The organism is Vibrio cionasavignyae, from assembly GCF_050337155.1.
GTDB classification, from domain to species: domain Bacteria; phylum Pseudomonadota; class Gammaproteobacteria; order Enterobacterales; family Vibrionaceae; genus Vibrio; species Vibrio nomapromontoriensis.
On the sequence record NZ_JAKJSR010000029.1, the window covers coordinates 1 to 57,671 of the forward strand.

Here is a 57,671-nt window from a genome sequence, read left to right on the forward strand (position 1 = left end):
GTTCTATGGTTCTATGGTTCTATGGTTCTATGGTTCTATGGTTCTATGGTTCTATGGTTCTATGGTTCTATGGTTCTATGGTTCTATGGTTCTATGGTTCTATGGTTAACAAAAAGGCATACACCACTACAAGTCAAACACTTAACAACTAAAAATCACAACTTATCGCGCATTCCCATAGGGCCATAGGGCCGCTCTATCTCTTCTACCATAGGACCGCTTTTAAACCCCCCTTACGATACAACATGCAAGAGGAGCTTATATTTACAATAACGACTAAGGCGTTGTTGTTGTTGTTGCTGTGCTGTCATCCGAAGATGCCGCGGCAACAACGGTAACTGCTGCAGCAGCACCGACAGCGATAGCACCTGTTGTTGCTGCACCTGCAGCACCACCGGCAGCACCACCAGCACCAGCCGCGCCAGCTTCTGCTTCCGCAAACGCTGGGCTAGCCATACCCGCTGCAATCGCCATTACTAATGCGATTTTTTTCATGATTATATTCCTTTACTAAATTATCGATAATTCAGTGCACTCAGTTGAGCACCCTGAGTTGTCATGTTAGTAGAAAGTATAAAGTGTTGTAAATGAGTATTTTTTTACAATTTGCTGACAAACGGCGAGAAAGAGCGGGGAAGAGCGGTCCTGGGTCCTAGGAAAAGCGGGACAATGGTTCTAGGGTTAAGAGCGGCCTTGGTTCCTAGGGGGGAAATGACGTTTGTGCCGAAAATAGAACCAAAGTCACTACATGACAAAGCAATACAATAAAAAAACATAAAGATAAGATCTAAAACACTTCCACAGGCCAAAAAACCAACTCCCCTCCATAGCACCACTCCTAACCCGCTCTACCCCAGGACCATAGGACCGCTCTTCCCCGCTCTTCCCCGCTCTTAACCCGCTCTTCTCTCCCCTTATTCCCCCTTCCCCTCAAATCTTATATACTTAAACTAATTATCCTATTCAATTGGAAGAGTTTTATGATCATCGTAACTGGCGGTGCTGGCATGATTGGCAGCAACATTATCAAAGCGCTAAACGCAGCGGGCTTAAACGACATCCTAGTAGTAGACAACCTTAAAAATGGGCGTAAGTTCAAAAACTTAGTTGACTTGGACATTACCGATTACATGGACCGTGATGACTTCCTGACTCAAGTCATGGCAGGTGATGACTTTGGTCCGATTGAAGCGGTCTTCCATGAAGGGGCTTGCTCTGCAACCACCGAGTGGGATGGCAAATATGTCATGCTCAACAACTACGAATACTCGAAAGAGCTGCTTCACTTCTGTTTAGAGCGTGAAATCCCATTCTTGTACGCCTCTTCTGCCGCCACTTACGGCGAAACAACCGTGTTTAAAGAAGAGCGTGAATACGAAGGTGCATTAAACGTTTACGGCTATTCAAAACAGCAGTTTGATAACTACGTTCGCCGCTTAACTGCAGATGCAGAAGCGCACGGTGAAAAACTGTCGCAAATTACCGGTTTCCGTTATTTCAATGTTTACGGCCCACGCGAACAGCACAAAGGCAGCATGGCGTCGGTTGCGTTCCACCTTAATAACCAAATGAATGCCGGTGAGAACCCTAAATTGTTTGCTGGTAGCGCTCAATTTAAACGTGACTTTATTTACGTAGGCGATGTGGCGAAAGTAAACCTATGGTTCTTAGAAAACGGCGTGTCTGGTATTTTTAACTGTGGTACCGGTAATGCGGAAACGTTTGAAGCTATCGCTGAAGCAGCTATTAAGCACCATGGTAAAGGTGAAATCGAGAATATTCCGTTCCCTGACCATTTGAAAGGTGCTTACCAAGAATACACCCAAGCGGATTTAACCAAACTGCGCGCCGCGGGTTGCGATGTTGAGTTTAAGACGGTTGCGGAAGGTGTGGCGGAGTATTTGTCGATTGTGAACGGTAAGTAGCTACTAACATTTATATCTAGCATTGTTGTCACTCCCTTGAAAAAGGGAGTCTCATACCGCGTGCTGTGGAATGACGTTGGCTTTACGTTTTTCCCTCCTTTATTAAGTGAAGCACCCACTCCTGTCATCCTCGTTTTCAAGAGGATGACAGGAGTGGGTGTGGATGACTGTGTTAGGTAGAGAAGGCATAATAGAACTGAATCACGAAGGCGAATAAGAGTAAATAACCATGCCTTACAGTAGCAGCCACCCTATTCTGCTTATTTAACTGTGAAGGTCCACAAAACGATTTAAAGGTTGGTGACAAATGAAATTAGCTATTCAATTTTTTGGGCATTTACGAAGTTTTCGTGAGACACATGAATTTGTTAAGAATAACATTTTAAGTGTTTATGACTGCGATGTGTTCATGCATACATGGTCAGAAGAAGAGCATTCTGACCCTACCTGGCATCACATGCAGCAACAAGAATCAAAGTTGACAGATAAAGCAGAAATTAGCCAATACTACTCATTAAAAGGGTTGGAAGTTGAGGACAATAGCATCATTCAAGAAGATGGTTTTTTCAATTTAAACAACAACATATCTCTACGTGGCTTAAAGGCAATGTTGTATTCTCAAAATAAAGTAAATAAAATCAGAACCAACTATCAAAACGAAACTGGTGTGGAGTACGATTATGTTATCACTTTAAGACCAGATATTATGCCCTTAACTAAGTTGGATCTATCTGTATACCAGGCTGAGTTTGAATTTACGTCAAAATGCTCGATTCATTTTTCCAATGGTGCACACTCACACTTTCAAGAAACCAAATCCATCTATACTCCACTAGCAAGTGATTTATTTTTCATAGCAAAACCAAAAACCATGGATATGCTATGCGATGCCATCAATGATTTTAAACGTTACTTCGTTGACTTTTCTACTGTCAACCCTGGAGGCATAGCCTCGCCAGAAGGCTCTTTTATTGAACGGCTGCATCATAAAGGGGTTCTTCCTCGCTTCTATGCACTGCCTTATATCGTAAAAAGAACCTCTGGCAATAATCATTTGATCGCGGGAATGCGACAAATGAAGTTTTATCCTCATAAAGTCACTATTCCGGACTTTGTCCAAGACAAAATGGCATATCAGGATACTTGGCTGCTTCGTTGTTTCGCAAAACTGTCCACAAAGCACATTCGCAAAGTCCAGAAAGAACTAATTCGTACTGCGAGAAAAATACAATACTTTGCAGACAGATTAGATCATAAGAAGCAGTAGCTATTCATACTACCTGTCCTTTCTTGCAAATAGGATGGTTGTTATACTTATCTCCACCAAAAAACGTTTTCTTATAAAGGCTCCCAGTGTATGAATATTTTAATGGCTCTGTCACAACTTGAAGTTACTGGAGCCGAGGTTTACGCCACTACCGTTGGTAATGAGCTAACCTCTCGCGGCCACATAATATTCTATGCTTCTGATACACTGACCAAGCCACATAACGGTACTTTCTTTAAGTTAGGTTTTAATAAGCGCAGTATCCCTCGTCGTTTCTGGCACGTTGGTTATCTGATCTATCTTATCAAGAAGCACAATATCCAATTGGTGCATGCCCATTCTCGCGCGTCGAGCTGGAGCTGTCATGTGGCGTGCAAGCTCACTGGTACGCCAATGGTGACCACGGTTCATGGCCGTCAACCTGTGCATGCGTCGCGTAAAAAATTTCATGCGATGGGTAATAAAGCGCTGCCGGTTTGTGAAGCGATTCGTGACCAATTAGCCAATGACCTCAATGTGCCTTTAGAGCAGATGGAAGTCAGCCGAAATGGCATTGAGACTGAGCGTTTTCAATGGTGCCCAGCCCCTGCGAATACTAAATCTACGCAAGCTAAACCAGTGATTACTATTGTCGGGCGCTTAACGGGACCAAAAGGTGAGCTTTGTTATCGCCTATTGGATGAATGCTTGGACTTGAAACGCTATCAGGTGCAAGTGGTATCTGGCTCAACATTTGAGCCTCGCTTTGAAAAATTTAAAGACCGCGTCACCTTCACTGGCTATACGCATGATGTACCGAAAATGCTCAGCGAAGCGGATTTAGTTATTGGCGCGGGCCGTGTGGCGATGGAATCTCTGCTGTGTGGTCGCCCTACTTTGGCGATTGGTGAAGCACAATGTGTTGGCATCGTTAATCCAAACAACGTTGCCAACGCGATGGCGAATAATTTTGGGGATATTGGTCCACAAGATCTGGATATCGATTTTGCGGCGATTCCAAGCATGATCGAGCAAGGGTTGTCGACGCCACATTGCGATGAAGCCACCAGCCAAATTATTCGCGATAATTACACGCTCACTAAGGTCGTCGACCAAGTTGAGCGGATATATCAAGATATCTATGTCGATACGCTGCGCCGTGAGATGCCAGTGATCATGTATCACCGCTTTATTAGCGATGACAGTGGCAAAGGTGTGCATGGCACTTACCTACACATTGATATGTTTGAAAAGCACCTTAAGCTGCTCAAACGCATGGGCTTTGACAGCCTGACTTTTGAAGACTTGCAAGATGGTCGCCTTATCCGTCGTTTAGACGCGGGAAAGCGCTACATCATGATTACGGTGGATGATGGCTACGCCGATAACCTTGAGCTAATGCTGCCAATGCTGGAAAAATACGGCTTTAAAGCGGTGGTTTATGTGGTCACAGGGGAAACCTTTAACCGATGGGATGTTGAAAACCCAAGCAACCCAGAAAAGTCTGTGCCACTGATGAATGCTCAACAAGTAAAGCAGCTTGCAGCCTCGCCACATATTGAAATTGGTGGTCATACCCTAACGCATCCTAAGTTAGATACGCTCAGCGATGACGCGCAGCGCGTCGAAATTCTAGAGAACAAACAAACGCTCGAAGCCTTGCTAGGCAAGCCGCTTACCTCATTTGCCTACCCGTTTGGTGAGCACAATCAAGCTTCGAAAGATATTGCGAAAGAAGTCGGCTATCAATACGCGGTCGCGACCAATTCTGGGTCATTGCGTTTTCATGAAGACCCGTATCAAATTCGCCGTATTGCGATCTTCCCAAGAACCAATGTGCTAGGGTTGTGGCGTAAGGTGCGTGGCAATTATTTATTTAGAAAGGTGAAATAGTAATGAGGGCTCTCATTTCTCGGTTGCAGTTACTGCGCGATCAAGTAAGACGAAAATTAGGCATTATCTTATTCGATAGATATAAGCCTTCACTACCTCTCGATACAGAGAAATTGCAGCATATAGTCTTTTTGCGTACTGACGCCAAACTTGGCGATGCTTTTGTCTCCTCTTTTGTTTTTCACGGCATAAAAGCTCACTACCCCAATGTAAAATTGACGGTTGTCACTGCACCAAATATGCGTGATTTATTCTTGAATCACCTTGGTGCAGATTCAGTCATAGATCTAAAAAAAAGACCGAGCTACAAAGACATCACCAAGGCATGTATTGAGATTGGAGAGTGTGATTTATTAGTTTCACTTAACCTTAACCTTAAAATGAAAGACCTGTTTTTTCTTAACCAATGTAAAGCAAAGCACATCGCAGGATTGGACGACTCTCTCAATGCCATCGACATCAAACTTGGGGCAGCAACACAAGGGCTTCACTTTGCTGAACGCTTTGGATCTTTGCTGGAAAAGATTGGAGTACCAGCTCACCCAGCGCACTATGTCATTCCACAAACCGAAGAATCTAAATTCTGCGCTCGGACTTTTATTGATACCCATTCCTTACAGAAGTTTTGTATTATCAATGCTTACGGTAGCGGCAGTCCAAGGAAGCTTAATACACAATCCGTGGAAAAACTGATCGCGCTCGTCAAACAGAACAGTCCTGAACTATCCGTTATATTGATTTCAGCACCTGACACATTTGAACAAACTGAACAAATGATTCAAGAGCACCAATTAGACGCAATTCACTATAATATCAGTAAAACGATATTTGATGTGGCAAGCCTCATTGCGGCAGCTGAGTTTGTGGTCACAGTTGATACTGCTATTGTGCATATGGCATCTGGGTTACGCATTCCACAACTCGCACTTTATAACCCAGATCCTGCAAATTTTAACCAGTGGCACCCTAACTCAGATTTGGCTGTTACCAGCATGGCGTCGCATTGTGCTGTGCCCGATATTAATGCCCTAGACTGGCTAGACGTAGAGCAAAAGTTGGTGCAGCTCATTCTTAAGAATAAAGATATCTAACTATGAAAATTCTCGTAATAGGTCCCTCTTGGGTCGGTGACATGGTTATGTCGCAAAGCCTTTATACCGAGCTAAAGCGCCGTAATCCAGCGGCAACAATCGATGTCTTAGCACCAGCATGGTGCAAGCCCATTTTGCAGCGTATGCCGGAAGTGACTAACGCCATTGAAATGCCGATTGGCCACGGCGCCTTTAACCTAATGGGTCGCTGGAAGATTGGCCGTAGCCTTAAAAAAGAGGGCTATACTCACGCCTACATTCTACCAAACTCGGCTAAATCTGCGCTTATTCCTCTGTTTGCAGGTATTCCCAAGCGTATTGGTTGGAAAGGTGAGATGCGTTATGGCCTATTAAATGACTTGCGCCCGAACAAACGTATTTTCCAATATTACGTAGAGCGTTTTGTCGCGCTTGCATCACAACGCGATAACATGCTTGATGAAGTCTCTCTCGCAACATGCCCTCGCCCACAGCTTTCTATTGATAAGACGATTCAGCAACAAGCTCTGGACAAATTTCAGCTCACCGTCCAGCCAACAGGTCAGCTTACAGCGGGGCGAACGGCCATCGGCATGTGCCCTGGTGCCGAGTTTGGTCCGGCAAAGCGCTGGCCAGATCAGTACTACGCCGAAGTAGCGCAGCATATTATCAATAATGGTCAGCAGGTCTGGCTATTTGGCTCAGCCAAAGATAGGGAGGTTACGGAAAAAATAAAAAATAGCCTAACCGTAGAAGCTCAGCAGCATTGCTTTAATCTTGCAGGTGATACCTCGTTAACCGAAGCGGTCGACTTACTGGCGGCGTGTGATACCGTCATTAGCAATGATTCTGGTTTAATGCATGTTTCGGCGGCTGTTGGTTGTAAGATTATCGCCATTTATGGCTCAAGCTCGCCTGACTATACGCCACCACTTAGTGACAATGTTCAAATTATTAACACGGATATTGAATGTCGCCCGTGCTTTAAGCGAGAGTGTCCGTTAGGGCACATGAACTGCTTAAAACTATTATCGCCAAATACTGTTATCGCGAGATTAAAGAACCAACCATGATTTCTGACGCCACTTATAACCGGATTACCGCTTTCACAGTGATCTTTACATTCTTAACGTTATTCATATCAAAAGCTGGTATGAATATTGCTTTTATCTTGATTCTTTTAACCACTATTATTGGTGCTCTCAACAAGCGACCTTTGCTTTCTGATGTCAAAAACCATCGAAAACTATCCTTCCTATGCTTTGGTATGTATATACTTGGCGTCATCGTCACTCTACTCTACCCACTTGGTATGCAAGATTTGGCATGGTTTGCAAGAAAAGGAGCCTTTTTACTTTTGCTTCCTTTTTTGATCCCTATGGCAGAACAGCATCATAATAAAGCCGTCAAAGCTTTACTTGCTGGTGCACTGATTGCTTTGACCTATAGCGCCTATCTTTATCTAACAGATCAAGCTCGCGCCGATGGCCGAGTACAAAGTTTTTGGGATATTGGTCGCTGGAGTGAAATGCTCGCGTACTTAATCGCAACGATCACTCCACTCATATATATCAAAGAAAGCACAAACTCTCTTCAACGAGTGGGACTCGGCGCCCTTTCTTTGATGGCATTCATCGCTCTACTGGCTACAGGGTCTAGAGGACCACTACTCTTTTTGATGGTTAGCTTATTACTGTTTTTAGCATTTAAGAACCGTCTCTTATTTTTGGGTAGCATCATCACTCTCATCGCAGCATTATTCTTGATGAAAGATTCCTCAACGTTTGCCCCTCTGTATGAACGTATCGCTAGTATTACTGCTAGCGATAATATTTCGAATAATTCTCGCCTTCTTCTTTGGCATCATGGTATTAGCTTTAGCTTATTCAACCTACAAGAACACCGAGAAATATTCCTCTTGGGCACCGGTGACGCTCAGCTAAGACCTCTCTTCACTGAGTACTTAAATTCCGTTGCTTCCATTGAAGAGATGCAAAAAAGTGTTGGCAATCAGATGTCTCTAAGTGACTTTCACAATCTCTATCTTGATAACTTAGTACGAATGGGGTTCATCTACTCTATTAGCTACTTAGCCATGATTATGTTTATCATTTCATCCCTTGTCACAGCGATTAAACAAGGCCACAAATACGCTTGGGCTGGCCTTACTCTCATTAGCACATACTTAGGTATTGGCTTGGTTTATAGTAATAATTTAGAGTTTCAAACGGCTATATTTCTGTTTATGCTCACTCTAATTTTGACGTGGCCTACTCACTCTGTAACAAGCCCTGATCTTGAGGCGATAAAATGACAGCAAAAAGCATTGAAGTAATTATGGCTGCGTACAATAACGTGACTGATATGCAGTTGGTCTTTGAGGGTTACTTAAATCAAACGGAGCACAATTTTTCAATTTGCATTTGCGACGACGGTTCTGGACCAGAAGTGAAGAGTCTTATTGATGACTACTGTGAAAAAGGCCTTAAAGTCAGACACCTGTGGCAAGAGGACCATGGCTTTAGAAAAGCCAAGGTTGTTAACCAAGGCATTGCTTCGTCATCAGCGAAATTCATCATACTCACTGATAATGATTGTATTCCTTCACGACATTTTATTAATGATTACAGCAAGATTTTAAGAAATGACACGATGTTTTTTGGTCGTAGAGTTGATCTATATGAACCATCTAGCAATATTATTAGAAAAAATACAGAAAGCTTACATTTGCTCGACAACCCTGTTTGGTTACTCATGCAAGCTGCTCGTAAAGGCCTAAAAAGACCAGAGATGGGCATACGCTTTCCTCTGTTTGTTCGTAAACTATGGAATCAAAAGAAGCGAGGAGCTATTGGAGCCAACCTTGCTATACCTAGACAGGCCTTACTTGATGTCAATGGCTTTGACGAAGATTATGAGGGTTATGGTATGGAAGAGTCCGATCTAGTTTGGCGCCTTAGCAAGAATGGCATCAAAACCCAAACGGTGTTAGGTCAATGCGCCCTATTTCACCTTTATCACCGTGAAAAACAGCAAGGCCCAGAAGCAGGAATTATGTTTGAGCAGAAAAAACTACTGAAACAAATTAAATGCCTAAATGGCATAAAAAAAATAAGGCCGAATAAATGAATAGTCAACCAACGATTTCCATTATTTGCCCATGCTACAACGAAGAACAGGTCGTCGGGCTATTTATGGAGCGGATCAGTAAGGTCCTTGCTGATTCCCAATATAGTTACGAAGTTATCTTTATCAACGACGGTAGCAAAGACAATACACTAACGACCATCAAAAAGCTGCAGCAACAATACTCGGCAATTCGCATCATCAATTTGTCCCGCAACTTTGGTAAAGAAGCGGCCCTTACTGCTGGTATTGATAGCGCGCGTGGTGAAGTACTGATCCCTATTGATGCAGACTTACAAGATCCACCGGAGCTCATTCATGACTTTCTTCGTAAGTGGGAAGAAGGCTATGATGTAGTGGTCGCAAAGCGAGTCGATCGCAGTACCGATTCATGGGCGAAAAAATTCTCTGCCGAGCTATTCTATAAGTTCCATAATGCGGTTGCTCAAGTCGAAATCCCTGAAAACGTTGGCGACTTTCGTTTAATCAACCGTCGTGTGGTTAATGCTATTCAGCTGCTACCTGAGAATCAACGCTTTATGAAAGGCATTTTCTCATGGGTGGGATTTAAAACGGCTGTGGTTGAATATAAACGAGAAGCGAGAGAAGCAGGTGAGACCAGCTTTAACGGTTGGAAATTGTGGAATTTCGCCCTCGACGGCATTACCAGCTTTAGCACCGCACCTCTGCGTATTTGGCTATATGTGGGTGGGTTTATCTCAGCACTGTCTTTTATTTACGGTAGCGCGACCATAATCAAAACCCTGATCTATGGTATCGATTCTCCTGGTTATGCCTCTTTGATTACGGTTATGCTGTTTCTAGGGGGCGTACAACTGATTGGTATTGGCGTGATGGGCGAATACGTTGGCCGTCTTTATATGGAATCAAAACGCCGACCGACTTACATTATTGAAGAAGACAGCTTGAAAGAGCACCTAAAACAAGGCTCTAAGTAATGCGTTCACTGTTAGATAGGCTGCTGCAATATCGTATTGTACGCTTTGCTCTAACGGGAGGGATGGCAACCGCTATACATCTTGTGGTTGCATTTAGCTTTCTGCACCTCATTCAAGATAATGTGCTGTTTGCCAATATCGCTGGCTTTTCTTTGGCCTTTATTTTCTCTTATTTCGCCCAGACTTTAATTGTTTTCAAGAACAAGGTGAATTGGGGCAATGCCCTGCGATTTTTCATGGTGCAATTTGGTGCTTTGTTGGTTTCTCAGGGGATCAGTGAGCTGTTTTCTGATCTCAATAGCTATGTTCGTGTGGTGATGGTTGTGGTGATCCTCCCAATAGTGACTTATGTTGTTCACAAGGTTTGGACATTTTCAGACAAAACCGTCGCCTAGCTGAGTTCGTCGTCCGGTATTATTTTATCAAGAGAATATCACTATGCTGCGCTTAATCTACAGTCTACTCCTTACTCTCGTCGCTCCAGTGTTCCTATATGGCTTATTTAAAAGTAAACCAGGAAAACCTGCGGTGGGAGCGCGCTGGAAAGAGCATTTTGGTTATACACCAGCTATTAACACTGAAGCAACTAGCAACAACAATAAGCCCATCGTATGGTTTCACGCCGTTTCTGTCGGTGAAGTTATTGCGGTCACACCATTGATTAAGCGCTACCTAGCTCAGCATCCAGATAAGCAAGTATTACTGACCACCACAACACCAACTGGTGCAGAGCAAGCTGAAAAGCTTGCTCCTGAGGTTATACACCGCTATATGCCCCTTGATTTCTCCTTTGCTGTTCGGGGGTTTCTTGCAGCCATTAAGCCTGCTCAATTAATTATTGTTGAAACTGAACTTTGGCCAAACATTCTGCACGAAGTGGCAAAGGCAGGTATTCCCGTCTCAGTGATTAATGCACGCCTTTCCGAACGCTCGTGCCTGCGTTATCAAAAAATATTACCGATATTTCGCTGGCTATCATCTAAGCTTGACCATGTGCTATGTCAACATGCCGATGATGCCTCTCGCTTTTTAAGATTGGGGATAAATTCAGAAAAGGTGCAAGTTACAGGGTCGATCAAATTCGACATTTCAATTGATGCCGATGTTCAATCCAAAGGGAAGGCCTTACGAGAAAACCTAGGTACTAATAGAGCAGTGTGGATAGCAGCTAGCACGCACCAAGGTGAAGATGAGCAAGTGCTTGCAGCTCATAAACTTTTGCTGGAATCCCATCCCAATGCTTTGTTAATTTTGGTCCCGAGGCACCCTGAACGCTTTAATCAAGTAGCAGAATTATGCCAAACACAGGGGTTTGCTTTAGTGCGCCGTACTGAAGCAAAGACGGGAATTAATTCAGAATGCTCTGTGTATCTAGCGGATACTATGGGCGAGATGATGATGCTACTTGCTGCCAGCGATATCTGCTTTATGGGCGGCAGCTTGGTAGGGAAAAAAGTCGGTGGGCATAATTTATTAGAACCTGCAGCTGTCGGGCTCCCATCCATAACAGGCCCGAGCTATTACAATTTCACTGACATCACTACACAACTTGTTGCTAATAACGGTTGCGCTATTGCTTCTAACATAGAAGAGATCGCAGCCACGCTTGCAGATTGGCTTAGCCAACCTGTATTGCTTAAAAGGATGGGAATCAATGCGCAGCAGGTTGTTAACGATAATAAAGGCGCGCTGGATCGCACTCTTAGTACCATTTAACGACTCGTTTTAACGCCACGGAACTTAGGTGCAAACATTAGGTGCTAAATCTTATTAGAAGAGACACTCTCTTGAGCATAAATAAAAACTAGAAATCGCTTCAACCTACTTACCATAGCAACCATAGCTAAGCATCACCACATATGGCATCATTAATGGTCACTAAAGTAAGTTTGCGGATAAAAGATATGAAAGTCGTTGTTATTAGCCTAAAGAAAGCCGTTGAACGTAGGGAACGAGTTACATCAATCATGGCCAAGAAAGGCATCAGATTTGATTTTTTTGATGCTATCGATGGGCGAATCGGGCTCCCTGAAGATTTACAACACTGCCCTGACGATATGCATCGAATTATATTTCGAAGCCGCCCTTTATCTTTAGGAGAAAAAGGGTGTTTTGCTAGCCACTATCGATTGTGGCAACAATGCGTCGAGCTCAATCAACCCATCCTTATTCTTGAAGATGACTTTTATCCTACAGATAGCTTTGATTCTGCGCTTTCCCAAATAGACGAAACATTCAAAGAGTTAGAGTATTTAAAAATAGAAACTTTCATTACTCCCTTCTGTAAGCTCCAAAAGCCCACAAATACCCTTCAGTTAAGTCTACTTCTCGACAACTCGAAAGGTGCTACCGGTTATGCTTTATCGCCGTCAGGAGCTAAAAAGCTACTGGCTCATGCTGAGCGTTGGACTTGTGCTGTCGACAATTATATTTCTTATTCATATATACATGGTGTCACCAACTTCGGCCTAACTGAACCCGCAATCTTCGCGCCACATGACCTGGGCACTTATATACAACTTGGTGAGAATACAAAAAAAACACCACTATACTTTAAATTAACTCGAGAGCTTCATCGCTTTTATCGCTTTGTCCGATTATCCGCCTACAATCGAAAATTAAAACGAATGCTTCCGATAGAGTAACCAACTTTATTTTTGATACTCTGATTGAATCTCCTCAAAGTCTCCATTAGAAAAATAAATACTTCTCACCCTGCGCTCTTTTTCAAAAGAGCGCTTCAAACGCTCAAGGTTGCCTTTTTTCCATTCCCGTCCACGCTGTTTAAAACACTTATCAAAATCAATAATCCAAACCTTATCTTGATCATCAATCAAAATATTATGGATATTCAAATCAGTATGATTCACTTGCGCATCATGCATCTTACGAATTTCCGCACCAATTTTTTGGTACATCTCTTTCGGTAACGGTTTGTCTTGTAAGATGGCGACAAGATCACGGGCATTGGCAATTTTTTCACTCAATAAGTCAGCCCGATAGTAAGGCCCGATCTTGACCGCTCTCGCCGCCATTGGTCTTGGCACGTTGACGCCTGCTTCTATTAAGGTATTGAGCAACTGAAACTCTTGGAAACTGCGGGTCTTCTCCCAGCCCGTAAACCAATACTGATCTTTCACCAACTTTCCAAACAGTCCGCCACGGCGATAGTGCCTAAGCGCCGCTTCACCAGTTTGGGTTTGCACAAACCATGTGGTTCCGCGCCCCTGCGCGCTGCCGATCACCTTACCTTGTGATTGCCAAAAACTCGCGTCAAAGACTTGCTCTACTGACTCCTTCAATAAAGCCTCATCAACCCAATAGGTGATGTTGTTACTGTTCACTGTTTTCACGCTTAAGTCCTACCCCTAGGAACTAGGACCAAGGACCCAGCACCATCTTTTCCATTTTTCCACTGTTTCTGATTTTACATTCAAACCGCCCCCCTGCATAATCTTTACATCTGTTTCTGGCGTTGTGTATTTATGGCACTTTTCGATTCTGCTCCACAATCTGTGTGTATTTTAAGGCTTTCTGCTATTGGTGATGTCTGTAACACCATCGCTGCCGTACAAGCGATTCAACACCATTGGCCTGAGACTAAAATCACTTGGGTAACGGGTAAACTTGAAGCGCAATTGCTAAAAAGTATCGAAGGCATCGAGGTCGTGGTTTTCGATAAGAAAGCAGGCTGGCAAGGCTACCGAGCGCTTTGGAAACAACTCAAACATCATCACTTTGACGCACTGTTACACATGCAGTACGCCTTTCGTGCGAGTATTGCTACTCTGGGAATCAAAGCTAAATATAAACTGGGCTTTGATGGCGAACGGGCACAAGATTTTCAGGGGCTGTTTACCAATGTTAAAGTGCCTTCGCCAGCCAAAATGCATGTCCTTGATGGCTTGATGGCGTTTACCCAAACGTTAGGTGTGCCAACGGCTCAAGCCAAGTGGGCACTACACTACGCGAGCCACGATAGTGCTTGGGCGAAGCAGCAGCTTGCCAGTGAGCGAAATTTGCTTATCGTCCCTGCGGCGAGTAAGGGCTATAAAAATTGGACCGTTGATGGTTATGTCGCAGTGATTGAACACGCGGCCAAACTTGGTTGGACCGTGACGCTTGCTGGTAGTCCCGCGAGCATTGAGGTAGAGCTTGGCAAAGCGATTGAATCTACGTTATCCACACCAGTAAAGAATTTAATTGGCCAAAGCAGCTTAATGCAGATGCTGGCACTCATTGATAATGCCGACTTACTGATCGCCCCGGATACTGGCCCTACCCATATGGCGAATGCCATGGGCACACCGGTGATTGGTCTTTATGCGCACCATAACCCAGCGCGAACGGGGCCCTATAATTATCAAGACTATGTGGTTTCCGCTTATGAAGAGGCGATTCAAGCTGAAACTGGCAAAGCAAGCCACGAACTTAATTGGCGTGCTCGAGTCAAAGACAAACAAGCCATGCAGCGCATTGACGCCCAAGCGGTGATTGCTATGTTTGATAAGGCCATCAAATTAGAGAATCTCGGCGCATAAAGATACTAGGAGCACTCTCCTAGATTAACGTAGCGCCCAACAAGGTATATATTGTGACAAAACCAACACTGGCTGTTACCCTTATTGTAAAAAATGAATCCAAGCATTTACGTGCCTGCCTTGAAACCGTGCAAGGCTGGGTGGATGAAATCGTTATTTTAGACTCAGGCAGCACAGATAATACCGAAGCCATCGCCTATGATTTTGGCGCTAAGTTTCATGTTAACCATGAGTGGCCAGGGTTTGGTCCACAAAGACGACTAGCACAAAGCCATGTCGAGTCTGACTTTGTTTTCTGGTTGGATGCCGATGAGCGAGTCACACCAGAACTTAAGCAAAGTATTTTGCACGCGGTTGAGAAAAATCAGCCCTCGACGATTTATCAATTTGCTCGCCTAAGCTGGGTATTTGGTCGCTTCATTAAGCATTGTGGTTGGTATCCCGATAAGGTTCTTAGGCTCTATCCTACGACTCTCACCCAATACGATGATTCACTGGTGCATGAAAAAGTGCAAACTAATAAATCGATGAAAGTAGAGACGCTAGCGGGCGATCTGATTCATTATACCTATGATGATGTGCATCATTACTTGGTGAAATCCGCAGGGTACGCGAAAGCTTGGGCAGAACAACGTGAAAAGCGCGGCAAGCGTTCAAGTCTTTCTCAAGGCATCATTCATGCTATAGCTTGCTTCGTAAAAATGTACATCGTTAAAGCGGGCTTCTTAGATGGTAAACAGGGCTTTTTGTTGTCGCTGCTATCTGCTCACTCGACGTTTGTTAAATATGCTGATCTTTGGGTTCGCACCAGCACTCAACCTGCACAGGTGTCTCAAAAAGACCATTCGCCTGAATAACGTTCTCTGGAATAAAACTCTCTGAATAAAAAGTAGTCGTTAATTTTTATGATGTACCAAAAACACTTTAGACAGCTCACCAAACTGGTTTGGTTTCAGGTGCTGTTTGTCACCCTAATTATGTGCGTAGGTCGAGCAGTGATGTTCGCTTACTTTGTCGAACCCGATCAACTGACTGGTAAATCTGCTGATATTTGGCGGATGGTGGTTACTGGACTTCGCTACGATCTTCGCGTTAGCGCGATTGGCTTCGCTCCCTTATATCTGATTGGTTTGTTGCTAGCTGCCCACAGCACCATTTGGCGTGCGTTCCGACCTATCGCGATAACCTATTGCGCGGTTATTGTATTTATTATCACCGCCATCACTGTCGGCAACTATTACTACTACCAAACGTACCATAACCACTACGACTTATTTGCCTTTGGCTTGTTCGAAGATGACACCGAAGCCGTTGTGATGAATATGTGGCAAGACTACCCGATCGTGCAAAGCACCCTGCTAACCCTTGCAGTTGCCATACTCGGTGCTTGGCTGACTCACCGACTCACTGCCACATCAAAACACGTAACGCGCTGGTTTACCCCTATCGCGATGGCTTACGGACTCATTTCAATCACCGTATTTTTTGTGGCCGCTCGCGGCTCTATCGGCACTTTTCCACTACGCCAAGCCAATGCGCAAGTATCTGAGCTTGTGGTATTGAATAAGCTGACTCCGAATGGCTTTATGGCGATAGATTGGGCGATAAAAGCGCGTAAAGCGGATACCAAATTTGTTGATGTGTCATTGCAAGAAGGCGAAGCCTTGCTTAGTCAGGTGGTGGGAAGCGATGCACTCTTTACCCACACAGCGAACAACGACTACCTCGAGCACAATCAACCGAATGTCGTGCTGGCCGTGATGGAAAGCCTTGGCTCGAATATGTTGGCTTTTGACGACCCAAAAACCAACGATATGTTAGGCAGTCTGCGCCAACACTTCAAAGACGATTTCCTATTTACGCGCTTCTTATCTGCCGATAACGGAACCGCGCCATCAATGGCGCAAATCATGTTTAGTAGCCCAGTACAATCTATCAGTCAATCATCAGCGCAAAACTTAACGCTAGCAGGTAGCGCCTTCCAGCCTTACAAACAAGCGGGTTACAAAACCATTTTTGTTTCGCCTGGCAATATGGCATGGCGTGATTACATGAGCTACCTGCCAAAACAAGGCGTGGATAGAGTGATCGACCAAAATACGCTACTGGCACAATACCCAGAAGCAGAAGAATACATGACCGATTGGGGGCTACCGGATGACGTAGCCTTTAACTATGTAGAAAAGCTGCTCAATGAAGAGACGCAGCCGCTGTTTATTATTTTGCTGTCTGTAACGAATCACCCGCCGTACGTTACGCCAGACTATTACTCGCCTTATCCTACTCATGTTTCAGATGACTACCGTACTCGCGCCGGGCAAGGACAGATCGCGCCGGAAGGTATTCAAACGACATTCCAATATTCCGCCGATAGTTTGGGGCAGTTCATTAGCCACGTAAAACAGTCTCCAAAAAGACCAACGGTCATCGCTGCGACCGGCGATCACCAGATGCGACGTATCGCTGCGACCATGCCACAAGAGATTTTGCTCGACAAAGGGGTGCCGTTCTATTTGTATATCCCAGATGCCATACAAGCGCATTTAGACATTACTTTTGATGCAAACCGTATTGGCTCGCACAAAGACATCATGCCGTCGCTCTATAATGCTAGCTTGTCCAATGCGCGTTATTTAAATGTGGGTGGACGTAATATTGTTGCCAAGCAAGATGACCCAACGCTGGCGTTTGGTGCCAATACCAAGGTGTGGTTATCAGACAAAGGTGTCGTGTCACTAGAGAAGCCGCGTAGCTTTTATCCGTGGCCAGAATCTGGGCTCTACCTTGATCCAAATGCAAAGCAACCTGTGCCAGAGGACGTAAACAAAAAGGTCGATGATTACGTGAAGATGTTGCAATGGCAACTTAACTATCGCGTAATGCAAGCAAAGCAGACACAATAGCGTCACTCGTCATACAAAATCAGCCCTCAAGTGAGGGCTGATTTTTTTAATGTGCTTTCATTGAGTGTGCTTTACCTTGACCGCTAGTTTACGTAGTGAGCAATCCATTGATTAAGTGTCGGTAGTAGTGATTTCACTTCGATACGAGACATATCCTCCTGCGAAGACTTATCCTGAGCTTGCGGTGGACAAAACGCTAAGTGACGCCCTTCAGAGTTAATCGGCTTCCAACGCAGTGGCGTCGCCGAACGTTTAGAAGGAAAGAAGCCCACGGTCGGAACATCTAGAGCCGCAGCAATATGGAGTGGTCCTGTTGAACCAGCGATAAAGGCACTAGCGCAGGCAATGGAACATGAAAAATCAATCAGCCCATCATTTTTATCGTACACTACGCTGGCAACGTTTCGTTGCTCTAAAGCGCGTTTAAGCTGCTTGGCTTTTTCTTCTTCGCCTGGTCCTGCCGTTAATACCACCTCAAACTCGCCCTCTATACCTGTGACTAGCTCAGCGTATTGTTCGATTGACAAATTATTCGCTGAGCCACCACTACCAGCATGAACAAACACCCAAGGGCGCGCCTTATTTAGTTGATACGTGAGCGCCAGTTTTTCTTTTTGTTTCGCGAGTGCATCCAGTGAAAACGAAAAATAAGGGGCTTTAGGTTCAATAACTGGCTGCCCAATATCCGTAAGGAATGCGCGAACAAGATCGAGGTTATATTCAAACTCAGGTTTGGCGCTTTGCGAACGTTTTTGCTTAATCCGTTTGTTATAGAAAATTTGAGCAAGTTTCGTCGCTGGCGCTAAGCGGTAAGGGATCTTCGCCTTCCACACCAATAAGGCATTATAGGTGGTGGAGAACAAGTTAATTGAGGCATCAAACTTGGCGTTTTTTAAGGTCGAGACTAAAGATTGCTGCGTTAACTTATCGGCTTTGGGCCCGGTGTCCACAATCACTTCATCTATCCAAGGGCAAGCCTTAGCAAGCGCCACGGTATAACTCGGCACTAGAGCGGTGATTCGGCACTCAGGCAAGGACGCTTTTAGCATGGCAAAGCTTGGCCAAGCCAACATAAAATCACCGATTTTGTCATTTCGAACCACGAGTATATTTTTCATCAAGCATCTCTTTTTATTTTCTAGGCGACATTACACCAAACGGCACTACGCCAACTGACTATCGAATAATAGCAACTCGTGACGCGCATGATAACTCTTATCCTTATCGTATTTATTATGTGTTCAATACTCAGTAATGAAAAACTTCTTCATCAGTGAAGAAAACCGCGTGCCAATAAAAAGGAATGAGCGATAAAGTGTTACACTAAATAAAACCCCTATACAGAGCTGATATCGTGACACAAAAACGCCTTTCTCGAGTGGTCTACCCTGGTACCTTTGATCCTATTACTAACGGTCACCTTGACCTTATCGAACGTGCATCGACGATGTTTGATGAAGTGATTATCGCCATCGCCGCCAGCCCAAGCAAAAACACCATGTTTACGCTAGACGAACGCGTACACTTTACTCAAGCGACAACGGCGCATCTGGATAATGTTTCTACAAAAGGTTTTTCTGGATTGTTGGTGGATTTTGCTAAAACCGAGCAAGCCAATGTCCTAATTCGCGGCCTGAGAACCACAGTCGATTTTGAATACGAATTTGGTCTCACCAATATGTATCGCCGATTAATGCCAGGTTTAGAGAGTGTTTTCTTAACTCCAGCAGAAGAGCATGCCTTTATTTCCTCAACCTTGGTACGAGAAGTCGCGATCCATGGCGGTGATGTCAGTCAATTTGTGCCAAAATTGGTAGAAACTGCACTAAACGCGAAAAAAGTGGTCTGACTAAATTCATCTGTCCATATGCTATTTTCCAACTGACACATTTTGAGCCAAACTTAACCTCTGTTTGCCAGACAAGTTGTTGACGATAGTAAACATAGTGTGTGAGACTTCACCACTTTGCGACCGCGGTAATAATAACCGACCGTTTTTTGATGTTGTAGGAGTAAAAAATCATGGCTAAAGGGCGCACCCTTTGGATTTTGCTGATTGGCGCGTTAGTCATTCGCTTGTTGACGCTAGGTCTCTATCCTTTGATGGATACCACCGAGTCTCGATATGGCGAAATGGCTCGTTTAATGGTGGAAACGGGTAATTGGCTCACGCCCCTTTACGACTACGGCGTCCCTTTTTGGGGCAAGCCGCCACTCTTTACTTGGATGAGCGCAGTCAGCGTTGAACTGTTTGGTTTATCCGAATTTACCCTACGCTTCCCTCATTGGATTGCTGGCGTCTTGGTGGTGATTGGTACCGCTTGGTTTGCCAAGAAAAATGGCTACAACCCTCTCGTTGCGGCTGTCGTACTCTCTACCACATTGGTGTTCTCTATTTCTGCTGGCGCCGTCATGACAGATATGGCGCTGACCTTAGGCCTTGCGATGGCGATGATTGGTTTTTACCAATGTTGGCGTGGCGAAACCTTTATGGGCTATATCGGGTTTATTGGTCTTGCTGTCGGCTTACTCGCGAAAGGACCGGTTGCCATTGTGCTCTTTGGTCTCGCCGTCTTCCCGTGGATGGTGATTCAACACGGTATTATTGGCGCATTTGTTGAACTTTGGCGTCGCTTCCCACTAATTAAAGGCACGCTGTTAATGCTGGCCATTGCTCTACCTTGGTACCTAATGGCAGAGCAAGCAACGCCTGGCTTTATTGATTACTTTATTGTTGGTGAGCACTTTAAACGCTTTGTTGAACCGGGTTGGACTGGCGATCTCTATGGGTCAGGCCACCAAGAGCCTAAAGGTAAAATCTGGTTCTTTTGGGTGTTAGCCGTTCTGCCGTGGTCACTTATTCTACCAGTATTAATGTTGGTTAGAGCCAAGTTTGGCCTAGAACAAGCAAAACAGAATCATGGCTTTAGTAGTTTTGCGCTGTGGTGGGCACTGTCGCCATTAGTTTTGTTTACGGTTTCTAGTAATATTCTACCGACCTATGTACTACCAGGTACCTCTGGTGTGGCATTGCTTATCGCGATTTTCTGGAAAAAGAAAGATATGCTTTGGTTGTCTATCGCCGCTCTCATTGTGCCTGTTGCACTGATTGCCGCAACTTACCTTCTCGCAACAGGTAAAGTAGCCGATAACAGCGACAAAGGCCTGATTGCTGAACTCAACCCAGAAGTGAAAACCTTCTACTTCCGACCGCGCTCATACTCTGGTCAGTTCTATAGCCTTGGACAAGCCAAACAGTTAAAATCGGATGATCAGCTTGTTGGGCACAACGAGTTCTACTTAATCACTTATAAAGGCCGTGCACAACATGATTTTGCGCCGTACCAAGAGCGCTACCAATGTAGTGATACAGTTGCAGAGAACTTTGACCGTGTGGCTATTCTCTGTAAAACACCAGAGTAATTCGCACGCCTAAGTGACATTTAAACGACGCATATAAAAAAGGTCTGATTATTCAGACCTTTTTGTTTGGTTCACTTCAGCTGTAGTTACGAGTATACCGTAACGCGAGATTAAATACCGTACTCAGCACGATACGCTTTCACCGCTTCAAGATGCTCAGCGTTGTCGCCTTTGTCTTCTAGGTAAGTAATTAAATCCGTTAAGCTCACAATCGAAATCACAGCACAACCAAAGTCACGCTCTACTTCTTGAATAGCAGATAACTCACCTTTGCCTTTTTCTTGGCGGTCAATCGCAACCAATACACCCGCCAAATCAGCGCCGTTGGCTTTGATGATTTCCATCGATTCACGAATTGCTGTGCCTGCGGTGATTACGTCATCCACCAGCATAATACGACCTTCTAGTGGACTACCCACTAAGCTTCCACCTTCACCGTGCGTTTTCGCTTCTTTACGGTTAAAGCAGTAAGGTGTATCCACATCGTAGTGATCGGCAAGTGCTACTGCTGTTGTCGTCGCAATAGGGATACCTTTGTATGCAGGGCCAAATAGCACGTCATATTGAATTTCAGAGTCAGCCAATGCTGCCGCATAGAAACGACCTAAACGGGCAAGGTCACGACCAGTATTGAAAAGACCAGCGTTAAAGAAATAAGGACTTTTACGACCTGACTTAAGGGTAAACTCACCAAACTTTAGCACTTCTTTTTCTAAGGCAAATTCAATAAAATCACGCTGGTATGCTTTCATGTTTTCTCTCTCTGGTTTTAAAGGGCGGAAGGCTAAAGTATCCTGTTCCTAGAAACTAAGAACTTAAACCTACCCACCTATTTTTACTCAAAAAAATAGCCCCCTTACGGGAGCCATTCAAATATTAATCTTCTAACGCCGCCTTCTGAGCGGTGACAATCTCGGCAATGCCGTTTTTCGCCGACTCCAGCAACGCCATTAGCTCTTCATGACAGAATGGTTCGCCTTCTGCGGTACCTTGAATTTCAATCATGCGACCATCTTCAGTCATCACCACGTTCATATCCGTATCGGCTGCTGAGTCTTCTACGTACTCAAGGTCACAGAAAATGTTTTCGCCAAGGATACCAACAGAAACTGCCGCTACGTGGCTCTTCATTGGGTTCGCTTTCAGGGAGCCTTTCTTCACCAAGTGAGCAAACGCATCCGCCATTGCCACACTTGCGCCAGAAATGGCAGCAGTACGAGTGCCGCCGTCCGCTTGAATAACATCACAATCAACGGTGACCATGATTTCGCCCATTGATTCAAGATCAACCACTGCACGTAAGCTACGAGCAATCAGGCGTTGAATTTCCATGGTACGGCCGCCTTGCTTACCGCTTGCTGCTTCACGACGCATCCTTGAATGTGTTGAACGTGGCAACATACCGTATTCAGCGGTTACCCAGCCCTTACCTTTGCCTTTTAACCAGCGCGGGACATTTTCTTCCACGGTGGCATTACACAACACTTTGGTATTGCCAAACTCAACAAGAACAGAGCCTTCAGCATAAGCAGTATAGTTGCGAGTAATTTTAATTGGGCGCACTTGCTCTGCTGCGCGGTCATTTGGACGCATGGACATTACCTTCAGTAAGGGAGGGGTTTGGTTGGGCGAAGATTATAGCGGAGAAGGGAGTATGGGTCTAGGTGCTTGGTCCTTGGTCCTTGGTCCTTGGTCCTTGGTCCTTGGTCCTTGGTAGAAGATAGTTCGCTTGACTCCAAGGGCCTAGGACCGTCTTTTACCTAGAGCCATCTTTTTAAACTGTGCTACCATGAGTGCAGTTTGAACACATTTATTGAATCCAAGGGAATCATTTCATGATCTACAGCATGACCGCTTACGCTCGTAAAGAAGTTAAAGGTGACTGGGGCAGCGCCGTTTGGGAAATCCGCTCAGTAAACCAACGTTACCTCGAAACCTACTTCCGCCTTCCAGAGCAGTTTAGAGGCCTTGAACCTGTACTTCGTGAGCGCTTCCGTAAACGCCTAGCGCGCGGAAAAGTTGAATGTAACCTACGCTTTGAAGCCAACCCTGCCGCAAAGACAGAGCTTAATATTAACGAAGCGCTTGCTACTCAGGTTATCAACGCTGCTAAACAAGTCATGAGCCTAACCGGTGAAGAAAGCCGCCTTAACCCATTCCAAGTGATGAATTGGCCTGGTGTGATGGAAACTCCTGAGCAAGACATGGATACCATCAACAAAGAGTTGCTCACAGGCTTTGAAGCCGCATTAAGCGACTTTATTGATGCGCGTGCAAGCGAAGGCAGCAATATGAAGGCCCTCATTGACCAACGCCTAGAAGCCATCACAAGCGAAGTTGTCAAAGTGCGCGCTCGTATGCCTGAAATCATTGAATGGCAACGTGAGCGTTTACTGGGTAAGTTTGAAGATGCCAAAGTAGAATTAGACGCAGGCCGCGTTGAGCAAGAGCTGATTTTGCTAGCGCAAAAATCTGATGTGGCAGAAGAGCTTGACCGCTTAGACTCTCACGTTAAAGAAACGCACTCAATCATGAAAAAAGGCGGCGCATGTGGACGTCGTTTAGACTTCATGATGCAAGAATTCAACCGTGAGTCGAATACCCTAGCTTCTAAATCGATTAGCACAGACATCACTGCCTCAGGCGTTGAACTGAAGGTGTTGATTGAGCAAATGCGTGAGCAGATCCAGAATATTGAATAACTCCGTATCTCGACAAATCTAGAATAAAAAAAGCTTGGCGCTGTTACTGTTAATTACAATGTAATACAGCCTATGGCGCCTCTTTTAACTCCGCCTACCTCACCTTGTATTTACCACGACACCTGTCTGACGCAATTTACTAATGTTCAAATTGCATTATACTCCGTTCTTTTTTCGATAACCTCGGTGAGATCTTATGACTCGTGAACTATCAAACCACTTGTCCCACCCTCTGAAGTGGCTTATGGGTGGCACTCTGTTTAGCATTGTTGTGCGTTCACTTATAGTCGGTATGCTATTACTTATTGCGGAAGCAATGGTAAGGTCACACTACGATATCGTCCCTATTGGCGAACCCTATAATATTCCTATTATCTCCCTGATATTTGGTTTGCTAATCAGCTACTCACGTTCATGGATTGCCGCTGCGCTCTTGGGTGCTTTTTTATGGATATCCTACGCGATACAGCTATTTAGTATTTCTAACTATGGCTACTTTATTACCCCTATAAAACTGTGGCTGTTGTTTGAAAAATTCATAGAGGTCCTGATATCAGGGAAAGATACCGCCAAAACGATGGGCACTACCTTCTTTGCTATACTGCTTGTCTCACTGGCCTTGGTTAGCCTATTCGTTGCTAGAAAGAACATAGAGAATAAAAAGCGCTGGGTGAGCGTATTCACTATTGCTGTTGTCCTTTTCTACCCCGTAAGGCAGACAATTATCCAATCAAACACCCTAGGCAGATTACCCGTCATGTACCACTCGACTATCAAGAGCTCGTTCTATACTTGGGGCTTTTTTGTTGCACGAGTTGTTCCAGAAGAAGCGCTAGGGCTATCAAAGGTAAAACCATTTATCAGCGATGCCCCGGAACAAGCTTCTCACGGAAATGCTCAGAATATTGTCGTCATTATGGGTGAGAGCTTGTCTTCTATGTACATGAGCGCTTTCGGGTACTCTGTTCCGACCACACCTTGGCTCGAGGAGCAGTCGCAGCAAGAAAACCGCTTTCTCGCCGAAGGCTACTCTGGTGGTCTATTTACTGATGTGAGTTTGCCGTTTTTCTTTAATGCCATTGCCAAGCCAAATGGTGTCAAACAAATTGGTGGCGGCGACACGAATATCTTCCGTCTTGCCAAAGAAAATGGATATAAGACTCACTTTTACTCCACGCAAGCGAACTACGGTCTAAGTCTCATGTCCATGTTAGGCAGAGGCTGGATAGACAGCTATGATGACTCCTACAGCCTAACAAATAACAGTTATAAGGGTGTGCTAGACGAGGAACTGTTGACTTGGCTTGATACCGTTGACCTGAACAAAAAAAATCTCATTGTTCTTCATCAAACCGGGTCGCACATGCCTTACGCAGAGAGAACGCCTGACAGCTACAAACCATTTGGCTCTGGCAGTGACTACGCAGAATACATGAACAGCGTGCACTACACCGATGACTTGATTAAACAAATACAATCACGCTTGGAGCAGAAAGCTAGAGAGAACTGGGTGCTGATTATGACTTCGGATCATGGACAGTATGTCACCAAGCATACAGCCGGTCACGGTAACTTTAATCACGAATCAAACTATAAAGTGCCAGTTTATATCTCTTCGGACAATAGCAGCAACATTGATTTGGCGCAAACAGCACTAGGCCAATGCGAAAAGGTATTTCAGATACAACTGTCTCACTACCTGACTGAGCTACTAGGCTTCAACTACCCAACTTCTCCAAACTGCGCGAAGGGTTACGTCGCAGGCTCTAGACTGACGGGTGATAATGGCTTCCTCAAAGTAGACAATCGTGAGGAAAAAGAATCCGTCATTGTGTACGAATAGATACAGCGGAAGTGATTATGACTCAACACAAAAAAGCAGGCTGATGCCTGCTTTTTTATCTCTAAATTTTGCTTATAGCAGCACTAGGTAGGTCATAAACAACGCCGACAACACATAAATCACCGGATGAACCTCGTTTCTCTTACCTGCCACAACCATACTAAACGCATAGCTAATAAAGCCCATCGCCATACCGTTTGCTGGTGAGAAGCTCAACACAGTGAACATGATGGTAAAGAAGGCCGCAATGCGGGATTCTTTCTTTTCCCAATCAATCTGCCCTAGGCGGCCAATCATATAAATACCCACAACCACCATGGCAGGGGCAACCATCGCTGCCGAGAATACCGAGAACAGTGGGTATAAGAACAAGGATAGGAAGAAAAGTCCTGCTACAACCACTGCTGCTAAACCGGTTCTTGCGCCTTGAGAGGAAGCAATACCCGACTCCGAAAATGCGGTAATAGACGTGGTGCCTAAAATAGAACCAATCACCGTACCACCAGCATCAGCCACGAGTGCAGAGCGTGCATTCGGCACTTTGCCGTCTTTATCGATAATGCCCGCGTCTTTACCGACACCGACAATGGTGCTCAAGCCGTCAAAGAAATCAACAATTAGGAAGATAATCACAATAAACAGCAAATCGAACATCTTTTCTGCCGTTAAACCAGAAATATCAAAAATGGCGCCAAAGCTGCCCGCCATACTCGGCGGCATCGACACCAATTGATCCGGCAATGGGGCGTTTGATGTGCCCATGAAGGTATCGGCTAATACCGTTAGAACAATCGCAGAGATAAACGAAATGAACGTTGCTAATTTAATATCACGCACCATGCAGCCAAGCGCCACAAAGATACTGATGTAAGCGATGATCACTTTCGGGTCTGAAATATCGCCCATACTGACCAAAATAAATGGGTTAGCGACAATAATTCCGGCATTTTTCAAACCAAGGAAAGCGATAAACAAACCAAGAGAAACGGTAATGGCGAGTTTTAGATCTTCTGGTATCGATTCAATCATCGCTTTGCGTATCTTTGTCAGCGATAGAATGAGATAAATCACGCCGGAAAAGAAAATCCCCAATAACGCTTCATGCCAGACCAATGCAACAGAGCCACTTAATAGCATGCCTTTAAAGAAGCCGTTCATGCTCATGCCCGGTGCTAGCATCACTGGATAGTTACCAAACACGCCCATAATTAGAGTCGCAATACCTGCCGCCAATGCTGTCGCGGTAAAGACAGAACCTCTATCCATACCCGGTATATCACCTAGAATCGCCGGGTTAACGGCGAGGATGTAGCTCATCGCGAGAAAGGTAATAAATCCGGCATACACTTCGGTACCAATAGTGGATTTACGCTCAGAAATTTTAAACGTTGTTTCAATTAACGAAGTTTTCGCTGGGCTTTTGCCTGCTACATCAACACTCACGATAAAACCTGCTTACTTTGATTGAGAAAAGTCGTTCAGTTCATCAACTAAACTTGAAAAGTTGGCGCGGATTTTAATCAGCTGCGTGAATAATTCAATCAATTTCGCTCTTTTTTGTAATCTTTTTTATCTCTTAAAAAACAACACCTTGATAAATAAGCAATCGTTTGCCGCAAACCTTACCCTTTTTTACCTTTCGTCTTTATCCTCTCTTTTGTTTTTCCATGTCGTCGCTCGTTGAGCAGTCAAGCTCTGTCACTTGTCGAAAACCCCCAACTTATGCTACTCTTCGCCTCCATTTTTCTGACTGATTTTTCAACAACTTCAGTCGGTACTATATTTATATTGTGAAGCGTGGCTAACGGTACGCTTCTATTATTAATCCTGAACTATGGACTCACACCTATGGGCAAAGGCACTTTATATATCGTTTCCGCACCGAGCGGAGCAGGTAAATCAAGCTTGATTTCAGCGATGCTGGAGACGAATCCGACGTATGCTATGAAGGTATCGGTCTCGCACACGACTCGCGACATGCGCCCAGGTGAAGAGCACGGCATTCACTATCACTTTGTTGAAAAATGCGATTTTGAATCTCTGATTGAGCAAGGGGCCTTTCTCGAACACGCAGAGGTGTTTGGTAACTACTACGGCACCTCGCGAATTTGGATTGAAGAAACCTTAAATAAAGGGATTGATGTTTTCTTAGATATTGATTGGCAAGGCGCACGTCAAATTCGTGAGCAAATGCCAGCAGCGAAGAGTGTCTTTATTCTGCCACCATCAAACGGTGAGCTAGAGCGCCGTCTAAACGTTCGTGGTCAAGACAGTGATGAAGTCATTGCCAAACGCATGAGTGAAGCTAAGTCAGAAATATCACACTACGCTGAGTACGATTATGTCATTATCAATGACGACTTTGATGTCGCACTTATCGACTTCAAAGCCATTTTACGTGCGGAACGTTTGAAGCAAGATAAACAGACCATTAAATACAAAGGTATGCTCGACGCGCTGCTGTCTTAATAGCAAGTTTAGCTTACCTTGATCATTCATAACGCAATGATCAGGTTATAAAATCCTCATTTACCTATATACTTGTCAGCGACGTACTCGATACTCGTCAACAAAATACGGGTAAATGAACAGTCATCGGGCTATTTTGGGATCATTTGTGATCTAGTATCCACACCCATTAGCCTGTATACTTTCTCGTCATCTAAAATTTAGTTAATTATTGGAGTTCTTATGGCACGCGTAACTGTTCAAGACGCTGTTGAAAAAGTTGGTAACCGCTTCGACCTAGTTCTTATTTCGTCTCGCCGCGCACGTCAAATGCAAATCGGTGGTAAAGACGCATTAGTGCCAGAAGAAAATGATAAGCCTACGGTTATCGCACTGCGCGAAATCGAAGAAGGTTTGATCACTAAAGAAGTCCTTGATGCTCGTGAGCGTCAAGAACAGCAAGAGCAAGAAGCAGCTGAGCTAGCCGCTGTTAGCAGCATCGCTCACAACCGTTAATTCGAACCGAATGGTTTAAAGCGTAAAGGGTTAGATCGTCACTCGTTGTTATCTGCCCTTTAAGCCATGACACTGTTCGAGTTCCATCGACTTTCGGGCCTACAATTTGTACCTATTCGATAGCCTTAAAGACGTTGCCCAAGAATACCTAACAGAGCCTCACCTTGAGGCTCTGCGTCAATCTTATGTGGTAGCAAGAGATGCCCATGAAGGGCAGACCCGCTCAAGCGGAGAACCATACATCATTCACCCCGTCGCGGTTGCTCGTATTCTCGCAGAAATGCGCTTGGATATTGAAACACTGCAAGCGGCGCTGCTGCATGATGTTATTGAAGACACTGAAGTCACCAAAGAAGAGCTAGAAGAACAATTCGGTACGACCGTTGCCGAGCTCGTCGATGGCGTTTCCAAACTCGACAAGCTTAAATTCCGAGATCGCAAAGAAGCCCAAGCCGAGAACTTTCGTAAGATGGTCCTTGCTATGGTGCAAGACATTCGCGTGATCTTGATAAAGCTTAGCGACCGCACGCATAACATGCGCACGCTTGGTGCCCTGCGCCCGGATAAAAAGCGTCGTATTGCCCGCGAAACCCTCGAAATTTATGCCCCACTCGCCCACCGTCTTGGTATCCATAACATTAAAACTGAGCTAGAAGAGCTCGGCTTTGAAGCCTTGTATCCCAACCGATACCGCGTTCTAAAAGAAGTGGTTAAGTCGGCGCGTGGTAACCGTAAGGAAATGATCCAGCGCATTCACAGTGAAATTGAAGGTCGCCTTGAAGAAGTCGGCTTGACGGTTCGCGTACTGGGTCGTGAAAAGAATCTGTTCTCCATCTACAACAAGATGAAAACCAAAGAACAGCGCTTTCACACCATTATGGACATCTACGCCTTCCGCGTGATTGTGGACACGGCGGATACTTGTTATCGCGTTCTCGGCCAGGTACACAGCTTGTATAAGCCGCGTCCAGCCCGCATGAAAGATTACATTGCGGTACCGAAAGCCAATGGCTATCAATCCCTGCATACCTCTATGGTTGGCCCTCATGGTGTTCCTGTTGAAGTACAAATTCGTACTGAAGACATGAACCAGATGGCAGACAAAGGTGTCGCGGCGCATTGGGCTTACAAAGGCAATGGGGATCGCTCAGGCACGACAGCGCAAGTGAAAGCACAGCGCTGGATGCAAAGCCTACTTGAGCTGCAACAAAGTGCGGGTAACTCCTTTGAATTTATTGAAAACGTAAAATCCGATCTGTTCCCAGATGAGATTTACGTCTTCACACCAAAAGGTCGCATTGTTGAGCTTCCGCTTGGGGCCACTGCGGTTGATTTTGCTTACGCGGTACATACTGATGTGGGTAACACCTGTGTTGGTGCTCGTGTTGATCGTCAGCCTTATCCATTGAGTAAAGCGCTGAAAAATGGCCAAACGGTGGAAATCATTAGTGCGCCGGGCGCGCGTCCGAATGCCGCTTGGTTGAACTATGTGGTGACGTCCCGAGCTCGTACTAAGATCCGTCAGGTTCTTAAAACTATGCGTCGCGAAGAATCCGTCGTTCTCGGTCGCCGTTTGCTCAATCATGCGTTAGGTCGCCACTCTGTCGATACCATCTATCCAGAGAATATCGACGAAGTGCTGAAAGATCTGCGCCTTGATAATATTGATGACTTACTCGCGGCCATTGGCTTGGGTGAACTCATGAGTATCGTCATTGCACGACGCCTATTAGGTGATACCGATGAATTAACACAGACCAGTTCTGTTCCGTCATCAGGTAAGCGACTGCCAATCCGTGGCGCCGAAGGCATTTTGCTGACATTTGCAAACTGCTGCCACCCGATTCCAGACGACAGCATTATTGCCCATGTCTCTCCGGGTCGTGGGTTAGTGGTGCACCGTGAAACCTGTCCTAACGTAAGGGGTCATCAAAAAGAGCCCGATAAGTATATGGCGGTTGAATGGAGTGACAGCTACGAGCAAGAATTTACTGCTGAGCTCAAAGTGGATTTACATAACCACCAAGGCGCACTGGCTGATTTGACTAACGTCATTGCAAAAACAGGTTCCAACATTCACGGCATCTCGACTGAGGAGCGTGATGGTCGCCTGTATACCGTCACAGTACTGCTCACGACGAAAGATCGTGTGCACTTGGCTGGTATCATGAAGCGTATTCGTGTCATGCCGCATGCGTTGCGAGTCAGACGACGTAAAAACTAGTTGTTAATGAGTAAACTTCAACGGGTTCGATAGTCATATCGAACCCGTTTTATTTGGACAGAATCATGAACCTTGAACGATACAACCGAATTCAAGACGTACTTCGCGCGCGCCAAACCGACCTAACCCTGTTACTTGAAGAAGTACACAAGCCTAACAATGTCTCCGCCGTCATTCGTACCGCGGATGCAGCAGGCGTTCACAAAGTGCATGCCGTTTGGCCAAACAAAAAAATGCGCACGCTAAGCCACACTTCAGCGGGCGCTCGTAACTGGGTTGAAGTCGAAACCCACCACTCGGTATCAGATGCGATTGGCGAACTCAAACAGCAAGGTATGCAAGTGTTGGCGACCAACCTTTCTGAAAACGCGGTTGATTTTCGCGAAATCGACTACACCAAACCGACGGCGATTATTTTAGGCGGTGAGAAAGAAGGCATATCCGGTCACGCGCTTAACGGCGCCGATCAAGACATCATCATCCCGATGGTTGGCATGGTGCAATCGCTCAATGTCTCGGTCGCCAGCGCCCTCATTTTATTTGAAGCGCAACGACAACGTCAGCTTGCAGGCATGTACCACCGAGATACGAGTGCACTTCCCCCTGAAACGATCCACCGTATTTTATTTGAGCGTGGTCACCCAGTTCTAGCCAAAGTCGCCAAGAAGAAACGTCTTCCCTATCCACCACTGGATGACCAAGGGCAGATAGTTGCTGATAAAGCATGGTGGGCGGAGATGCAGCAGAAATAGGACATGGTTCTATGGTTCTATGGTTCTATGGTTCTATGGTTCTATGGTTCTAGCCAACACTATCCAATGGCCTATAGCAACCTTCTACAACCACCTTCTCAGATGTAGCGACCTTAAACATCCAAGGAGGTGCACCCACGATGAAAACATTTCCATCCATAGGGCCCTTTCATCCACAGGCCCTTTTTACCCGCAGAACTATTTTATCCACAGGACCCTTTTGCCCGCAGAACCATAGAACCGCTCTTATTCCCTCCTGTACAAAAAGACAGTAAAATGCTTGAATATCGATATCTCATTTAGTAATGGTTCGTCATATGGCTCAGCTGTTGTCCGCAATTTCTCTCACTTCCCTCAACGGTGTCGGCGCAAAGGTCGCTGAAAAACTGGCGAAGGTCGGTCTGCATAATGTTCAGGACTTACTGTTCCATCTACCCCATCGCTATGAAGACCGCACGCGCATTTACCCAATTGTAAAATTGCACGCGGGATTGTGGGGGTCGGTTCAAGGTAAAATCATGAGCAGCGATGTCAGCTTTGGGCGAAAAAAAATGCTGACGGTCAAGGTCAGTGATGGCAATGGCACCATTACGTTACGTTTCTTTAATTTTACCGCTGCCATGAAGAACAACTTTGCGGATGGCAAAGTGATCGTTGCCTATGGTGAAGTAAAACGAGGGCATTTAGGGCTGGAAATCATCCACCCTGACTACAAGTTTCAAACTTCAGAGCGAAGTCCTGCTCTTGAGCAAACGCTAACACCGGTCTACCCGACAACAGATGGATTGCGCCAACTGACATTGCGCAGTCTAACCGACCAGGCACTCGAACTCATGGATAAAAGTGCCGTTGACGAACTGCTGCCCAGCGGATTGTACAACCAGCAAATCACCCTAACGCAAGCCCTGCACACCATCCATCGACCACCACCATCGATTAATATCGACGATTTTGATGAAGGCAAGCACCCCGCTCAGCAGCGACTGATCATTGAAGAGCTCATGGCACAAAACCTGTCTATGCTTGCGGTGCGCAGTCAAGGTCAACAAGACAAAGCGGTTGCCCTGCCAGAAATGGGGCGCTTTAAACAGCAACTTCTCGAGCAGTTGCCGTTTTCGCCAACCAATGCTCAACATCGTGTGGTTAATGAAATCGAGCAGGATCTGCTCAAAACCGCGCCAATGATGCGCTTAGTGCAAGGTGATGTTGGCTCAGGAAAAACCCTCGTTGCGGCGCTTGCGGCGTTACGTGCTATTGAGCATGGCTACCAGGTGGCGATGATGGCCCCTACTGAACTGCTCGCTGAGCAGCATGCTATTAACTTTGCTAACTGGTTTGAGTCGATGGGAATTGACGTTGGCTGGCTCTCTGGCAAGCAAAAAGGCAAAGCAAAAGAGGCCGAGTTAGCACGCATTGCCAGTGGTGAGGCGCAAATGGTGGTGGGGACTCACGCGCTATTTCAAGAATCGGTCGCGTTTAATAATCTCGCGTTGGTCATTATTGATGAGCAGCATCGTTTTGGGGTTCATCAGCGTTTGGAGCTACGAGAGAAAGGCGCGAAGCAAGGCTATTACCCTCATCAACTTATTATGACCGCGACCCCGATACCGCGAACGCTGGCGATGACGGCCTACGCTGACTTAGAAACCTCGGTCATTGATGAACTGCCGCCCGGACGTACACCAATACAAACCGTGGCGCTGCCGGACACCAAACGAGACGCGATTATCGAACGTGTGAAACACGCCTGCCTAACGGAAGGCAAGCAAGCCTACTGGGTCTGTACGCTTATTGACGAATCGGAAGTGCTGGAAGCACAAGCAGCCGCCGATACCGCTGAAGACCTGCAACGTCAACTGCCCGATGTTAAAGTCGGCTTGGTGCATGGCCGAATGAAGCCAGCAGAAAAACAGGCGGTCATGCAGCAGTTTAAAGCCAATGAGCTCCATCTTCTCGTCGCCACGACTGTGATTGAAGTTGGCGTTGATGTACCTAACTCCAGTTTAATGATCATTGAAAACCCAGAACGCCTAGGCTTAGCTCAGCTTCACCAGCTAAGAGGCCGTGTCGGGCGTGGAACGGTTGCGAGTCACTGTGTCCTGCTCTATCACTCGCCGTTGTCTAAAACGGCTCAGAAACGCTTAGGCGTGCTACGAGAAAGTAATGATGGGTTTGTGATTGCACAGCGCGATTTAGAGATCCGTGGCCCAGGAGAACTACTTGGCACCAAACAAACCGGGCTGGCAGATTTTAAAATAGCCGATTTAGTCCGAGATCAACGCTTGGTGCCTGAAGTGCAACGACTCGCACGGCATGTGCATGAGCAATACCCAGAACATGCGAAGAAGATTATTGACCGCTGGCTGGGCGATAAAGAGTTTTACGCTAAAGCGTAGGGTGACCATACTACGTAACCGATCATCATTGATAAGCCATACGCGTTGGGAGATCCTCACTTTCGTGAGGATGACACCTACTTTTTCTAAACACCATTCCGTGAGAGAAAATCGTCATCCCCTTGAATAAGGGGATCTTCTTCAGCCCTTCACGTACTTAAAGGGCGCACTCCAAACAACCGCAAGACACTCTACCTCAACCCATTCTTAGCGACAGGGAAACTGACTTGAGCCATGAGGCCACCCTGACTGCGGTTTGAAATACTCACCGTGCCGTAATGCTGACCGATAATACGCTTAACAATCGCTAAACCAAGTCCAGTTCCTTCACTTCCTCTTGCCGTATCACCACGAGTAAACGGTTCAAAAAGGCGACCAATTTGGTCAGGTTCAATACCAGGGCCATTATCTTCAATGCACACCCACGCCAATTTTTTATCCGCCGTCATGCCAGTACTCACCTTAACCCAACCATTCCCATAACGAATTGAGTTCACCACTAAATTGGTGATGGCGCGCTTAATGGCTATCGGGCTGCCATTAATGTCTTTAATCGCTTCCATTGGCTCAAAGTCGATCTGAATTTCGTAGCCGCCTTCTGAAGAGACAATATCCGATGAAATGTCATTTAAGCTAAGAGCTTCAAAGCTCTGCGTGTTCACCGGTTTGAGGTAATCCATAAACTGACCAATGATTTCATTACACTCTTCGGTATCGCTAATAATGCCTTCGGCTAAATAACTGTCTTCAGGCGACATCATTTCTGTGGCAAGACGAATACGCGTCAGTGGGGTACGGATGTCATGGCTAATACCCGCCATCAATAAGGTTCGATCTTCTTCCAGCTCCTGAATGCCTTTAGCCATTTGGTTAAAGGCTCTGGTCACCGAGCGAATTTCAGAGGCACCTTTTTCTGGCAGTGGTGGCGGGATCTCGCCTTTACCCACTAACTTTGCCGCATGCTCTAACGCCATTAATGGTCGATTTTGCAAACGAATAAATAACCAGCCTCCCATCACCACTAAGATAGCCATGATCAGACTATTTCTAAACAACGGTGCAAAGTCTTCTTCTTGTAATTCAGACAAGGGAATACGAATCAGGGAATTGGGCAGTGCATCGATTTGCATCCAAAGAATATAGCTTTCCGACCCGAGGATAAGCCGAACTTCTGTTGGTGAGTTTAATTCATCGCTCATTTCCTCACTCATCAAGTCGATAGACATCGCATGATGAAACTCATTTGCCATCGCGCTATCTTTCGCGTGAATGGTCACGCCCAGTTGCTCCAATACGCGACGCCTTAATGGCGCGTCCATTTCTAGTTTTTCATCCACCGCCTCTTGGTCTTCCAAAATGAAATTCAATTCATGGGCGAGGATTTTATTAAACTGCTGCAAACTTGGCACCAAGGCATAGTTGTATACGGCGTAATAGGAAAAAACTTGGCTCGCCACCAGCAGAGTAAAAAACAATAGAATGGATTGCGTGAATGAGCTGCGAAATCGCATAGAACTTCCTTTGGGGCATGAAAGTGAAAGGTTGAGGCGTATAATAAACAAAAGGCTCTGAATTCATCCAGAGCCTTCGCGTTATTTCTCGTTATGCTTCTTTACCATCGGGTACGAAGACATAACCCAATCCCCATACGGTTTGGATATAACGAGGTTTGCTTGGGTCCACTTCTAACATGCGACGCAAGCGGGAAATCTGTACATCAATGGATCGTTCCATCGCCGAGTATTCACGACCACGAGCCATGTTCATCAGTTTGTCACGCGACATTGGCTCACGAGCGTTAGTCACTAGCGCTTTAAGTACCGCAAATTCTCCAGAGGTTAAAGGCATGGCCTCATCACCACGGAACATTTCTCGCGTCCCTAAATTCAAACGAAACTCACCAAATTCTACCTGAGACTCTTCTTGGCTTGGTGCGCCGGGGGCTTCTATGGTTTGACGACGCAAGACCGCTTTGATTCGCGCTAACAATTCACGCGGATTAAACGGTTTTGGTAAATAGTCATCGGCTCCAACTTCTAGCCCAACGATACGATCAACTTCATCGCCCTTCGCTGTCAGCATCAAAATAGGCAACATATTGTTGGCGTTACGTAAACGACGACAAATCGACAAGCCATCTTCACCTGGTAGCATTAAATCCAATACCATTAGATGAAAGTTTTCACGGGTTAACAGGCGGTCCATCTGCTCACTGTTAGCAACACTGCGTACTTGGAATCCTTGCTCTGATAAGTAACGCTCTAACAACGCACGCAAACGCGCATCGTCATCAACAACTAAAATCTTGTGATTTTCTTGCATATTTGATTCCACCACTAAATAAAGCTATCACCATATCCATGCCTGCGAAATGCGGCATCAATATCAAAGGTAAATGTAACATTTCGTGGGCAAAATTTGCGCACAGAATTGTTAACGTTTATTAATTATGGCTCATGATTGCTATCCCAGTCACAAAGCCATGCATATTTGACTTGTTTTTTTTGTGTTACCGCATAAACGAACTCAGAAACCTGATTAACATCGTCGCTAATTCCGTTTCCTCACCTAACCCTTTGTAACATTTCGAAATGCGCATTTGTGAAGAGATAAATTTCTCCGCCACATTCTCGAAGTACACTAGAGGTAGGTCAGACTATCAATAAGGGAAAAGGATTTGAACCAGGATAACGATCATCGATTCAGCAAAATAAATTTTGCTCAAACACTAAAATATTGGCGCAATTTTCACGGTATGTCACAACTCGAACTCGTCGAAGCTTTGAGTTTGTCACATAGAGCGTTCCAAGGCATTAACCAGCCTATGCTAAGCAAGTGGGAACATGGTAATGGACAACCCTCCCTCATGCGCCGTATCGGAGTCGCGACTTATTTCTCTCAACCCTACCAATTTCAACCCGACGAGCAACGTATTATTCAAGGTGTCGACAAATACGATGACTTTTTTATTGGTCATGATCCTATTTATTCATACCACATAGATGCGTTCAAACACTACCGATGGGAAGAATTACCCAGCGATTATCGCGAGCAAATTACTCGCGCCCATGATACGTACCGACACCTAAGCCTATCCACCTTGATTGACTGCCTCGCCGTCAATGACATTCGTGTTGTCATGGTCATGCATAATCAAAGCATTATCGGTCACGCTATCTTTGGTACTACAGCTTTGGGTCAAGAGTGTTTATTAAACTACCTCGCCATTGATAAGCCTCGCTACCATGAAGTACACAACTACATCTGCCAACTCTACAAAGGGAAAACACTATTAGTTGCCACCTATTTGCCCCTGGCTAAGACTATGCTTTCCGATATTTATATCCCGGTAAAATATCACCATGGCGATATTACGGTATTTGAATGCAATGTGGATACTCTCAATAGTAACCCTTTCTTTGAGCAACTCTTTGCTGATGGCCGAACCGTTTCCTTACTGAGCCACCACCAAAAAGTACAGCGTGAAAAGCGCGTCGCTAGTGAGTTCAATACCGAGACAAGAACTTCCTGCCTAGCATAGATTGAGGTTTTTTCATTTCATGGCACACTAGCTACTCTGTTATTTTGACCATGACTTAAGATGAAAACCAAACTCATTACCCGCGAGGGTTACAATAAGCTAAAAGCGGAACACGACTACTTATGGCATGAGAGACGCCCTGAAGTAACCAAGATTGTGACGTGGGCAGCCAGCTTAGGTGATCGCTCTGAGAATGCAGATTACACGTTCAACAAGCGGCTGCTACGACAAATCGATCGTCGCGTTCGGTTTTTACGTAAATACTTACCCGACGTCACCATTGTCGACTATTCACCTCAACAAGAGGGCAAGGTGTTTTTTGGCGCTTGGATAGAAATAGAAAACGACGCAGGTGACACCAAGCTGTTTCGAATTGTTGGCCCTGAAGAAATCTACGGTGACGCAAAGGGGTATATTTCTATTGATTCACCGATGGCTCGAGCGCTACTCAAAAAAGAAGTGGATGATGAGTTTGCCGTAGAAACCCCAGAAGGGACAAAGGAATGGTTTATTAATGCCATCAGCTACACTCAACCTAATAGCAAGTAGCTAAATGATGATATAAGTCTGCGTTTAAATGCTAGATATTGAATACTAGCTTTCAGTACTGGCGAGCTTGAACGCTGTTGGTACTGAGCGGAGAGACCATATTAGCGAAGAAATAATAATAGTTAAGAGATAATATTAGAAAAAGAGGTCAATGCTGTAGAAGTGTTCCACAGCATTGTTCAGCACCGATTATTACAACGCTATGCCAATATTGCTCACGCCCTGCTCTTTGAGCTCAAGACGTAACTCTTTAATCAGCTCGACATCGCGTTCCGTACACTCACGCAGTGGGCGATAGATGGACCATTGTACGTCCCACTCTTCACACACCACTTCGTTGTCTTTTTGATTATCGTTGGTGATTTCAATCTCTTGCTGCATTTCTTCAAGCTGAGCAACGGTCATAACTGATTGCTGGCTGATTTTCAGCGATGATTCTAAGAGGTAATCTCTATCTAGTAAACCATGCAGTAATGTCGATAGGGCAACGCATGCGTCGATTGCCGGATACACGCCGTAAAAGTCAAAATCTTCCGAGCTAGGGATAATTTCTTCTAGCTTTTCTAGCTGTTTTTCAAAATTGATTTTGGCCGTCTTCACGGTCAGCAATTCCCATACGCTATCCAAGATATCTCGGTATATTCGCGCTTCGGCAAACTGTGTGTTTTCGCAAAACATCGCAAAGTTTGGATACATGCGCTCGCACAAACTGGTCATAAAAGTGATATGCTGCCAAGGCTCAAATTTTTCGATACGTACCTGAATAGGGTTCTTTAACATGGTCGCTCTGCTGTGGTAGATAAAGACAGCGAAAGTGTAACCCCACGGATGAGGAATAGCCAGTAATGACGATGCAAAAGCACACCTTAGCGCTTGTTACCGAAGACAATGACAAATACTTATCGTTGCTTAAACAGCGACAGTTGCCCGATTTGGAGATTTGCAGCGAAGGTCAATCTGCTTCCATTTTACTGGCCGCGCCACCCAAGCTGGCTGACAGTCTAGATTGCTACCCAGAAGTGCAGTGGATTCAATCCACTTACGCGGGGGTGGATGCCTTACTGGAAAAAGCGAACACACCGCGTTTTCAGCTCACTAATGTTAAGGGTATATTTGGTCAGCAAATCAGTGAATACGTGCTCGGTCATACTATTAATCACTATCGCCACTTTGCCTTGTATAAGCAGCAACAAACCAACAGAGACTGGCAACAGCATCACTATCAGTCCTTAAATGGTAAGCGTATGGCGATTTTTGGTACCGGGGCGATTGGCAGTCACCTTGCCAATGTGGTTAAGGCGTTAGGAATTATCCCAATTGGTATTAATCGCACGGGTATTCCGCCAAGGCAGTCTGCGTTTGCAGAAACGTATCACATCAATGAGGTAAATAGTCTGCTCGCCTCTGTGGACATCATCGTATCCACTTTGCCAAACACCCCTGAAACACATGGCTTATTCAATGGTGACCTTTTTGCTCATTGCCGTGGTGTTTTATTTTTCAATGTTGGTCGTGGCGCGACTGTCGATACCCCATCGCTGCTCAACGCGCTGGAAGCGGGCTATATTGACCACGCCTTTTTAGATGTCTTCATTAACGAGCCAATATCGCAAGAATGCCCATACTGGCACCACAGCCAAGTGACGGTTACGCCGCACATTGCCGCGCTGAGTTTTCCGGAACAAGTCGTCGATATCTTTGCAGAAAATTATTTACGCTGGCGAGATGGCTTCCAGCTGCAGAATTTAGTGGATTTTGATAAAGGGTATTAGTGGTTCTCGAAAAAACCAACATGATTACATGTCAAAAAAGATAACCCAAGGTTCAAAGAGCGGCTCTTAACCCGCTCTTCCCCAGGACCTAGGACCGCTCTTTCACCGCCCTTTAACCGCTCTTACCTCGGATACTCTTCAAACATCTTATACACTTGCTCTTGCACAAATGCATCTCTATCCTCAGGTTCCATGGTTTCGGTTAGCTGCCTTTGCGACACTGAACTCCATACCACTTCATTATTTTTAGCGTCAATCAGTTCCACATTCAACTTGCCAAATTTCTTCTCTTTAATTCGTTCTGGCGTTCGTACCCCTACCCCATAACCGCCGCCCCCATAGCTTCCTCCACCCACACCAAACCCGAAGGTGGGTCCGCTACTTTGCAGCTCGGTCCCTTCTAAAATACGGTAGCGCACTAGCACATCACTGTTACTTTCCACTTGTTGAAAGCCTTTGATTGCCAGTTCCTTATCCACCGCTTTTTTGATACGCGCAACATCAAGTCCCACGGCAACATCGGGATTTTCTTGATATTGATAGGTTTTGAACGAAGCAAAGTTGGCATTAGCATCGTAGTCGGTCGCTACGTCAGCCGCACAGCCAGACACCACCACTAGGACAATAGAGAAAAAGAGGGGAAGTTGTAGAGTCATACCGTCACCATAATTCGTAGTCACTTAAATAAGCGTAGCTAAGTTCACTTGAGGTTCCTGCCCTTTGACAATATTTCTCACTAATAAGATCCTTTAGTGATAAAAAAACGCCCAGAGAAAACTCTGAGCGTTTGCTAATGCGTCACCAACTAAACACTGGATCGATTGTCGGTTACTTATGGTAAGGCTTGGATAACTCGTGCACCGCATCTACAAAGACACCGGCATTTTCTGGCGGCACATCCAAGTGAATACCATGGCCAAGGTTGAAGACATGCCCTGTGCCATCGTTACCAAAGCCTTCAAGGATGGTCGCGACTTCTTCACGAATACGCTCTGGCTGTGCGTAAAGAATTGAAGGATCCATGTTTCCTTGCAGTGCGACTTTATCACCCACTCGTTTCTTAGCATCGGCGATATTGATCGTCCAGTCTAAGCCAAGTGCGTCACAACCTGTTGCGGCGATTTGCTCTAGCCACATTCCGCCATTTTTAGTGAACAATGTTACTGGAACACGACGACCTTCGTTTTCACGAATTAGACCATCAACAATCTTGTGCATGTACTGCAGTGAGAACAGGTTGTAATCTCGCGGTGTCAACACGCCACCCCAAGTATCAAATACCATGACAGATTGAGCGCCTGCTTTAATTTGTGCGTTCAAATACTCAATCACACTGTCAGCCAGCTTATCGAGTAGCAAGTGCAGCGTTTGCGGCTCTGCGTACATCATTTTTTTGATTTTAGTGAAGGCTTTTGAGCTGCCGCCTTCAACCATGTAAGTCGCTAGCGTCCATGGGCTACCAGAGAAGCCAATTAGAGGTACTTCGCCTTTTAAATCCTTACGGATCTGACGAACCGCATTCATGACGTATTGCAGTTCACCTTCAGGATCAGGTAGGCCGATTTTTTCAACATCAGCTTTACAAGTAATCGGACGTTCAAATTTAGGACCTTCACCAGTTTCGAAATAAAGACCAAGTCCCATCGCATCTGGAATCGTCAGAATGTCGGAAAATAGAATCGCCGCATCAAGAGGAAAACGACGAAGCGGTTGAAGAGTCACTTCAGAAGCCAACTCAGCATTTTTACACAGAGACATGAAATCACCGGCAACCGAGCGCGTCTCACGATACTCTGGGAGATAACGACCTGCTTGACGCATCATCCATACAGGAGTGTGGTCTACAGGCTCTTTTAATAGCGCTCTAAGATAGCGATCGTTCTTCAGTTCCGTCATTCATTTCTCTCCAATTCGAAAGGTCATAGTTTAACGCTATTCATTGACGGTTTGCAGCCATAGATAACATTTCTTTTACCAAAAATTTGAGTGTCGTCCGTTTGCGTGCGCCATCGCTCAAAAAGACAACACTTTGCAGGCGAGATCATATAATTAACAACTAAACACTCAGTGTGTTTGCAACCCGTTATCTGGGGTGTTAAAAATCAACCTGCTAGCGAAAATTACAATAATATACTGAGTGTTATACTCAGCATCTCATAACGACATCTTACTTACCCCCTCCGCTTGCGGAGGGTTTTTTTTTAGCTATTTTTTAGGCGCATTTTTCTCACAGCTCACCTGACTCACCGTTTCTTCAATGAGTGCCCTAGCAATGGTTCCTTTTGGGGCAACCAAGGGTAACTTGCTAGTATCAAACCACTGCGCATCTTTTAGCTCACGGTAATCCGGTTTCACTTCACCGCTTTTGTAGTCGGCTAAAAATGCCATCATCATGCTGCTCGGAAACGCCCAAGGCTGGCTCCCTACATAACGTATGTTATTCACGTTTATGCCCGTTTCTTCATAAACTTCACGAGCGACACAGGTTTCCAACGTTTCCCCGACTTCGAGAAAACCAGCGATAACGGTATACATACCGCCCGCATGCCGTTGGTGCTGCGCCAGTAAAATTTCGCTGCCTTTACGCACGGCAACGATGATACAAGGAAAAATACGTGGGTAATGTAACGTGCGACAATCTTGGCACTGCATTGCCAGCTGATTGTGATTTAAGTGCGCCCGTCCACCACACTGCGGACAAAAGCGCATTGTCTGAGTCATATGCCCATATTGAACCGCTTTCGATACCAGACAAAACAGTGCTTCTGGTAAATACAACAACTCACGTAAGGAAGTCAGTGTTCGTTGGTCATCAAGATCGGCATCATTCACCCACATCACTGGACTACCTTCGAATTCTCCGACTTTGATCGCCTCTGATGCAGCAAGAGAAAATGCTTCCGCTGGACCATAAGGAAGCACACCATCATGAAGCCAGAGCTCACTTCCGGATACAATACACCAATAGGCAGGATGAATAGCATCTTCACTTTTTTTTAACATCTTGAATCCTCAGCGCTTGCAGTTCATCCATTTTACTGGCAATCTAATTTCATACCAGCTGGAAAATTAGAAATTCTAAATCTGGTACCAAGGGAATCAATTTCTCACTAACCATGTGTTATTTCAACACTTAAGGTTATTGCAAAACGTGTGGCTGCAGATCGTAGCCCCGATCATGAGGACATGGTCATGCTGAATAAATTTAAAAATGCACAAGAACAATGGGGTGGCTCTAGTGAAGTCATCGATCATTGGTTAGAAACAAGACAAGCGCTTATTGTTGAATATTGTAAGCTTGCCGCGCTGCAACCCGCCTCTTCTCAATCGAATGTCATTGAGCTTCCTGCTCCATCAGATATTGGCTCATTTTGTAATCACTTAGTTGACTATATCTCTGAAGGTCATTTCAAGATCTACGATATGGTGATGGACAAGTGGAAAGCGACGGGCTTTAAAACCAATGAAGAAATTGATGGGACGTACGCTAAAATCGTTCTAACCACTGAGCCGTTACTTGAATTCAACGATAAGTATGTCGGCCTTTCACAAGACAATGATTTGCCAGGTTTTGAACCGGACATGTCGAAAGTGGGCGAGATTTTAGAACTGCGCTTTGAAGTTGAAGACCGACTGATACAGTTAATTGCCGACAGTTTAGCGATACCGCCTGGGGCATAGAGTTAAGCAAACGACATTAGAATGCCATCGCCTCTTTCCTAGGAAAGGGGTGAAACGCGTCCCCAGGAACCAGGAACCAGGAACCATTATCCTTTATTCCCTACCAGACAGATACAAAAAAGGCGCCTTTCGGCGCCTTTTTTCATGTCTCTAACAACGATTACTCGTCAGAAGAGAAGCCTGCATTTAGAAGTGCCGCTAGGTTATCCGTTGCTTGTTCAGCAGACGGGCCTTCTTGTACTTCGTTACGCTTAGCTTGACGGTCTTGGTGATACGCAAAACCTGTACCTGCTGGAATCAAACGACCAACAATTACGTTCTCTTTCAGACCACGAAGATCATCACGCTTACCAGAAACTGCCGCTTCTGTTAGTACACGTGTCGTCTCTTGGAACGATGCCGCTGAGATAAATGACTCAGTTGCAAGAGAGGCTTTGGTAATACCTAGTAGGTCACGTTCGAAACGTACTAGTTCTTTACCTTCCGCTTCTAGAGCGCGGTTAGCGATCTTAACGTTGTGGTATTCAACTTGCTCACCAGGTAAGAACTCAGAGTCACCAGCATGAGTGATTGTACACTTACGTAGCATTTGACGAACGATAGTCTCGATGTGCTTATCGTTAATCTTAACGCCTTGTAGACGGTATACTTCTTGAACTTCGTTCGCGATGTATTGTGTCACAGCGTGAATGCCACGTAGACGTAGAATGTCATGTGGAGTTTCTGGACCATCAGCAATTACGTCACCACGTTCAACACGTTCACCTTCGAACACGTTCAACTGACGATGCTTAGGAATCATCTCTTCGTAATTATCACCGCCATCGCGAGTGATGATTAGACGACGTTTACCTTTGGTCTCTTTACCAAATGAAACCATACCTGAGTGCTCAGCAAGAATTGCTGGCTCTTTAGGCTTACGAGCTTCAAATAGATCCGCTACGCGAGGTAGACCACCGGTGATGTCTCGGTTTCCGCCAGATTTCTGAGGAATACGAGATAACGTGTCACCAACGCCAACTTCTGCGCCATCTTCAATGTTAACGATCGCTTTACCAGGTAGGAAGTAAAGTGCTGGCATATCAGTGCCGGCGATCATTACGTCTTTACCTTGCTCATCTACAAGTTTGATAGCTGGACGCATATCTTTACCTGCAGCTGGACGAGCAGCTGGTTCAGTTACTTCACTTGAAGATAGACCAGTTAGGTCATCTGTTTGACGAGAAACAGTTACGCCGTCGATCATGTCAACAAACTGGATGCGACCTGCCACTTCAGTGATAATTGGCAGTGTGTGCGCTTCCCAGTTAGCCACAACGTCACCAGCTTGTACTGCGTCGTTGTCTGCTTTGCTTAGGATCGAACCGTAAGGAAGTTTGTGCTTCTCTTTAGTACGGCCAAACTCATCAATAATCGTCATCTCAGATGCACGAGAAGTGATAACCAGTTTCTTATCTTTATTGATAACAAACTTAGCGTTATGAAGTTTAACGGTACCCGTTGTCTTAGCTTGGATGCTGTTTTCTGCTGCCGCTGTAGATGCTGCACCACCGATGTGGAACGTACGCATCGTTAGCTGTGTACCAGGTTCACCGATAGACTGAGCAGCGATAACGCCAACTGCTTCACCTTGGTTCACTAGGTGACCACGTGCTAGGTCACGACCGTAACACTGTGCACAACAACCGAAGTCTGCATCACAGGTAACTACTGAGCGCACTTTCATGCTATCTACAGAGTTATCTTCCATGATTTGACACCACTTCTCATCAATCAGAGTATTACGTGGAATCAGAACATCTTCAGTACCCGGCTTAAGAACATCTTCAGCCACTACACGACCAAGAGCCAACTCAGAAAGTGCAACTTTAACGTCACCACCTTCGATGTGAGGCATCATGTCAACACCTTCATGGGTGCCACAGTCATGTTCGTGAACTACAACGTCTTGAGCAACGTCTACTAGACGACGAGTTAGGTAACCCGAGTTTGCTGTTTTCAGTGCTGTATCCGCAAGACCCTTACGAGCACCGTGCGTTGAGATAAAGTACTGAAGGACGTTTAGACCTTCTTTAAAGTTCGCGGTGATTGGTGTCTCGATGATTGAACCATCTGGACGTGCCATCAGACCACGCATACCAGCAAGCTGACGAATCTGAGCTGCAGAACCACGAGCGCCCGAGTCAGCCATCATGTAGATGCTGTTAAACGACTCTTGTTGCTCTTCTTCACCGTCACGGTTGATTACCGTTTCAGATGAAAGGTTGTCCATCATCGCTTTCGCTACGCGATCATTGGTCGAAGCCCAAATATCGATCACTTTGTTGTAGCGCTCACCCGCTGTTACAAGACCGGATTGGAACTGGTCTTGAATTTCGCGAACTTCTTCTTCTGCTGATTCGATTTCGTCGTACTTCGCTTGAGGTACAACCATGTCATCGATACCAACTGAAACGCCTGATAGTGCCGCGTAAGCGAAACCAGCGTACATAATTTGGTCAGCAAAAATTACTGTGTCTTTAAGACCAAGCTTACGGTAACACTCATTCAGTAGGTTAGAGATTTGCTTCTTACCTAGCTTTTGGTTTACCAAGCTGTATGGAAGACCTTTTGGTACGATTTGCCACAACATTGCACGACCCACAGTAGTATCTACCATGTCTGTGCTTGTTGTGCTGTTACCATCTTCGTCAACCACTGTCTCAGTGATACGTACTTTTACGCGAGCGTGAAGCTCTGCGCTCTTAGTACGGTATGCCTTCTCAGCCTCTTCAGGGCCGGCAAGGTACATACCTTCACCTTTAACGTTGATCTTGTCACGCGTCATGTAGTAAAGACCCAATACAACGTCCTGAGAAGGTACGATGATCGGATCACCTGATGCTGGAGACAGAATGTTATTCGTCGACATCATCAGTGTACGTGCTTCAAGCTGTGCTTCTAGAGTTAGAGGCACGTGAACCGCCATTTGGTCACCATCGAAGTCGGCGTTATATGCCGCACACACTAGTGGGTGAAGCTGAATCGCTTTACCTTCGATTAGTACTGGTTCAAACGCTTGGATACCTAGACGGTGAAGTGTAGGTGCACGGTTAAGCAGTACTGGGTGTTCGCGGATAACTTCGTCTAGGATATCCCAAACGATCGCTTCTTCACGCTCTACCATTTTCTTAGCAGCTTTGATTGTCGTCGCCATGCCACGAGTTTCTAGCTTGCTGTAGATGAATGGTTTAAATAGCTCTAGTGCCATCTTCTTAGGAAGACCACACTGGTGCAGACGAAGGTATGGACCTACTGTGATTACAGAACGGCCAGAGTAGTCTACACGTTTACCTAGAAGGTTCTGACGGAAACGACCTTGTTTACCCTTGATCATATCAGCAAGAGATTTCAGAGGACGCTTGTTCGAACCTGTGATCGCACGACCGCGACGACCGTTATCTAGAAGGGCATCAACAGACTCTTGCAGCATACGCTTTTCGTTACGTACGATGATGTCTGGAGCCGCTAGCTCTAGAAGACGCTTCAAACGGTTGTTACGGTTAATCACACGACGGTAAAGGTCGTTCAGATCAGATGTCGCAAAGCGACCGCCGTCTAGTGGAACTAGAGGACGTAGATCTGGCGGTAGAACCGGAAGAACAGTTAAGATCATCCACTCTGGGTTGTTACCCGATTGAATGAAGGCTTCAACTAGCTTCAGGCGCTTAGTGATTTTTTTACGCTTAGTTTCAGAGTTAGTCGTTTCCAACTCTTCGCGCATTTGTTCCGCTTCTGCGTGCATGTCCATAGTAGACAGCAGATCTTTGATCGCTTCTGCACCCATCTTAGCTGTGAACTCATCACCCCACTCTTCTAGGCGATCAAGATACTCATCTTCAGTAAGCATCTGTGATTTTTCTAGATCAGTCATGCCTGGTTCTGTCACGACGTACATTTCAAAGTACAGTACGCGTTCGATATCACGTAGAGGGATATCCATCAACAAACCGATACGAGACGGCAGTGATTTTAGGAACCAGATGTGAGCAACAGGTGAAGCAAGCTCGATGTGGCCCATACGGTCACGACGAACTTTAGTTTGCGTTACTTCAACGCCACACTTTTCACAGATAACACCGCGGTGTTTCAAACGCTTGTATTTGCCACAAAGACATTCGTAGTCTTTAACTGGACCAAAAATACGCGCACAGAATAGACCATCACGTTCAGGCTTGAACGTACGATAGTTGATCGTTTCTGGTTTCTTAACTTCACCAAAAGACCATGAACGAATCATGTCAGGTGAAGATAGACCGATTTTGATTGCATCAAATTCTTCGGTCTTATGCTGTGCTTTTAGAAAGTTTAATAAGTCTTTCACAATCAGCTCCTGTGAGGAGTTAAAAGGGGCCCGCTCTTAAACTATAGAGCGAGCACCTTCCTACCAGATAATCCTAATAAAGGATTATTCGTCTTCTAGCTCGATGTTGATACCTAGCGAGCGGATCTCTTTCAACAATACGTTGAACGATTCTGGCATGCCAGGTTCCATGCTGTGGTTGCCGTCGACGATGTTCTTATACATCTTCGTACGACCGTTAACGTCATCAGACTTAACCGTTAGCATTTCTTGTAGAGTGTAAGCAGCACCGTATGCTTCTAGTGCCCATACTTCCATCTCACCGAAACGCTGACCACCGAACTGAGCTTTACCACCAAGTGGTTGCTGAGTTACTAGGCTGTACGAACCAGTAGAACGAGCGTGCATCTTGTCGTCAACCAAGTGGTTCAGTTTCAGCATGTACATGTAACCAACGGTTACAGGACGCTCAAACTGGTCACCAGTACGACCATCAAACAAGGTTAACTGACCTGATTCAGGTAGGTCACCAAGTTTCAATAGTTCTTTAATAGAGCCTTCAGTAGCACCATCAAATACTGGTGTCGCGATCGGTAGACCACCACGTAGGTTTTTCACCAATGTACGAACTTCGTCGTCGGACAATTCAGCAATGTCAACGTTCTGGCGAGTTTCACCAAGATCGTAAACTTTTTGCAAGAATTCACGGAATTTCGCGAGTTCTTGTTGCTCTTTAACCATCTGGTTAATCTTGTCACCGATACCTTTCGCCGCCAGACCTAAGTGAACTTCTAGGATCTGACCGATGTTCATACGCGAAGGTACACCCAGTGGGTTAAGTACGATGTCAACAGGCTGACCTTTGCCATCGTATGGCATGTCTTCAACAGGGTTGATCTTAGAGATTACACCCTTGTTACCGTGACGACCGGCCATCTTATCACCAGGCTGGATACGACGTTTAACCGCTAGGTAAACTTTAACAATCTTAAGAACGCCAGGCGCTAGATCATCACCTTGAGTGATCTTACGACGCTTAGTTTCAAACTTCTTATCGAAGTCTGCTTTTAGCTCGTCGTTTTGCTCTGCAAGTTGCTCAAGTTGAGTTTGCAGTGCATCATCTTCTAGCGTTAGCTCTAGCCATCTCTTACGACCGATAGTATCAAGCTTCTCTTCAGAGTAACCACCTTGAAGAAGTACAGCTCTTACACGCGCTAGTAGACCACCTTCAAGAATTTGGAACTCTTCAGTAAGGTCTTTCTTCGCTTCTTTAAGCTGCATCTGCTCTATTTCTAGAGCACGTTTGTCTTTTTCTACGCCATCGCGAGTAAAGACTTGAACGTCAATGATGGTACCAGAAACAGAGTTTGGTACACGTAGTGATGTATCTTTAACATCTGATGCTTTTTCACCGAAGATCGCACGTAGTAGCTTCTCTTCAGGCGTTAGTTGCGTTTCACCTTTAGGCGTTACTTTACCAACTAGGATGTCGCCACCCTTAACTTCAGCACCAATGTAAACGATACCTGACTCGTCTAGTTTAGACAGAGCAGATTCACCTACGTTTGGAATATCCGCTGTGATCTCTTCAGAACCCAGCTTAGTATCACGAGCCACACAAGATAGTTCTTGAATGTGAATAGTCGTGAAACGGTCTTCTTGAACTACGCGCTCAGATACTAAGATCGAGTCTTCGAAGTTATAACCGTTCCAAGGCATGAACGCGATACGCATGTTTTGACCAAGTGCCAATTCACCGAGATCCGTTGAAGGACCATCAGCCAATACATCACCGCGAGCAACAGGCTCACCAGGAAGTACCGTCGGACGTTGGTTAATACAAGTGTTCTGGTTCGAACGCGTGTACTTAGTCAGGTTGTAAATGTCGATGCCTGCTTCACCAGGAATCAGCTCATCTTCATTAACCTTAACTACGATACGAGATGCGTCAACAGACTGCACCATACCACCACGTTTCGCTACCGCTGTAACGCCCGAGTCAACGGCTACGTTACGCTCAATACCAGTACCAACAAGTGGCTTATCAGCCTTCAGTGTTGGAACGGCTTGACGTTGCATGTTCGCACCCATCAATGCACGGTTCGCATCATCGTGTTCTAGGAACGGGATAAGCGAGGCAGCGATAGATACTACTTGGTTTGTTGCAACGTCCATGTAGTTAACATGGTCACGTGGGTGAAGACCAGATTCACCTTTTTGACGAGCTGTGATCAGTTCATCGTCGAATGTCCCTTCTGCTGTTAACGCGGCATTTGCCTGTGCGATAACGAATTGACCTTCTTCGATAGCTGATAAGTAATCAACTTCGTCAGTAACTACACCATCAACAACACGACGGTACGGCGTTTCTAGGAAACCGTACTCGTTACAACGTGCAAACGCTGACAATGAGTTAATCAAACCGATGTTTGGACCTTCTGGCGTTTCGATCGGACATAGACGACCGTAGTGCGTAACGTGTACGTCACGTACTTCAAAGCCAGCACGCTCACGAGTAAGACCGCCAGGACCCAATGCAGAAATACGACGTTTGTGCGTCACTTCTGATAACGGGTTGTTTTGGTCCATAAACTGAGACAGCTGTGAAGAGCCAAAGAATTCTTTAACGGCTGCAGAAATTGGCTTAGCATTGATAAGATCTTGAGGCATGATAGCGTCAAGGTCACCAAGGCTTAGGCGTTCTTTTACTGCGCGTTCTACACGAACTAGACCAACACGGAATTGGTTTTCAGCCATTTCACCAACGCTACGGATACGACGGTTGCCAAGGTGGTCGATATCGTCCACTTCGCCAATGCCGTTACGGATAGCAATCAGTTTCTTCATCACTTCAACGATATCTGTTTCGTCAAGTGTGCCTTGCTCTAGTGCGTCTTCACGACCGATAGAGCTGTTAAACTTCATACGACCAACAGTCGATAGGTCATAACGCTCTTCAGCGAAGAATAGGCTTTCGAATAGCGATTCTGCAGCTTCTTTTGTTGGCGGCTCACCCGGACGCATCATGCGGTAGATTTCTACCAATGCAGAGATGCGGTCTACCGTGCTGTCGACACGTAGTGTGTCAGACATGAACGGACCGTGGTCTAGATCGTTCGTAAATAGAACTTCTAGTTGCTTGTGGCCAGCCTGCGAAAGGTTCGCAAGTGCTTCTAGGCTGATCTCGTGGTTTGCACCAACAATGATCTCGCCAGTCGCTTCATTGATGTAGTCTTTAGACGCTACTTTCCCTACGATGTACTCGACAGGTACTTCAATGAAATCAACGCCATCTTTCTCAAGTTGACGGATATGACGCGCAGTTACGCGACGGCCAGTCTCAACATAAGTCTTGCCGTTTGCTTCGATATCAAAAGAAGCGGTCTCGCCACGTAGGCGTTCCGGTACCAACTCCATTAATAGAGTTTGGTCTTTTACTTCGAAGTTAATCTTATCGAAGAAGATATCGAGGATCTCTTCCGACGTTTTACCTAGTGCACGAAGAATGATCGATGCTGGTAGTTTACGACGGCGGTCGATTCGAACGTACAAGTTATCCTTAGGATCAAACTCGAAGTCGAGCCATGAACCACGGTAAGGAATAACACGTGCGTTATAAAGAACTTTACCTGAAGAGTGGGTCTTACCCTTATCGCTGTCGAAGAACACGCCTGGGCTTCGGTGCAGCTGGGATACGATAACCCTCTCGGTACCATTGATTACGAAGGTACCATTGTCTGTCATAAGCGGAATTTCGCCCATGTAGACTTCTTGTTCTTTAATATCTTTTACAGTACCCGCTGGTGCGTCTTTATCAAAAACAACCAGGCGCAATTTTACGCGAAGTGGTTTTGAATAAGTTACGCCACGAATTTGACATTCTTTAACATCAAATACTGGCTCGCCAAGACGGTAGCTAACGTATTGCAGCTCAGAATTGCCGTTATAGCTCTGAATTGGAAACACAGAACGAAAAGCAGCTTCAAGTCCATATTGTCCTTCAGGATCCTGTTCGATAAACTTGTCGAAAGAATCAAGCTGGATCGATAGCAGGTATGGAATGTCCAAAACTTGTGGACGAGTACCAAAGTCCTTACGGATGCGCTTTTTCTCGGTATAAGAGTAAACCATGGGGTTCCTCAGCTCGCTGATAAGTGACCCAAACTGTCCGCCCAAGCCTAGTTACTTAAGGTGGGTAATGGGACAGTGACTAACAACTGTTTACTGTAGTGACGTTGACTCAAGCGTCGAGCAACGTTTTTTGCATGGTACATAGGTGCTTAAACAGCGGGAAAATTCACCTATGCCCTACAGCGCAAAAAGGCCGGTGGTTAATAAACCACCAGCCATTAGCCTGTCGGCTATGAAACTAAGTAATAATTACTTAATTTCAACAGTAGCACCAGCTTCTTCTAGCTGAGCTTTAAGAGCTTCAGCTTCAGCTTTCTCTACGCCTTCTTTAAGAGGTGCAGGAGCGCCGTCTACAAGAGCTTTAGCTTCTTTAAGACCTAGGCCAGTTGCGCCACGTACTGCTTTGATAACAGATACTTTGTTACCGCCAACAGCAGTAAGAACTACGTCGAATTCAGTTTGCTCAGCAGCAGCGTCGCCGCCAGCTGCGCCACCAGCTACAACTGCAGCAGCAGCAGTAACACCGAATTTCTCTTCCATAGCTTCGATAAGCTCAACAACTTGCATTACAGACATTTCTGCAACTGCGTCTAGGATTTGCTCGTTAGTAATAGACATAACAATTCTCTTTTAAGTCAACAATAAGTTTATTTAGCAACCAGTAAAAAGCAAGGCTTAAGCCGCAGCTTCTTCTTTTTGGTCGCGAACAGCAGCGATAGTACGAACCAGCTTGCCAGCAGAAGCTTCTTTCATGCACATCATTAGGCGTGCAATTGCTTCGTCGTAAGTTGGTAGTGTCGCTAGTACATCAGCATCAGTAACTGCGCCTTCAAATGCAGCAGCTTTGATCTCGAATGTTTTGTTCTCTTTAGCGAAGTCTTTGAAAAGACGCGCTGCAGCACCAGGGTGCTCATTAGAGAACGCAAGTAGGCTAGGACCAGTAAATGTGTCTTGTAGACACTCATACTCAGTACCTTCTACTGCACGGCGTGCTAGTGTGTTACGAACAACTCTCATGTAAACACCCGCTTCACGCGCTTGTTTACGTAGAGAAGTCATCGCGCCAACAGTAACGCCACGAGAGTCAGCTACAACTGCAGAAAGTGCACCACTGGCTGCTTCGTTGACTTCAGCAACAATTGCTTTTTTGTCTTGAAGGTTTAAAGCCATTTGGGATTTACTCCTGGTTGTTATTACACCACCCAGCATCATAATGATGCCGAGAGCTAATACGGTGCATTCCCATAAGCCAATTGATTTCGAAAAATCAACCCGCTTTAAGTCGGGCACCGTCTACGTAGGTTTAATTAAGTTCAAATCGAAAAATGAACGCCTACGGTCTTGGACGGAGACTGACATTCCACAAGTGGATTATCAGCCTCAACCACAAATTTTGATAGGCGCAAAATTATACATAATTTTTACGCCTATGCAAGCTTTTAAGCGATTAGGCTATTAAGCTTGAGTGTTCAGGGTACCCTGATCCACAGTAACGCCAGCACCCATAGTAGTAGAGATGCTCACTTTCTTCAGGAAAACACCTTTCGCTGAAGACGGCTTAGCTTTCTTAAGAGCAACTAGAAGAGTCTCTAGGTTCTCTTGAAGCTGGTTAGCTTCGAAAGATACTTTACCGATTGTAGTGTGGATGATGCCGTTTTTGTCGTTACGGTAACGAACCTGACCAGCTTTAGCGTTCTTAACCGCTTCAGCAACGTTAGGAGTTACAGTACCAACTTTAGGGTTTGGCATAAGGCCGCGTGGACCTAGGATAGTACCTAGTTGACCAACAACGCGCATTGCATCTGGAGAAGCAACAACTACGTCGAAGTTCATTTCGCCCTTCTTCACTTGCTCAGCAAGATCTTCCATACCAACGATGTCTGCGCCAGCTGCTTTAGCTGCTTCAGCGTTTGCACCTTGAGTGAACACTGCTACGCGGATTTCGCGGCCAGTACCGTGAGGTAGTACAGTTGCACCACGTACGTTCTGGTCAGATTTACGAGCATCGATGCCTAGGTTAACAGCAACGTCTACAGACTCTACGAATTTAGCTGTTGCTAGTTCTTTAAGAAGAGCTACAGCTTCGTTGATGTCGTATTCTTTAGTTACTTCAACTTTGTCGCGGATTACGCGCATACGCTTAGTAAGTTTTGCCATGATCTTAACCCTCTACCACTAGGCCCATTGAACGAGCAGTACCCGCAATAGAACGCTTCATCGCTTCAATATCAGCACCAGTCATATCAGCAGCTTTAGTTTCTGCGATTTCTTGGATTTGAGCATCAGTAACTGTACCAACTTTTTCAGTGTTAGGACGGCCAGAGCCAGACTTAACGCCAGCAGCTTTCTTAAGAAGAACAGCAGCAGGTGGAGTTTTAGTTACGAATGTGAAAGAGCGGTCACTGTAAACAGTGATTACTACTGGAGTCGGTAGACCTTTCTCAACAGATTCTGTTTTTGCGTTAAACGCTTTACAGAATTCCATGATGTTCACACCGTGTTGACCTAGAGCAGGACCAACCGGTGGACTAGGGTTCGCCATACCTGCTGCAACTTGCAACTTGATATAAGCTTCAACTTTCTTAGCCATGATATTTCCTAATTTTTGGGTTCAGACGCTAACCATTCGATCAGCTCCCCAGTTTTCAATAAATACTTTTTGCAGCAAGACCTGCAAAAAGGCGCGAAATTATAATCATAATTCGCGCCTTAAACAACCCTATAAAGGTGTTTTTTTAATCAAGTTTTTCAACTTGACCAAACTCAAGCTCAACTGGTGTTGCACGACCAAAGATCGATACAGACACTTTAATGCGGCTCTTGTCGTAATCCACTTCTTCAACGGTACCGTTGAAGTCTGCGAATGGACCATCGTTCACACGTACCACTTCACCCGCTTCGAACATCGTTCTTGGACGAGGTGCTTCACTTGCTTTCTCTAAACGGTTAAGAATAGCATCCGCTTCTTTATCTGTGATAGGTGCAGGACGGTCAGAGGTTCCACCAATGAAGCCCATGACACGTGGCACACTGCGCACTAAGTGCCAAGATTCATCGTTCATCAACATCTGAACAAGAACATAGCCTGGGAAGAACTTACGCTCACTTTTACGACGTTGACCAGCGCGGATTTCCACAACTTCTTCAGTTGGTACTAGCACTTCGCCAAAGTAGTCTTCCATCGCGTGCATTTTAATATGTTCGCGAAGAGACTGAGCCACACGTCCTTCAAAACCTGAGAAGGCTTGAACAACGTACCAGCGTTTTTTCGGAGCTTCACTCATGAATTAAGACCCTCTATATCCCGGTTACTAAAGCCACTAGGCGAACCATAATGCCGTCAATACCCCATAGCGCCAGTGCCATCACAACACTTACAGCTAGGACGATTAACGTAGTTTGCGTCGTTTCTTGGCGCGTTGGCCATACCACTTTGCGCACTTCTACTCGCGCTTCACGAGCAAACAAAATCGCAGCTTTACCTTTTGTTGTTGTAGCGGCAACACCTAGTGCTACTGCAATCAATACAACGACACCTGCAGCACGGAGTACTACTGAAAGCTCTCCATACAGGTAATTACCCACAACAGCGGCGGCCAACAGAGCAAAAGCGACAATCCACTTCATTACATCTGCTGCATTTGAGCTTTCAGGAGCTTCAGCGTTTGCTTTCATAAAACCAACCTGTGACAAGTCTTTATTAGACGACAACAACCCCGCTGCTGCAGGGCTTATTCCTTTGTGCTGGTGAAATATGAGTCAAACCAACACCCTACAAAAAGCTCAGCAAGTGTTTAAACACTTCCTCAGCCTTCAAAATCCTTTAATTATTCACCAAATTGGCGAATATTGCGCCTCTATAAATAGTAGCGCATAAAAAGGGCATCAAATGATGCCCTTTTTACTAGTGCTTCGTCAAGATTTTGCTAAAAATTAAGCAAAGATCTTAGCAACAACACCAGCGCCTACTGTACGGCCACCTTCACGGATAGCGAAACGTAGACCTTCGTCCATTGCGATTGGAGCGATTAGCTCAACAACCATTTGGATGTTGTCGCCAGGCATTACCATTTCTACGCCTTCTGGTAGAGAGATATCACCAGTTACGTCAGTTGTACGGAAGTAGAACTGTGGACGGTAGCCTTTGAAGAACGGAGTATGACGGCCGCCTTCGTCTTTAGAAAGTACGTATACTTCAGACTCGAACTTAGTGTGTGGGTTGATAGAACCTTTAGCAGCAAGTACTTGGCCACGTTCAACGTCATCACGCTTAGTACCACGTAGAAGTGCACCAACGTTCTCACCAGCACGACCTTCGTCAAGCAGTTTACGGAACATTTCAACACCAGTACAAGTAGTAGTYGTWGTWTCTTTGATACCAACGATTTCTACTTCGTCACCTACGCGTAGGATACCRCGCTCGATACGACCAGTAACAACAGTACCACGACCTTGGATTGAGAATACATCTTCAATAGGTAGTAGGAACGGTTGGTCAACAGCACGCTCTGGTTCTGGGATGTAAGAATCTAGTGCTTCTGCAAGCTCAACGATCTTGTCTTCCCACTGCTTCTCGCCGTTTAGAGCGCCAAGTGCAGAACCTTGGATAACTGGTAGGTCATCACCTGGGAATTCGTACTCAGAAAGAAGTTCACGAACTTCCATTTCTACTAGTTCTAGTAGCTCTTCGTCATCAACCATGTCACATTTGTTCATGAATACGATGATGTAAGGGATACCAACCTGACGGCCTAGTAGGATGTGCTCACGAGTTTGAGGCATAGGGCCATCTGTTGCAGCAACAACAAGGATACCACCATCCATTTGTGCAGCACCAGTGATCATGTTTTTAACATAATCCGCGTGTCCTGGGCAGTCAACGTGTGCGTAGTGACGCGCTGGAGTGTCGTACTCTACGTGAGAAGTAGCGATTGTGATACCGCGCTCACGCTCTTCTGGAGCGTTATCGATAGATGCGAAGTCTTTAGCTACACCGCCGTAAACTTTAGCAAGAGTAGTACAGATAGCTGCAGTTAGAGTTGTTTTACCGTGGTCAACGTGGCCGATTGTACCAACGTTTACGTGCGGTTTCGTACGTTCAAATTTTTCTTTAGACACGATCGTGTTCCTTCCTAGTTATGATTCGCCTCGAGAACGAATTAAATTCGAGGCGCGCCAGAAATTGCTATTTTATGCGTCAATTTTCGTCAACGCAATAGATTCGTTATTAAACAATAGCTGATTAGCTACGCTGTGCAATAATAGCGTCTGCTACATTCTTCGGAACTTCAGCGTATTCGCTAAATTCCATCGAATATGATGCTCGGCCTTGTGTTGCAGAACGTAGATCAGTTGCGTAGCCAAACATCACAGAAAGTGGGACTTGAGCACGAACAATTTTAAGACCAGCGTGGCCATCATCCATACCTTCGATCATGCCGCGACGACGGTTAATATCGCCAACAACATCACCCATCCAGTCTTCTGGAGTCGTTACTTCAACTTTCATCATAGGCTCAAGAAGGACTGGCTGCGCTTCAAGCGCACCCTTCCTGAAGGCCATCGAGCCGGCGATCTTAAACGCCATCTCGCTTGAGTCGACATCGTGGTACGAACCATCGAACAGTGTTGCTTTAACATCCAGCATAGGATATCCAGCTAGCACACCGTTGTTCATTTGTTCTTCGA

At 45.5% G+C, this 57,671-nt stretch carries 49 protein-coding genes (1 of these 49 running past the window's edge); 27 read left to right on the forward strand and 22 right to left on the reverse strand.

What is annotated here, in order from left to right:
- Positions 1-276 precede the first annotated feature (276 nt).
- Positions 277-495: a hypothetical protein gene (locus tag L4D74_RS21155; protein ID WP_428754504.1), complete on the reverse strand. Its 219-nt coding sequence runs from the start codon at positions 493-495 to the stop codon at positions 277-279.
- A 485-nt stretch (positions 496-980) separates the two neighbouring features.
- Here L4D74_RS21155 and rfaD point away from each other — a divergent pair, with 485 nt between their 5' ends.
- The 11 genes from rfaD (at position 981) to L4D74_RS21210 (ending at position 12,864) form a co-directional block, all read left to right on the forward strand.
- Complete coding sequence (gene rfaD / locus L4D74_RS21160; protein WP_428754505.1) at positions 981-1,925, forward strand: ADP-glyceromanno-heptose 6-epimerase; 945 nt, start codon at positions 981-983, stop codon at positions 1,923-1,925.
- Between the two features lie 307 nt (positions 1,926-2,232).
- Positions 2,233-3,192: a hypothetical protein gene (locus tag L4D74_RS21165; RefSeq protein WP_428754506.1), complete on the forward strand. Its 960-nt coding sequence runs from the start codon at positions 2,233-2,235 to the stop codon at positions 3,190-3,192.
- Positions 3,193-3,282: 90 nt separating this feature from the next.
- Positions 3,283-5,064: a bifunctional glycosyltransferase family 4 protein/polysaccharide deacetylase gene (locus L4D74_RS21170; protein WP_428754507.1), complete on the forward strand. Its 1,782-nt coding sequence runs from the start codon at positions 3,283-3,285 to the stop codon at positions 5,062-5,064.
- Positions 5,065-5,066: 2 nt separating this feature from the next.
- Positions 5,067-6,155 carry a glycosyltransferase family 9 protein gene (locus tag L4D74_RS21175; protein WP_428754508.1) on the forward strand — a complete coding sequence of 363 codons (1,089 nt, stop codon included), beginning with the start codon at positions 5,067-5,069 and terminating at the stop codon, positions 6,153-6,155.
- A 2-nt stretch (positions 6,156-6,157) separates the two neighbouring features.
- Positions 6,158-7,207: a lipopolysaccharide heptosyltransferase II gene (waaF, locus tag L4D74_RS21180; RefSeq protein WP_428754509.1), complete on the forward strand. Its 1,050-nt coding sequence runs from the start codon at positions 6,158-6,160 to the stop codon at positions 7,205-7,207.
- Positions 7,204-8,448 (forward strand): O-antigen ligase family protein, encoded by a 1,245-nt coding sequence (locus L4D74_RS21185; RefSeq protein ID WP_428754510.1) that lies wholly within the window; start codon positions 7,204-7,206, stop codon positions 8,446-8,448. The genes waaF and L4D74_RS21185 overlap by 4 nt, the downstream gene beginning before the upstream one ends.
- The gene (locus L4D74_RS21190) at positions 8,445-9,263 is read left to right on the forward strand and encodes a glycosyltransferase (protein WP_428754511.1); all 819 of its coding nucleotides are present in this window, start codon (positions 8,445-8,447) and stop codon (positions 9,261-9,263) included. Before L4D74_RS21185 ends, L4D74_RS21190 begins: the two co-directional genes overlap by 4 nt.
- Positions 9,260-10,219, forward strand: coding sequence for a glycosyltransferase family 2 protein (locus tag L4D74_RS21195; protein WP_428754512.1), 960 nt, complete (start codon positions 9,260-9,262; stop codon positions 10,217-10,219). Before L4D74_RS21190 ends, L4D74_RS21195 begins: the two co-directional genes overlap by 4 nt.
- A complete protein-coding gene (locus L4D74_RS21200) occupies positions 10,219-10,614 on the forward strand; it encodes a GtrA family protein (RefSeq protein WP_428754513.1) in 396 nt (131 codons plus the stop codon). Before L4D74_RS21195 ends, L4D74_RS21200 begins: the two co-directional genes overlap by 1 nt.
- A gap of 43 nt (positions 10,615-10,657) precedes the next feature.
- Positions 10,658-11,935, forward strand: coding sequence for a lipid IV(A) 3-deoxy-D-manno-octulosonic acid transferase (gene waaA, locus L4D74_RS21205; protein WP_428754514.1), 1,278 nt, complete (start codon positions 10,658-10,660; stop codon positions 11,933-11,935).
- A 188-nt stretch (positions 11,936-12,123) separates the two neighbouring features.
- Positions 12,124-12,864, forward strand: a complete 741-nt coding sequence (locus L4D74_RS21210; protein WP_428754515.1) for a glycosyltransferase family 25 protein — start codon at positions 12,124-12,126, stop codon at positions 12,862-12,864.
- A 6-nt stretch (positions 12,865-12,870) separates the two neighbouring features.
- Here the strand turns inward: L4D74_RS21210 and L4D74_RS21215 are convergent, their stop codons facing one another.
- The gene (locus L4D74_RS21215; RefSeq protein ID WP_428754516.1) at positions 12,871-13,572 is read right to left on the reverse strand and encodes a 3-deoxy-D-manno-octulosonic acid kinase; all 702 of its coding nucleotides are present in this window, start codon (positions 13,570-13,572) and stop codon (positions 12,871-12,873) included.
- A gap of 132 nt (positions 13,573-13,704) precedes the next feature.
- On the opposite strand from L4D74_RS21215, the gene L4D74_RS21220 reads away from it, so the two are divergent.
- The 3 genes from L4D74_RS21220 to L4D74_RS21230 are packed head-to-tail and all read left to right on the forward strand — an operon-like array spanning position 13,705 to position 17,663.
- Positions 13,705-14,760, forward strand: coding sequence for a glycosyltransferase family 9 protein (locus L4D74_RS21220; protein ID WP_428754517.1), 1,056 nt, complete (start codon positions 13,705-13,707; stop codon positions 14,758-14,760).
- A 53-nt stretch (positions 14,761-14,813) separates the two neighbouring features.
- Complete coding sequence (locus L4D74_RS21225; RefSeq protein ID WP_428754518.1) at positions 14,814-15,617, forward strand: glycosyltransferase family 2 protein; 804 nt, start codon at positions 14,814-14,816, stop codon at positions 15,615-15,617.
- A 48-nt stretch (positions 15,618-15,665) separates the two neighbouring features.
- Positions 15,666-17,663, forward strand: a complete 1,998-nt coding sequence (locus L4D74_RS21230) for an LTA synthase family protein (protein WP_428754519.1) — start codon at positions 15,666-15,668, stop codon at positions 17,661-17,663.
- An 83-nt stretch (positions 17,664-17,746) separates the two neighbouring features.
- On the opposite strand, the gene L4D74_RS21235 is transcribed toward L4D74_RS21230, so the two are convergent.
- Entirely contained in the window at positions 17,747-18,781 is a 1,035-nt protein-coding gene (locus tag L4D74_RS21235; RefSeq protein WP_428754520.1) for a glycosyltransferase family 9 protein, read from the reverse strand.
- 236 nt (positions 18,782-19,017) lie between these two features.
- Here L4D74_RS21235 and coaD point away from each other — a divergent pair, with 236 nt between their 5' ends.
- Both coaD and L4D74_RS21245 read left to right on the forward strand, forming a co-directional pair.
- Positions 19,018-19,512, forward strand: coding sequence for a pantetheine-phosphate adenylyltransferase (gene coaD / locus L4D74_RS21240; RefSeq protein WP_428754521.1), 495 nt, complete (start codon positions 19,018-19,020; stop codon positions 19,510-19,512).
- A 173-nt stretch (positions 19,513-19,685) separates the two neighbouring features.
- Positions 19,686-21,086 (forward strand): ArnT family glycosyltransferase, encoded by a 1,401-nt coding sequence (locus tag L4D74_RS21245; protein WP_428754522.1) that lies wholly within the window; start codon positions 19,686-19,688, stop codon positions 21,084-21,086.
- Positions 21,087-21,196: 110 nt separating this feature from the next.
- Here L4D74_RS21245 and pyrE read toward each other — a convergent pair whose 3' ends face one another.
- Positions 21,197-21,838 carry an orotate phosphoribosyltransferase gene (gene pyrE / locus L4D74_RS21250; protein ID WP_428754523.1) on the reverse strand — a complete coding sequence of 214 codons (642 nt, stop codon included), beginning with the start codon at positions 21,836-21,838 and terminating at the stop codon, positions 21,197-21,199.
- Positions 21,839-21,962: 124 nt separating this feature from the next.
- Positions 21,963-22,679 (reverse strand): ribonuclease PH, encoded by a 717-nt coding sequence (gene rph, locus L4D74_RS21255; RefSeq protein ID WP_428754524.1) that lies wholly within the window; start codon positions 22,677-22,679, stop codon positions 21,963-21,965.
- A 242-nt stretch (positions 22,680-22,921) separates the two neighbouring features.
- Here rph and L4D74_RS21260 point away from each other — a divergent pair, with 242 nt between their 5' ends.
- Positions 22,922-23,788, forward strand: coding sequence for a YicC/YloC family endoribonuclease (locus tag L4D74_RS21260; RefSeq protein ID WP_428754525.1), 867 nt, complete (start codon positions 22,922-22,924; stop codon positions 23,786-23,788).
- Between the two features lie 196 nt (positions 23,789-23,984).
- Entirely contained in the window at positions 23,985-25,631 is a 1,647-nt protein-coding gene (locus L4D74_RS21265; protein WP_428754526.1) for a phosphoethanolamine transferase, read from the forward strand.
- 72 nt (positions 25,632-25,703) lie between these two features.
- On the opposite strand, the gene L4D74_RS21270 is transcribed toward L4D74_RS21265, so the two are convergent.
- The gene (locus L4D74_RS21270) at positions 25,704-27,074 is read right to left on the reverse strand and encodes an NCS2 family permease (RefSeq protein WP_428754527.1); all 1,371 of its coding nucleotides are present in this window, start codon (positions 27,072-27,074) and stop codon (positions 25,704-25,706) included.
- Between the two features lie 405 nt (positions 27,075-27,479).
- Between L4D74_RS21270 and gmk the strand changes: the two genes are divergently transcribed.
- The 5 genes from gmk to recG all read left to right on the forward strand — a co-directional run bounded on the left by gmk (position 27,480) and on the right by recG (position 33,967).
- Positions 27,480-28,100 (forward strand): guanylate kinase, encoded by a 621-nt coding sequence (gene gmk, locus L4D74_RS21275; protein ID WP_265676614.1) that lies wholly within the window; start codon positions 27,480-27,482, stop codon positions 28,098-28,100.
- A gap of 222 nt (positions 28,101-28,322) precedes the next feature.
- Positions 28,323-28,595, forward strand: coding sequence for a DNA-directed RNA polymerase subunit omega (gene rpoZ, locus L4D74_RS21280; protein ID WP_250619773.1), 273 nt, complete (start codon positions 28,323-28,325; stop codon positions 28,593-28,595).
- A gap of 106 nt (positions 28,596-28,701) precedes the next feature.
- The gene (spoT, locus tag L4D74_RS21285; RefSeq protein ID WP_265676610.1) at positions 28,702-30,819 is read left to right on the forward strand and encodes a bifunctional GTP diphosphokinase/guanosine-3',5'-bis pyrophosphate 3'-pyrophosphohydrolase; all 2,118 of its coding nucleotides are present in this window, start codon (positions 28,702-28,704) and stop codon (positions 30,817-30,819) included.
- A 65-nt stretch (positions 30,820-30,884) separates the two neighbouring features.
- Entirely contained in the window at positions 30,885-31,571 is a 687-nt protein-coding gene (gene trmH, locus L4D74_RS21290; RefSeq protein WP_428754528.1) for a tRNA (guanosine(18)-2'-O)-methyltransferase TrmH, read from the forward strand.
- Between the two features lie 317 nt (positions 31,572-31,888).
- Positions 31,889-33,967, forward strand: a complete 2,079-nt coding sequence (gene recG, locus L4D74_RS21295) for an ATP-dependent DNA helicase RecG (protein WP_428754529.1) — start codon at positions 31,889-31,891, stop codon at positions 33,965-33,967.
- 191 nt (positions 33,968-34,158) lie between these two features.
- On the opposite strand, the gene envZ is transcribed toward recG, so the two are convergent.
- Together envZ and ompR are read right to left on the reverse strand one after the other, a co-directional pair.
- The gene (gene envZ, locus L4D74_RS21300; RefSeq protein ID WP_428754530.1) at positions 34,159-35,478 is read right to left on the reverse strand and encodes a two-component system sensor histidine kinase EnvZ; all 1,320 of its coding nucleotides are present in this window, start codon (positions 35,476-35,478) and stop codon (positions 34,159-34,161) included.
- Positions 35,479-35,569: 91 nt separating this feature from the next.
- The gene (gene ompR / locus L4D74_RS21305; RefSeq protein ID WP_428754531.1) at positions 35,570-36,289 is read right to left on the reverse strand and encodes an osmolarity response regulator transcription factor OmpR; all 720 of its coding nucleotides are present in this window, start codon (positions 36,287-36,289) and stop codon (positions 35,570-35,572) included.
- A gap of 355 nt (positions 36,290-36,644) precedes the next feature.
- Between ompR and L4D74_RS21310 the strand changes: the two genes are divergently transcribed.
- Together L4D74_RS21310 and greB are read left to right on the forward strand one after the other, a co-directional pair.
- Positions 36,645-37,508, forward strand: coding sequence for a helix-turn-helix domain-containing protein (locus L4D74_RS21310; RefSeq protein ID WP_428754532.1), 864 nt, complete (start codon positions 36,645-36,647; stop codon positions 37,506-37,508).
- A gap of 60 nt (positions 37,509-37,568) precedes the next feature.
- The gene (greB, locus tag L4D74_RS21315; protein ID WP_428754533.1) at positions 37,569-38,057 is read left to right on the forward strand and encodes a transcription elongation factor GreB; all 489 of its coding nucleotides are present in this window, start codon (positions 37,569-37,571) and stop codon (positions 38,055-38,057) included.
- A gap of 192 nt (positions 38,058-38,249) precedes the next feature.
- Here the strand turns inward: greB and L4D74_RS21320 are convergent, their stop codons facing one another.
- Positions 38,250-38,837, reverse strand: a complete 588-nt coding sequence (locus L4D74_RS21320; protein ID WP_428754534.1) for a YjaG family protein — start codon at positions 38,835-38,837, stop codon at positions 38,250-38,252.
- Between the two features lie 65 nt (positions 38,838-38,902).
- Between L4D74_RS21320 and L4D74_RS21325 the strand changes: the two genes are divergently transcribed.
- The gene (locus tag L4D74_RS21325) at positions 38,903-39,829 is read left to right on the forward strand and encodes a D-2-hydroxyacid dehydrogenase (RefSeq protein ID WP_428754535.1); all 927 of its coding nucleotides are present in this window, start codon (positions 38,903-38,905) and stop codon (positions 39,827-39,829) included.
- Between the two features lie 122 nt (positions 39,830-39,951).
- On the opposite strand, the gene L4D74_RS21330 is transcribed toward L4D74_RS21325, so the two are convergent.
- From L4D74_RS21330 to nudC, 3 genes are all read right to left on the reverse strand, one after another.
- The gene (locus tag L4D74_RS21330) at positions 39,952-40,485 is read right to left on the reverse strand and encodes a DUF4136 domain-containing protein (protein ID WP_428754536.1); all 534 of its coding nucleotides are present in this window, start codon (positions 40,483-40,485) and stop codon (positions 39,952-39,954) included.
- Positions 40,486-40,657: 172 nt separating this feature from the next.
- Entirely contained in the window at positions 40,658-41,725 is a 1,068-nt protein-coding gene (hemE, locus tag L4D74_RS21335; RefSeq protein ID WP_428754537.1) for a uroporphyrinogen decarboxylase, read from the reverse strand.
- A 309-nt stretch (positions 41,726-42,034) separates the two neighbouring features.
- A complete protein-coding gene (gene nudC / locus L4D74_RS21340) occupies positions 42,035-42,832 on the reverse strand; it encodes an NAD(+) diphosphatase (protein WP_428754538.1) in 798 nt (265 codons plus the stop codon).
- A 183-nt stretch (positions 42,833-43,015) separates the two neighbouring features.
- Between nudC and rsd the strand changes: the two genes are divergently transcribed.
- Positions 43,016-43,510, forward strand: a complete 495-nt coding sequence (gene rsd, locus L4D74_RS21345; protein ID WP_428754555.1) for a sigma D regulator — start codon at positions 43,016-43,018, stop codon at positions 43,508-43,510.
- A 160-nt stretch (positions 43,511-43,670) separates the two neighbouring features.
- On the opposite strand, the gene rpoC is transcribed toward rsd, so the two are convergent.
- The 10 genes from rpoC to fusA form a co-directional block, all read right to left on the reverse strand.
- On the reverse strand, positions 43,671-47,873 hold the full coding sequence (rpoC, locus tag L4D74_RS21350; RefSeq protein ID WP_428754539.1) for a DNA-directed RNA polymerase subunit beta': 4,203 nt from the start codon (positions 47,871-47,873) through the stop codon (positions 43,671-43,673).
- 84 nt (positions 47,874-47,957) lie between these two features.
- A complete protein-coding gene (rpoB, locus tag L4D74_RS21355; protein ID WP_428754540.1) occupies positions 47,958-51,983 on the reverse strand; it encodes a DNA-directed RNA polymerase subunit beta in 4,026 nt (1,341 codons plus the stop codon).
- Between the two features lie 249 nt (positions 51,984-52,232).
- Positions 52,233-52,601, reverse strand: coding sequence for a 50S ribosomal protein L7/L12 (gene rplL / locus L4D74_RS21360; RefSeq protein WP_265676586.1), 369 nt, complete (start codon positions 52,599-52,601; stop codon positions 52,233-52,235).
- Positions 52,602-52,658: 57 nt separating this feature from the next.
- Positions 52,659-53,153 carry a 50S ribosomal protein L10 gene (rplJ, locus tag L4D74_RS21365; RefSeq protein WP_017077558.1) on the reverse strand — a complete coding sequence of 165 codons (495 nt, stop codon included), beginning with the start codon at positions 53,151-53,153 and terminating at the stop codon, positions 52,659-52,661.
- 285 nt (positions 53,154-53,438) lie between these two features.
- Positions 53,439-54,140, reverse strand: a complete 702-nt coding sequence (gene rplA / locus L4D74_RS21370; protein WP_250619766.1) for a 50S ribosomal protein L1 — start codon at positions 54,138-54,140, stop codon at positions 53,439-53,441.
- 4 nt (positions 54,141-54,144) lie between these two features.
- Entirely contained in the window at positions 54,145-54,573 is a 429-nt protein-coding gene (rplK, locus tag L4D74_RS21375; RefSeq protein ID WP_102471020.1) for a 50S ribosomal protein L11, read from the reverse strand.
- 145 nt (positions 54,574-54,718) lie between these two features.
- Complete coding sequence (gene nusG / locus L4D74_RS21380) at positions 54,719-55,267, reverse strand: transcription termination/antitermination protein NusG (protein ID WP_250619767.1); 549 nt, start codon at positions 55,265-55,267, stop codon at positions 54,719-54,721.
- A 13-nt stretch (positions 55,268-55,280) separates the two neighbouring features.
- Positions 55,281-55,658 (reverse strand): preprotein translocase subunit SecE, encoded by a 378-nt coding sequence (gene secE / locus L4D74_RS21385; protein ID WP_265676573.1) that lies wholly within the window; start codon positions 55,656-55,658, stop codon positions 55,281-55,283.
- 258 nt (positions 55,659-55,916) lie between these two features.
- The gene (tuf, locus tag L4D74_RS21390) at positions 55,917-57,101 is read right to left on the reverse strand and encodes an elongation factor Tu (protein WP_428754541.1); all 1,185 of its coding nucleotides are present in this window, start codon (positions 57,099-57,101) and stop codon (positions 55,917-55,919) included.
- Between the two features lie 124 nt (positions 57,102-57,225).
- On the reverse strand, positions 57,226-57,671 hold the 3' portion of the coding sequence (fusA, locus tag L4D74_RS21395) for an elongation factor G (protein ID WP_428754542.1). 1,651 nt of this gene lie beyond the right edge of the window; the window shows 446 of its 2,097 coding nt (coding positions 1,652-2,097); its start codon lies off the right edge, out of view; its stop codon occupies positions 57,226-57,228.

Excerpts from the sequence above, each read along its gene's own strand:
- L4D74_RS21155 (WP_428754504.1), bottom strand. The coding sequence starts at position 495 with ATGAAAAAAATCGCATTAGTAATGGCGATTGCAGCGGGTATGGCTAGC.
- rfaD (WP_428754505.1), top strand. The coding sequence starts at position 981 with ATGATCATCGTAACTGGCGGTGCTGGCATGATTGGCAGCAACATTATC.
- L4D74_RS21165 (WP_428754506.1), top strand. The coding sequence starts at position 2,233 with ATGAAATTAGCTATTCAATTTTTTGGGCATTTACGAAGTTTTCGTGAG.
- L4D74_RS21170 (WP_428754507.1), top strand. The coding sequence starts at position 3,283 with ATGAATATTTTAATGGCTCTGTCACAACTTGAAGTTACTGGAGCCGAG.
- L4D74_RS21175 (WP_428754508.1), top strand. The coding sequence starts at position 5,067 with ATGAGGGCTCTCATTTCTCGGTTGCAGTTACTGCGCGATCAAGTAAGA.
- waaF (WP_428754509.1), top strand. The coding sequence starts at position 6,158 with ATGAAAATTCTCGTAATAGGTCCCTCTTGGGTCGGTGACATGGTTATG.
- L4D74_RS21185 (WP_428754510.1), top strand. The coding sequence starts at position 7,204 with ATGATTTCTGACGCCACTTATAACCGGATTACCGCTTTCACAGTGATC.
- L4D74_RS21190 (WP_428754511.1), top strand. The coding sequence starts at position 8,445 with ATGACAGCAAAAAGCATTGAAGTAATTATGGCTGCGTACAATAACGTG.
- L4D74_RS21195 (WP_428754512.1), top strand. The coding sequence starts at position 9,260 with ATGAATAGTCAACCAACGATTTCCATTATTTGCCCATGCTACAACGAA.
- L4D74_RS21200 (WP_428754513.1), top strand. The coding sequence starts at position 10,219 with ATGCGTTCACTGTTAGATAGGCTGCTGCAATATCGTATTGTACGCTTT.
- waaA (WP_428754514.1), top strand. The coding sequence starts at position 10,658 with ATGCTGCGCTTAATCTACAGTCTACTCCTTACTCTCGTCGCTCCAGTG.
- L4D74_RS21210 (WP_428754515.1), top strand. The coding sequence starts at position 12,124 with ATGAAAGTCGTTGTTATTAGCCTAAAGAAAGCCGTTGAACGTAGGGAA.
- L4D74_RS21220 (WP_428754517.1), top strand. The coding sequence starts at position 13,705 with ATGGCACTTTTCGATTCTGCTCCACAATCTGTGTGTATTTTAAGGCTT.
- L4D74_RS21230 (WP_428754519.1), top strand. The coding sequence starts at position 15,666 with ATGATGTACCAAAAACACTTTAGACAGCTCACCAAACTGGTTTGGTTT.
- L4D74_RS21235 (WP_428754520.1), bottom strand. The coding sequence starts at position 18,781 with ATGAAAAATATACTCGTGGTTCGAAATGACAAAATCGGTGATTTTATG.
- L4D74_RS21245 (WP_428754522.1), top strand. The coding sequence starts at position 19,686 with ATGGCTAAAGGGCGCACCCTTTGGATTTTGCTGATTGGCGCGTTAGTC.
- pyrE (WP_428754523.1), bottom strand. The coding sequence starts at position 21,838 with ATGAAAGCATACCAGCGTGATTTTATTGAATTTGCCTTAGAAAAAGAA.
- rph (WP_428754524.1), bottom strand. The coding sequence starts at position 22,679 with ATGCGTCCAAATGACCGCGCAGCAGAGCAAGTGCGCCCAATTAAAATT.
- L4D74_RS21260 (WP_428754525.1), top strand. The coding sequence starts at position 22,922 with ATGATCTACAGCATGACCGCTTACGCTCGTAAAGAAGTTAAAGGTGAC.
- L4D74_RS21265 (WP_428754526.1), top strand. The coding sequence starts at position 23,985 with ATGACTCGTGAACTATCAAACCACTTGTCCCACCCTCTGAAGTGGCTT.
- gmk (WP_265676614.1), top strand. The coding sequence starts at position 27,480 with ATGGGCAAAGGCACTTTATATATCGTTTCCGCACCGAGCGGAGCAGGT.
- rpoZ (WP_250619773.1), top strand. The coding sequence starts at position 28,323 with ATGGCACGCGTAACTGTTCAAGACGCTGTTGAAAAAGTTGGTAACCGC.
- trmH (WP_428754528.1), top strand. The coding sequence starts at position 30,885 with ATGAACCTTGAACGATACAACCGAATTCAAGACGTACTTCGCGCGCGC.
- recG (WP_428754529.1), top strand. The coding sequence starts at position 31,889 with ATGGCTCAGCTGTTGTCCGCAATTTCTCTCACTTCCCTCAACGGTGTC.
- envZ (WP_428754530.1), bottom strand. The coding sequence starts at position 35,478 with ATGCGATTTCGCAGCTCATTCACGCAATCCATTCTATTGTTTTTTACT.
- ompR (WP_428754531.1), bottom strand. The coding sequence starts at position 36,289 with ATGCAAGAAAATCACAAGATTTTAGTTGTTGATGACGATGCGCGTTTG.
- greB (WP_428754533.1), top strand. The coding sequence starts at position 37,569 with ATGAAAACCAAACTCATTACCCGCGAGGGTTACAATAAGCTAAAAGCG.
- L4D74_RS21320 (WP_428754534.1), bottom strand. The coding sequence starts at position 38,837 with ATGTTAAAGAACCCTATTCAGGTACGTATCGAAAAATTTGAGCCTTGG.
- L4D74_RS21325 (WP_428754535.1), top strand. The coding sequence starts at position 38,903 with ATGACGATGCAAAAGCACACCTTAGCGCTTGTTACCGAAGACAATGAC.
- L4D74_RS21330 (WP_428754536.1), bottom strand. The coding sequence starts at position 40,485 with ATGACTCTACAACTTCCCCTCTTTTTCTCTATTGTCCTAGTGGTGGTG.
- hemE (WP_428754537.1), bottom strand. The coding sequence starts at position 41,725 with ATGACGGAACTGAAGAACGATCGCTATCTTAGAGCGCTATTAAAAGAG.
- nudC (WP_428754538.1), bottom strand. The coding sequence starts at position 42,832 with ATGTTAAAAAAAAGTGAAGATGCTATTCATCCTGCCTATTGGTGTATT.
- rsd (WP_428754555.1), top strand. The coding sequence starts at position 43,016 with ATGGTCATGCTGAATAAATTTAAAAATGCACAAGAACAATGGGGTGGC.
- rpoB (WP_428754540.1), bottom strand. The coding sequence starts at position 51,983 with ATGGTTTACTCTTATACCGAGAAAAAGCGCATCCGTAAGGACTTTGGT.
- rplL (WP_265676586.1), bottom strand. The coding sequence starts at position 52,601 with ATGTCTATTACTAACGAGCAAATCCTAGACGCAGTTGCAGAAATGTCT.
- rplJ (WP_017077558.1), bottom strand. The coding sequence starts at position 53,153 with ATGGCTTTAAACCTTCAAGACAAAAAAGCAATTGTTGCTGAAGTCAAC.
- rplA (WP_250619766.1), bottom strand. The coding sequence starts at position 54,140 with ATGGCAAAACTTACTAAGCGTATGCGCGTAATCCGCGACAAAGTTGAA.
- rplK (WP_102471020.1), bottom strand. The coding sequence starts at position 54,573 with ATGGCTAAGAAAGTTGAAGCTTATATCAAGTTGCAAGTTGCAGCAGGT.
- nusG (WP_250619767.1), bottom strand. The coding sequence starts at position 55,267 with ATGAGTGAAGCTCCGAAAAAACGCTGGTACGTTGTTCAAGCCTTCTCA.
- secE (WP_265676573.1), bottom strand. The coding sequence starts at position 55,658 with ATGAAAGCAAACGCTGAAGCTCCTGAAAGCTCAAATGCAGCAGATGTA.